Annotated in this window: 58 protein-coding genes and 1 other RNA gene (2 of these 59 only partly in view); 20 read left to right on the top strand and 39 right to left on the bottom strand. The window is 56.5% G+C overall.

Annotated features, from left to right (window positions below; translation table 11 throughout):
* The 16 genes from ACR0DL_RS04475 to ACR0DL_RS04400 form a co-directional block, all read right to left on the bottom strand.
* Positions 1-643 carry the 5' portion of an LpxI family protein gene (locus ACR0DL_RS04475; protein WP_170348646.1) on the bottom strand. It extends 152 nt beyond the left edge of the window, so 643 of the gene's 795 nt are visible here — the first part of the coding sequence; the start codon lies at positions 641-643; its stop codon lies off the left edge, out of view.
* A 4-nt stretch (positions 644-647) separates the two neighbouring features.
* Complete coding sequence (gene lpxA / locus ACR0DL_RS04470) at positions 648-1,433, bottom strand: acyl-ACP--UDP-N-acetylglucosamine O-acyltransferase (protein ID WP_480687764.1); 786 nt, start codon at positions 1,431-1,433, stop codon at positions 648-650.
* Complete coding sequence (gene fabZ, locus ACR0DL_RS04465; protein ID WP_170375237.1) at positions 1,430-1,903, bottom strand: 3-hydroxyacyl-ACP dehydratase FabZ; 474 nt, start codon at positions 1,901-1,903, stop codon at positions 1,430-1,432. Before fabZ ends, lpxA begins: the two co-directional genes overlap by 4 nt.
* A gap of 72 nt (positions 1,904-1,975) precedes the next feature.
* Complete coding sequence (locus ACR0DL_RS04460) at positions 1,976-2,440, bottom strand: OmpH family outer membrane protein (protein ID WP_368040129.1); 465 nt, start codon at positions 2,438-2,440, stop codon at positions 1,976-1,978.
* Positions 2,441-2,566: 126 nt separating this feature from the next.
* Entirely contained in the window at positions 2,567-4,927 is a 2,361-nt protein-coding gene (bamA, locus tag ACR0DL_RS04455) for an outer membrane protein assembly factor BamA (protein ID WP_480687761.1), read from the bottom strand.
* A 127-nt stretch (positions 4,928-5,054) separates the two neighbouring features.
* Positions 5,055-5,183 carry a hypothetical protein gene (locus tag ACR0DL_RS04450; protein ID WP_302478224.1) on the bottom strand — a complete coding sequence of 43 codons (129 nt, stop codon included), beginning with the start codon at positions 5,181-5,183 and terminating at the stop codon, positions 5,055-5,057.
* 90 nt (positions 5,184-5,273) lie between these two features.
* Positions 5,274-6,626: an RIP metalloprotease RseP gene (gene rseP / locus ACR0DL_RS04445; RefSeq protein WP_480636579.1), complete on the bottom strand. Its 1,353-nt coding sequence runs from the start codon at positions 6,624-6,626 to the stop codon at positions 5,274-5,276.
* Between the two features lie 4 nt (positions 6,627-6,630).
* Entirely contained in the window at positions 6,631-7,803 is a 1,173-nt protein-coding gene (gene dxr, locus ACR0DL_RS04440; protein ID WP_480687759.1) for a 1-deoxy-D-xylulose-5-phosphate reductoisomerase, read from the bottom strand.
* On the bottom strand, positions 7,803-8,585 hold the full coding sequence (locus tag ACR0DL_RS04435; RefSeq protein ID WP_480687757.1) for a phosphatidate cytidylyltransferase: 783 nt from the start codon (positions 8,583-8,585) through the stop codon (positions 7,803-7,805). Before ACR0DL_RS04435 ends, dxr begins: the two co-directional genes overlap by 1 nt.
* The gene (locus ACR0DL_RS04430; RefSeq protein WP_170577549.1) at positions 8,582-9,313 is read right to left on the bottom strand and encodes an isoprenyl transferase; all 732 of its coding nucleotides are present in this window, start codon (positions 9,311-9,313) and stop codon (positions 8,582-8,584) included. The genes ACR0DL_RS04435 and ACR0DL_RS04430 overlap by 4 nt, the downstream gene beginning before the upstream one ends.
* 8 nt (positions 9,314-9,321) lie before the next feature.
* Entirely contained in the window at positions 9,322-9,885 is a 564-nt protein-coding gene (gene frr / locus ACR0DL_RS04425; protein WP_170348638.1) for a ribosome recycling factor, read from the bottom strand.
* Positions 9,886-10,071: 186 nt separating this feature from the next.
* The gene (gene acuI, locus ACR0DL_RS04420; RefSeq protein ID WP_170348637.1) at positions 10,072-11,067 is read right to left on the bottom strand and encodes an acryloyl-CoA reductase; all 996 of its coding nucleotides are present in this window, start codon (positions 11,065-11,067) and stop codon (positions 10,072-10,074) included.
* Positions 11,068-11,166: 99 nt separating this feature from the next.
* Positions 11,167-12,270, bottom strand: coding sequence for a dimethylsulfoniopropionate demethylase (locus ACR0DL_RS04415; protein WP_170358368.1), 1,104 nt, complete (start codon positions 12,268-12,270; stop codon positions 11,167-11,169).
* Entirely contained in the window at positions 12,271-12,777 is a 507-nt protein-coding gene (locus ACR0DL_RS04410; protein ID WP_480687755.1) for a DinB family protein, read from the bottom strand.
* A complete protein-coding gene (locus tag ACR0DL_RS04405) occupies positions 12,777-13,481 on the bottom strand; it encodes a DUF1326 domain-containing protein (RefSeq protein WP_170348634.1) in 705 nt (234 codons plus the stop codon). Before ACR0DL_RS04405 ends, ACR0DL_RS04410 begins: the two co-directional genes overlap by 1 nt.
* A gap of 4 nt (positions 13,482-13,485) precedes the next feature.
* The gene (locus ACR0DL_RS04400) at positions 13,486-14,277 is read right to left on the bottom strand and encodes a DUF2182 domain-containing protein (protein ID WP_480687753.1); all 792 of its coding nucleotides are present in this window, start codon (positions 14,275-14,277) and stop codon (positions 13,486-13,488) included.
* Between the two features lie 86 nt (positions 14,278-14,363).
* On the opposite strand from ACR0DL_RS04400, the gene ACR0DL_RS04395 reads away from it, so the two are divergent.
* The 7 genes from ACR0DL_RS04395 (at position 14,364) to ACR0DL_RS04365 (ending at position 19,113) form a co-directional block, all read left to right on the top strand.
* Complete coding sequence (locus ACR0DL_RS04395) at positions 14,364-15,095, top strand: FadR/GntR family transcriptional regulator (RefSeq protein ID WP_226688483.1); 732 nt, start codon at positions 14,364-14,366, stop codon at positions 15,093-15,095.
* Between the two features lie 10 nt (positions 15,096-15,105).
* Entirely contained in the window at positions 15,106-15,468 is a 363-nt protein-coding gene (locus ACR0DL_RS04390; protein ID WP_170348631.1) for a DUF4345 family protein, read from the top strand.
* 36 nt (positions 15,469-15,504) lie between these two features.
* Positions 15,505-15,852: a transfer-messenger RNA gene (ssrA, locus tag ACR0DL_RS04385) on the top strand.
* A gap of 100 nt (positions 15,853-15,952) precedes the next feature.
* Positions 15,953-16,384, top strand: a complete 432-nt coding sequence (locus ACR0DL_RS04380) for an ester cyclase (RefSeq protein WP_480687751.1) — start codon at positions 15,953-15,955, stop codon at positions 16,382-16,384.
* 128 nt (positions 16,385-16,512) lie between these two features.
* Entirely contained in the window at positions 16,513-17,328 is an 816-nt protein-coding gene (locus ACR0DL_RS04375; protein WP_480687749.1) for a chromate resistance protein ChrB domain-containing protein, read from the top strand.
* Positions 17,325-18,578, top strand: a complete 1,254-nt coding sequence (chrA, locus tag ACR0DL_RS04370; protein ID WP_480687747.1) for a chromate efflux transporter — start codon at positions 17,325-17,327, stop codon at positions 18,576-18,578. The genes ACR0DL_RS04375 and chrA overlap by 4 nt, the downstream gene beginning before the upstream one ends.
* 76 nt (positions 18,579-18,654) lie before the next feature.
* A complete protein-coding gene (locus ACR0DL_RS04365) occupies positions 18,655-19,113 on the top strand; it encodes an SspB family protein (protein WP_170393958.1) in 459 nt (152 codons plus the stop codon).
* Between the two features lie 12 nt (positions 19,114-19,125).
* On the opposite strand, the gene ACR0DL_RS04360 is transcribed toward ACR0DL_RS04365, so the two are convergent.
* Positions 19,126-19,653, bottom strand: a complete 528-nt coding sequence (locus ACR0DL_RS04360; protein WP_437436833.1) for a PH domain-containing protein — start codon at positions 19,651-19,653, stop codon at positions 19,126-19,128.
* Positions 19,654-19,884: 231 nt separating this feature from the next.
* On the opposite strand from ACR0DL_RS04360, the gene fumC reads away from it, so the two are divergent.
* Genes fumC through ACR0DL_RS04340 form a run of 4 tightly spaced genes read left to right on the top strand, consistent with a single transcriptional unit; the run spans position 19,885 to position 22,335 of the window.
* Positions 19,885-21,279 carry a class II fumarate hydratase gene (gene fumC / locus ACR0DL_RS04355; protein ID WP_170393956.1) on the top strand — a complete coding sequence of 465 codons (1,395 nt, stop codon included), beginning with the start codon at positions 19,885-19,887 and terminating at the stop codon, positions 21,277-21,279.
* Positions 21,279-21,455, top strand: a complete 177-nt coding sequence (locus ACR0DL_RS04350) for a DUF4169 family protein (protein WP_170358349.1) — start codon at positions 21,279-21,281, stop codon at positions 21,453-21,455. The genes fumC and ACR0DL_RS04350 overlap by 1 nt, the downstream gene beginning before the upstream one ends.
* Positions 21,452-21,673 (top strand): ribbon-helix-helix domain-containing protein, encoded by a 222-nt coding sequence (locus ACR0DL_RS04345; protein WP_170548736.1) that lies wholly within the window; start codon positions 21,452-21,454, stop codon positions 21,671-21,673. The genes ACR0DL_RS04350 and ACR0DL_RS04345 overlap by 4 nt, the downstream gene beginning before the upstream one ends.
* Before the next feature lie 59 nt (positions 21,674-21,732).
* Positions 21,733-22,335, top strand: coding sequence for a DNA-3-methyladenine glycosylase I (locus ACR0DL_RS04340; RefSeq protein WP_480687745.1), 603 nt, complete (start codon positions 21,733-21,735; stop codon positions 22,333-22,335).
* A 6-nt stretch (positions 22,336-22,341) separates the two neighbouring features.
* Here the strand turns inward: ACR0DL_RS04340 and ACR0DL_RS04335 are convergent, their stop codons facing one another.
* The 4 genes from ACR0DL_RS04335 to ACR0DL_RS04320 form a co-directional block, all read right to left on the bottom strand.
* A complete protein-coding gene (locus tag ACR0DL_RS04335; protein WP_480687743.1) occupies positions 22,342-23,223 on the bottom strand; it encodes a fructose bisphosphate aldolase in 882 nt (293 codons plus the stop codon).
* 73 nt (positions 23,224-23,296) lie between these two features.
* A complete protein-coding gene (locus ACR0DL_RS04330) occupies positions 23,297-24,646 on the bottom strand; it encodes a cytochrome P450 (protein WP_480687741.1) in 1,350 nt (449 codons plus the stop codon).
* Complete coding sequence (locus tag ACR0DL_RS04325; RefSeq protein ID WP_170409741.1) at positions 24,643-25,857, bottom strand: hypothetical protein; 1,215 nt, start codon at positions 25,855-25,857, stop codon at positions 24,643-24,645. Before ACR0DL_RS04325 ends, ACR0DL_RS04330 begins: the two co-directional genes overlap by 4 nt.
* Positions 25,858-25,912: 55 nt before the next feature.
* On the bottom strand, positions 25,913-26,665 hold the full coding sequence (locus tag ACR0DL_RS04320) for a cytochrome c biogenesis CcdA family protein (RefSeq protein ID WP_170348618.1): 753 nt from the start codon (positions 26,663-26,665) through the stop codon (positions 25,913-25,915).
* Between the two features lie 105 nt (positions 26,666-26,770).
* Between ACR0DL_RS04320 and ACR0DL_RS04315 the strand changes: the two genes are divergently transcribed.
* Positions 26,771-27,004 carry a sulfurtransferase TusA family protein gene (locus ACR0DL_RS04315; RefSeq protein WP_170348617.1) on the top strand — a complete coding sequence of 78 codons (234 nt, stop codon included), beginning with the start codon at positions 26,771-26,773 and terminating at the stop codon, positions 27,002-27,004.
* 55 nt (positions 27,005-27,059) lie between these two features.
* Here ACR0DL_RS04315 and ACR0DL_RS04310 read toward each other — a convergent pair whose 3' ends face one another.
* The 7 genes from ACR0DL_RS04310 to purC form a co-directional block, all read right to left on the bottom strand.
* A complete protein-coding gene (locus ACR0DL_RS04310; RefSeq protein WP_170348616.1) occupies positions 27,060-29,912 on the bottom strand; it encodes an Rne/Rng family ribonuclease in 2,853 nt (950 codons plus the stop codon).
* Positions 29,913-30,424: 512 nt separating this feature from the next.
* Positions 30,425-31,759 carry a sigma-54-dependent transcriptional regulator gene (locus tag ACR0DL_RS04305; protein ID WP_170358340.1) on the bottom strand — a complete coding sequence of 445 codons (1,335 nt, stop codon included), beginning with the start codon at positions 31,757-31,759 and terminating at the stop codon, positions 30,425-30,427.
* A 13-nt stretch (positions 31,760-31,772) separates the two neighbouring features.
* Positions 31,773-33,551 carry a sensor histidine kinase gene (locus ACR0DL_RS04300; RefSeq protein ID WP_170348614.1) on the bottom strand — a complete coding sequence of 593 codons (1,779 nt, stop codon included), beginning with the start codon at positions 33,549-33,551 and terminating at the stop codon, positions 31,773-31,775.
* 36 nt (positions 33,552-33,587) lie between these two features.
* Positions 33,588-34,256, bottom strand: a complete 669-nt coding sequence (gene purQ / locus ACR0DL_RS04295; protein WP_170505201.1) for a phosphoribosylformylglycinamidine synthase subunit PurQ — start codon at positions 34,254-34,256, stop codon at positions 33,588-33,590.
* A 23-nt stretch (positions 34,257-34,279) separates the two neighbouring features.
* Positions 34,280-34,510, bottom strand: a complete 231-nt coding sequence (purS, locus tag ACR0DL_RS04290; RefSeq protein ID WP_170348612.1) for a phosphoribosylformylglycinamidine synthase subunit PurS — start codon at positions 34,508-34,510, stop codon at positions 34,280-34,282.
* Between the two features lie 116 nt (positions 34,511-34,626).
* Positions 34,627-35,289 (bottom strand): MarC family protein, encoded by a 663-nt coding sequence (locus tag ACR0DL_RS04285; protein ID WP_170409731.1) that lies wholly within the window; start codon positions 35,287-35,289, stop codon positions 34,627-34,629.
* A gap of 133 nt (positions 35,290-35,422) precedes the next feature.
* Positions 35,423-36,178 (bottom strand): phosphoribosylaminoimidazolesuccinocarboxamide synthase, encoded by a 756-nt coding sequence (gene purC, locus ACR0DL_RS04280; protein WP_170358332.1) that lies wholly within the window; start codon positions 36,176-36,178, stop codon positions 35,423-35,425.
* 187 nt (positions 36,179-36,365) lie between these two features.
* On the opposite strand from purC, the gene ACR0DL_RS04275 reads away from it, so the two are divergent.
* Complete coding sequence (locus ACR0DL_RS04275; protein WP_170393940.1) at positions 36,366-36,683, top strand: DUF1476 domain-containing protein; 318 nt, start codon at positions 36,366-36,368, stop codon at positions 36,681-36,683.
* Between the two features lie 122 nt (positions 36,684-36,805).
* Complete coding sequence (gene bmt / locus ACR0DL_RS04270; protein ID WP_480687738.1) at positions 36,806-37,822, top strand: betaine--homocysteine S-methyltransferase; 1,017 nt, start codon at positions 36,806-36,808, stop codon at positions 37,820-37,822.
* 5 nt (positions 37,823-37,827) lie between these two features.
* Here bmt and ACR0DL_RS04265 read toward each other — a convergent pair whose 3' ends face one another.
* From ACR0DL_RS04265 to ACR0DL_RS04220, 10 genes are all read right to left on the bottom strand, one after another.
* Positions 37,828-38,604: an enoyl-CoA hydratase-related protein gene (locus ACR0DL_RS04265; protein WP_480687736.1), complete on the bottom strand. Its 777-nt coding sequence runs from the start codon at positions 38,602-38,604 to the stop codon at positions 37,828-37,830.
* 72 nt (positions 38,605-38,676) lie between these two features.
* Positions 38,677-39,132, bottom strand: coding sequence for a cytochrome c-type biogenesis protein (locus tag ACR0DL_RS04260; protein ID WP_170348606.1), 456 nt, complete (start codon positions 39,130-39,132; stop codon positions 38,677-38,679).
* A complete protein-coding gene (locus tag ACR0DL_RS04255; RefSeq protein ID WP_480687734.1) occupies positions 39,129-41,093 on the bottom strand; it encodes a heme lyase CcmF/NrfE family subunit in 1,965 nt (654 codons plus the stop codon). The genes ACR0DL_RS04260 and ACR0DL_RS04255 overlap by 4 nt, the downstream gene beginning before the upstream one ends.
* A gap of 74 nt (positions 41,094-41,167) precedes the next feature.
* Positions 41,168-41,746 (bottom strand): holin family protein, encoded by a 579-nt coding sequence (locus ACR0DL_RS04250; RefSeq protein WP_480687732.1) that lies wholly within the window; start codon positions 41,744-41,746, stop codon positions 41,168-41,170.
* Positions 41,737-42,348 (bottom strand): holin-associated N-acetylmuramidase, encoded by a 612-nt coding sequence (locus tag ACR0DL_RS04245; protein ID WP_480687730.1) that lies wholly within the window; start codon positions 42,346-42,348, stop codon positions 41,737-41,739. Before ACR0DL_RS04245 ends, ACR0DL_RS04250 begins: the two co-directional genes overlap by 10 nt.
* Before the next feature lie 115 nt (positions 42,349-42,463).
* A complete protein-coding gene (gene ccmE, locus ACR0DL_RS04240; RefSeq protein ID WP_170348602.1) occupies positions 42,464-42,910 on the bottom strand; it encodes a cytochrome c maturation protein CcmE in 447 nt (148 codons plus the stop codon).
* 7 nt (positions 42,911-42,917) lie between these two features.
* Complete coding sequence (gene argC / locus ACR0DL_RS04235) at positions 42,918-43,946, bottom strand: N-acetyl-gamma-glutamyl-phosphate reductase (protein WP_170548689.1); 1,029 nt, start codon at positions 43,944-43,946, stop codon at positions 42,918-42,920.
* Between the two features lie 94 nt (positions 43,947-44,040).
* On the bottom strand, positions 44,041-44,850 hold the full coding sequence (locus ACR0DL_RS04230; RefSeq protein WP_170393930.1) for a glutamate racemase: 810 nt from the start codon (positions 44,848-44,850) through the stop codon (positions 44,041-44,043).
* Positions 44,851-44,858: 8 nt separating this feature from the next.
* Positions 44,859-45,737 (bottom strand): lysophospholipid acyltransferase family protein, encoded by an 879-nt coding sequence (locus ACR0DL_RS04225; RefSeq protein WP_170505183.1) that lies wholly within the window; start codon positions 45,735-45,737, stop codon positions 44,859-44,861.
* An 81-nt stretch (positions 45,738-45,818) separates the two neighbouring features.
* The gene (locus tag ACR0DL_RS04220; RefSeq protein ID WP_480687728.1) at positions 45,819-49,238 is read right to left on the bottom strand and encodes an indolepyruvate ferredoxin oxidoreductase family protein; all 3,420 of its coding nucleotides are present in this window, start codon (positions 49,236-49,238) and stop codon (positions 45,819-45,821) included.
* Positions 49,239-49,407: 169 nt separating this feature from the next.
* Here ACR0DL_RS04220 and ACR0DL_RS04215 point away from each other — a divergent pair, with 169 nt between their 5' ends.
* From ACR0DL_RS04215 to grxD, 6 genes are all read left to right on the top strand, one after another.
* Positions 49,408-50,316: a LysR family transcriptional regulator gene (locus ACR0DL_RS04215; protein WP_226688493.1), complete on the top strand. Its 909-nt coding sequence runs from the start codon at positions 49,408-49,410 to the stop codon at positions 50,314-50,316.
* Between the two features lie 280 nt (positions 50,317-50,596).
* Positions 50,597-52,879: a mechanosensitive ion channel family protein gene (locus ACR0DL_RS04210; RefSeq protein ID WP_480687726.1), complete on the top strand. Its 2,283-nt coding sequence runs from the start codon at positions 50,597-50,599 to the stop codon at positions 52,877-52,879.
* Between the two features lie 160 nt (positions 52,880-53,039).
* Positions 53,040-55,199, top strand: coding sequence for a phosphoribosylformylglycinamidine synthase subunit PurL (gene purL / locus ACR0DL_RS04205; protein ID WP_480687724.1), 2,160 nt, complete (start codon positions 53,040-53,042; stop codon positions 55,197-55,199).
* A gap of 135 nt (positions 55,200-55,334) precedes the next feature.
* Complete coding sequence (locus ACR0DL_RS04200) at positions 55,335-55,571, top strand: BolA/IbaG family iron-sulfur metabolism protein (RefSeq protein ID WP_155147029.1); 237 nt, start codon at positions 55,335-55,337, stop codon at positions 55,569-55,571.
* Positions 55,572-55,821: 250 nt separating this feature from the next.
* On the top strand, positions 55,822-56,112 hold the full coding sequence (locus ACR0DL_RS04195) for a hypothetical protein (RefSeq protein WP_480687722.1): 291 nt from the start codon (positions 55,822-55,824) through the stop codon (positions 56,110-56,112).
* Positions 56,099-56,461: a Grx4 family monothiol glutaredoxin gene (grxD, locus tag ACR0DL_RS04190; protein WP_170348592.1), complete on the top strand. Its 363-nt coding sequence runs from the start codon at positions 56,099-56,101 to the stop codon at positions 56,459-56,461. The genes ACR0DL_RS04195 and grxD overlap by 14 nt, the downstream gene beginning before the upstream one ends.
* On the opposite strand, the gene ACR0DL_RS04185 is transcribed toward grxD, so the two are convergent.
* On the bottom strand, positions 56,462-56,560 hold the end of the coding sequence (locus ACR0DL_RS04185; protein WP_480687720.1) for an MliC family protein. 255 nt of this gene lie beyond the right edge of the window; only the last 99 of its 354 coding nucleotides appear in the window; the start codon falls outside the window, past its right edge — the gene reads right to left on this strand; its stop codon occupies positions 56,462-56,464.

Raw genomic sequence — 56,560 nt, 5'->3', positions numbered from 1 at the left:
TGGTCGGCAAGTCAGCACGTCGGTCCTGATCGGGTTTCGGCGCTTTGAACAAAACGCCACCCCCCGCATCCGGTCGTTGGGTCAAAGATTGCAGCATCCAATCTGTGCCGTAGATGCTTTCGACCGCAAGCGCCTGCCCTTTGGACACCGCACAAGCCTGACCGATATCCGCAGCTCCCATGGCCCGTAGAATACCCGCTGCCCTGTCTGCATCGGACAGTTCAGCCTCGGATGGCTGCGTTTCGGTAAGGCACCCTAGTTCCGGCAGTAACGCCGGGGCAATTTCGTGAGCGGCACGAACGGTCAGTCCAGAGTTTTCGAATATGCCGATCACGGCGCGCAATGCCCCGTCATCCCCGGACATCATCGCCTGTTGCAGTACTGGAACCAGAGGCATCGTGGCCGCATCAATCCGCGATGGATCGATAGCGGGACGGCGCACCGCGCCAGCCATGCAGATCTGGGTCACGCCGCGCGCTTTCAAATCTGCAAGGAAGCTTCCCAGCTGTTCCAATGGAAAGACGATATCCGCGATCAGAGCGTCAGGCGTAAAACCTTCCATCGCGCAGATCAGCGGACGGTCGGAAAGACGGGCAACCACTTCGCCCGGCAATGCGCCTGTTCCAGCAATCAATGCCAGCATTAGTTTATTTCCTCGGTGTCAGGAACGAGCGATCGGATTGCCCGGTCACGAAATCCACGATCCGCTGCACATATTCGCTTTCGTTGTCCACACCTACCCGGTGCGCGCGTTCCATGAACGTGCCATCGCCAGTCGACAATTCGCGGAACGCAGCACGCAGGGCCGAGATATCCTCGCGCGAGACACCGCGCCGTTTCAAACCAACCAGGTTCAGTCCGTCCAACTCACCCCGAGGCGCCTGAACCAGGCCATATGGGATCACGTCATTGGGCACCATAGTCAGTGCGCCGATGATCGCGCCACGGCCCACGCGCACCCATTGATGCAGGCCGGAAATTCCGCCCACGATCACATCATCCTCGATGACACAGTGACCTGCCGCGCCGGAATGGTTCACCATGATCACACGATCTCCGATCTGAACGTCATGCGCCACGTGCACACCTGCCATCAAAAGACAATCGTCGCCGATCCGGGTCACACCGCCGCCGCCCTCGGTTCCGGTATTCACCGTCACATGTTCACGAATGCGGTTACGCTTGCCGATCTCAAGTCGCGTATCCTCACCCCCGAACTTCAGGTCCTGCGGAATTTCTCCGATCACCGAGAAATTGAAGATCACGGTCTTATCACCGATCTGGGTGTCGCCGGTCACCACGACATGGGACTTAAGTTCAACCTGATCACCCAGTTTGACCTGACTGCCGACAAAACAGAACGGCCCGATGATGCAGTCTTCACCGATCTGCGCACCGTCTTCGATGATTGCGCTTGGGTGGATGCCGCTCATGTTGTCTTTTCCATGTCCCAGTCGACATAGGCCGAAAATTCGGCTTCGGCTGCGACTTCGCCATCAACCGTCGCCCGGCCGCTGAATTTGAAGATCTTGCCACCCTTCTTACCCCGCACGGTTTCCACGTGCATTTCAAGCACATCGCCAGGGATCACTTTGCGGCGGAATTTGCACTTGTCGATGTTCATAAAATAAATCAGCAGTTCGCTGTCGATCACGTCCATACCGACGCCCAGCATCACACCTGCAGTTTGCGCCATCGCTTCAACAATGGTCACGCCGGGCATGATCGGCGTTCCGGGAAAATGGCCCTGAAAATGTGGTTCGTTCATTGTGACATTCTTGATGCCAACGGCCGATTGATAACCCGAGATATCAACCACCTTGTCGACCAGCAGAAACGGATAGCGGTGCGGCAAAATCCGTTGGATCAACTGGATGTCGGCGCTTTGGGTTTCCGTGCTCATGGTGTTGTAGTCCCATTCTGGATTTCTGTTTGCGGCGTGGTTAGCAATACCGCGCCCTAAGGGCAAGCAAACCTATTCACTGGCCCCATTTTCAACGGCACTGCCGTCGCCGATCGCCGCATTGATCCGCGCAATGGCGGCATCGGTGATATCGGTTCGATCCGAACTGAGGAAAACGCTGGATCGTTCAATAATGATCGAAGCGCCGGATTCGCGTAGCAGGTCAATCAAAACCGGCCGTGCAAGTTCCAGAAACATCTGCCGAGCCTCTTCACTGCGTCGTGCCAACACGTCCAGTTTTGCGCGCTGCCCCTCCCGATGCGACTGAACCTTTTCGTCAAAGGCATCGGCCAGGGGGCGAAATTCTTCAGCCGTCATGGTCGCACGCTGTTCCGTCAGAACCTTTTCCTCTCGGCTCAGTTCGGCCACGATCCGTTCGTTTTCTTCCCCTAATAGAACGCCTTCGGCCTCGATCTCTCGAAGGACACGTTGACCAAAGGCAGATTCAGCAAACAAACGCTCGCTGGACAACGTCACCACGCTGCTTTGCGGAACCCCCAATTGTTGGGCTGCTACTGGCTCCGAAAAGACAAGAGTCAGAAATACACACAGGGCCCATAAAGGGCCCTGCAGTTTCATGAACACACTTTTCAACATTCAGGATCAGAACCGAGCCTGAACCGTCAGGTCGAAATTCTGCTCTTTGTCAAAGTCTTCCTTTTTCAACGCTTTCGAGAAGTTGAAGCGCAGCGGACCAAACGGCGTTTCCCACAGAACCGACACACCAATTACGTGGCGGATCGAGCCGTCTTCGCCGACGATATCGGCACCGGTCGTATTGACGTCGTTAAGATTGTACAAGTTACCAAAGTCGTAGAACACGCCGCCACGCAGGCCGAATTCTTCGGGCAGACCCAGCGGGAAATCCGACTCCAAACGCGCAACCCAATAGTAATTGCCCCCGATCGCGTCATCCTGTCCGTTGGACAAGTCGCGCGGACCAAGACCCGCGGGCTCGAACCCGCGGAAGATGCTGGGTCCCAGAACAAAGCGGTCGATAGTGCGGCTGAAATCATCACCTCTCCAGTGCAGCGCACCGACTTCCATCGACGCACGCAGAACAACTTCTTCGTTCCAGACACGTGTCTGGGCGACACCACGGGCCGTCGTCTTGAAGTATTCGTTGTCGCCGCCCAGTCCTGCAGCATCGATACCGGCCTCAAACAGGACGCCTGCATTCGGGTTCAGACCTCCGATCCGGCTGTCATAAACATATGAGAGGCCAAGAGAACTGGTGGTACGCTCACCCTGATCAATTTCCGAAGAAATGACTGCACCGTTAGTTTCGTCACCTTGCTGGGTCATTTCGCTGTTTTGCCAACCATAGCGCAGACGCAGGGATGACAACTCGCCAATCGCATAGCTCAACTGAGGCCGGAAGAATAGCGTCTCGGTGTCATAACTGGCAAAGCTTGAATTGGTCGTCGACAGACCCAATCCCAGATCAAACCGAAGTTTGCGCCCCAGCAGGTAAGGTTCTGAGAAGTTCAACGTGTATTGTTCGGCATCCTGGGCAGTCGACAAATTGACGCCAATTGTTTGCCCGCGTCCCAGGAAGTTAGATTCCTGAAGGCCAATCGCAACCCCGAAACCATCAGAAACCGAGTAGCTACCACCCAGGCTCAGCGAACCCGTCGGCTGTTCCTCTACATCCACATCCACAATCACCTGGCTGGGCGAAGACCCTTCGCGCGGTTCGACATCGGCCGCAGCAAAGAAACCCAAGGCCCGGATACGTTCGGCGGCCTGACGGATCTCACGCGGGTTAAAGGGGTCACCTTCCACCGTATCGAATTGACGACGGATCACGCGGTCAAGCGTGGTTGTGTTGCCTTCAATATCGATCCGCTCGACAAAAATCCTTGGGCCTTTGGTCAGAACAAACTGCACATCCAGCGTCAAGTCACGTGCGTTGCGCGTCACGCGCGGCTCCACACGCAGGAAATCGACGCCCTGCTTGATGCCGAGACGTTCCATCCGCGCAATCGAGTTTTCGATCAGCATCGGAGTGTAAGTCACTCCCGGTCGAATTTTCAGTGCATCCTGATACGGAGCAGGATCCACACCCGGAATTTCGCTGACAGTGCTGATCTGCCCAAATGAGAATTTTTGACCTTCGGTGATGTTCATCACCAAGAAGAAAGCGTCGCGCTCGCGAGTGAATTCCACATTTGCGCTGTTCACGCGGAAATCGACATAACCACGCGACAAATAGAAATCCCGAATGACCTGTTTGTCGAATTCGATCCGGTCAGCAATGAAAGTATCGCTGCTGACAAACGTCCGCAGGATATTCGCCTGTTTCGATTCCAGAACCCTGCGCAGGCGCCGGTCAGAATAAGCTCGGTTGCCGACAAAACTCACACGCTCGACTTCGATCGTGGTCCCTTCTGCGACCTCGAATACCAGATCGACACGGTTGTCACTGCGGCGAATGATGCGGGGAATGACCGTTGCAGACACCCGTCCCTGAGACGAGTAGATCTCGGCGATCAGGTCGGCGTCAGCCTCCGCGACTTGCGGTGTAAAGACGCGGCGTGGCTCTGATGAGATCGCTTCAAGCAGCACGTCATCTTTTACGCGGCGGTTACCTTCAACGCTGATCTGATTGATTGTCGGATATTCTTCAACTTCGATCACCAGCGTGCTGCCACGCGGCGTCAATTCGACTGTCTCAAAAACACCACTGTCAAGCAAACGCTGATAGGCATCGTTCAATTCGCCCGCTGTGACCGACTGGCCCGGCTCGATTCCGGTACGTTCAATAATGGTCGAGGTTTCTATACGTCGGTTGCCTTCGACATCGAACGAATTAAAGACGAAATTTTGCGCCCACGCGGCCTGCGGAAACGGTACAAAACCTACCAATGTAAGAAGGAATATTAACGTTAGTGACCGCCACAAAATCTTGTTTTTCGGCTTCTGCCCACCGCAGGATGTGCCCGCGCCTCGCCTATCAGTCATATTTTTCACTACCCAATATTTTTGGACTTTAAAGCTGATTAGCGAGAATATTTAGCCTTGTCAAAAGACCAAAACAGAAAGCGGCCCGTAGGCCGCCTTGTGTAGTTTCAATAACAGGTCTTAAGAATCACATAGTGATCAAATAGGCCCAACCGCCGATTGCCACGGCAGTCACACCGAAGAACAGCAATGTATCCCAGTTCAACACGAACAAGCACCCAAAGCTTTTGGCGGATTTACGCAGGGCCTTTGTCATAACTACCTCTGACACGGTTCAACTACCGGCTATTAACCTAAGTTGGAATTGGGGCGGAATTGGGGCATTTTCTTGTGATCGATGCCACAATCAGCAGAACAGATCGTTCGTAACCGAAAAGACCATAAGTCCAAGGATCAACGATACGCCAACCCCCATAAGCACGCGCAGTACACCGTCGCTGGGTGGTTTGCCTGCAATAGCCTCATACGCATAGAATACCAGATGGCCCCCATCCAATGCCGGAATGGGAAACAGGTTCAGCAAACCTACGGCGGTTGACAGAACGGCAATAAAGAAAATGAAATTCTGAGCACCCTGACTGGCCATAGCGCCCGAAGTTTCCGCAATGCCGATGGGGCCGGAAATGTTGCAGGTGCTGATCGCCCCCGTCACCATATGCCAGACGCCCGACAAAGAGCCGTCAACGATACGAATGGTCTGCTGCACACCGCCGGATAGAGATGCCAGAAGGCCCGCGGGTTCCGTCGCTGGTTCCAAAGCCATTCCACCCACAATCCCGATGCGCCAATGGGTCACAAAGCCACCTTCCGGCTGCGGCTCATCCGTGCGACGCGGGGCCAAGGCAAATTCAAGCTCGGCCCCGTCGCGCCAAACGTTCAGCAACAGAACCTTGCCGTCCGATCCCTCTACATGTTCTTTGAGCTGCTCAAAGGCAAAGATAGGATCGCCGTTGACGGCCGTGATAACGTCGCCCGACTTCAGATCGATATCCATGGCTGCACTGCGTGGAACGACCTGTTGGATCAGCGCCGGGAACAACCAGGGGCCGGATACATCCAGTGTCTGCCCATCGCGGATCACCGTGTAATCCAACTCCGGTTCAACAGGCAGTGCATCCGTAAAATCAGACCAGGCCCCCTGCTGATCAAAATCAGGAACGGGAAGACCCGCAATTGCGACGATTTCATCCCCGTCCTGCAATTCCTGCACCGAACCAGGCAACGAGCGCAATTCGCCGACTGTAAAAGGATCGCGCGTAACGCCCTGAGACATAAAAATCAGGCCAAACACCACAATGGACATCACAAAGTTGAACACCGGCCCTGCGGCAACGGTAGCTGCCCGCGCCCACAAGGGCGCGCCGTGCATGGTGCGGCGCAGCTCTTCGGGGGTTTGCTCGGTGATTTCCTGCATCGCGCCTTCGTCCTTGCCGGATGCGGCGTTGGCATCCCCAAGGAATTTGACATACCCGCCGAAAGGCAAGGCTGCGATCTGCCAACGTGTTCCGCGTTTGTCGATACGGCTCCACAATACCGGGCCAAACCCGACCGAGAACACCTCGGCATGGATGCCGGACCAACGACCGACGATATAATGGCCGTATTCATGTACCGCGACGATGACGGACAGGGCGATCACAAAGGCAACGATGGTATAAAGCAAGTTGCCGAATTGAGGGATCAGAGAGATTACGTCCAAGTTTCTATCCTGCTTGCTGCATCACGGCTTCTTCTGCCCACTTACGTGCCAGATGGTCCGTTTGCAGTACGTTATCAAGGGTTAAAGAGGCATCAAGAAGGCCGTCTGACGTCTCAAATCTGTCCAATACACTTTCAACGATCTGGGCCATCTCTGGAAAACTGACCCGGCGTGCGATGAACAGGTCCAGCGCCCGCTCTTTCGCGGCGTTGAACACCGCACCTGACAGACCGCCGCGCTGCATCACGTTACGGGCGAGGCGCAGCGCTGGATAGCGGGTCTCGTCTGGGTCCTGAAAGCGCAACTGACCCAGTTTCGCCAGGTTCAGACGTTCGACCGGTAGCTTGCGCCGATCCGGCCAGTGCAGCGCATAGCCAATTGCATGGCGCATATCCGGTGCGCCCATATGAGCCATGACCGCGCCGTCATTGAACCCAACCAGCGAATGCACGATGGATTCGGGATGCACCAACACTTCGATCTGATCAGGGGAAACACCAAAGAATTCCCGCGTTTCAATCACTTCGAGCGCTTTATTGAACATCGAAGCGCTATCTATGGTGATCCGCTGACCCATATCCCAGTTCGGATGGCTCGAGGCTTGCTCGACCGTGGCATTGACCAGATCGCGCAACGGCCAATCGCGGAACGCGCCACCGCTGGCGGTGATAATGATCCGTTCAACTGCATCCATATCTTCGCCCACCAGCGCCTGGAACACGGCAGAGTGTTCGCTGTCCACCGGCAAAAGTCGGGCATTGTGTTTTCGCGCCGTTTCCAACACCAACGGTCCGGCACAAACGAGCGTTTCCTTGTTTGCCAGGGCTAGGGTCGCACCTTGTTTCAATGCCTCAAGACCCGGTGGCAATCCGGCCGCACCGACGATGGCCGACATGACCCAATCCGCTGGCCTCGCTGCCGCTTCGGTCAGCGCAACCTGTCCGGCCGCAGCCTCGACACCGCTGCCGGATAGTGCAGCACGCAGGTCCTCGAGCTGATCCTCATGCGCGGTCACGGCCAAATCAGCCTGCAGTCGGCGTGCATCGTCGGCCAGCTTTTCGATATTTGCACCGCCGGTCAATGCCACCACGTCATAGGCCGACGGATTCCGGTCAATCAGGTCGATTGTGTTCTGTCCGACCGATCCGGTCGCGCCGAAAATGGAAACTCTGCGCATTACATGCCCCCGGGGGAGTAAATCAAACCCGCGATCAGAACGAACAAGGCCGCCCCCATCATCCCGTCAAACCGGTCGAGAAATCCGCCATGTCCCGGGATCAGGTTCGAACTGTCCTTGACCCCAAATTTCCGTTTGGTCGCACTTTCGACGATATCTCCGGCTTGACTGGCCATCGAGGCCAAAACCGAAGTCACAACAAACATGAACCCAAATCCGGCATAGATCGCAAAAACAGCCCCCACGATGGCTGCTGCGGCCCAGCCTCCGGCAGTGCCCGACCATGTTTTCTTGGGGCTGACCTTGCGCCAGAACTTAGGGCCCCCAAAGGTTTTGCCAACAAAATACCCGGCGACATCCGTCGCCACGACCACCGAAATCAGCCAAACCATCCAGCCAAAACCCATCGTCTCGCGGATAGAGATGAAGCCCAGACCAGATGCCGCAATCCAGACGGCAAATAGCGCATAAATCGTTTTCGAACGACCGACCTGCCCCGCCCCAACCAAAGCCGGAGCCACCAGAACCGGAAGCTTAAAAAGCGGCGGCACGTGGTAGCTGATCAAGACGGCCACTCCGGTCAGAATGCCAAGCTGAACGCGCACGCCGACCTTGTCCGGATCGATCATCCGCACCAGCTCCCAGGTCATCAAACCGCAGGCAATTGCGATGAATGCTTCGAACCAAAGGCCGCCCAGCCAAACCTCGACCGAACCGATGGCAATTAAAACGGCTGCGGACAGAATCCGGGCGCTTAGGTCAGACCATCGGCCGTCGCTCATACCCGCACTGCCCCAAACCGGCGCTCGCGAGAGCCAAAGTTGCGACACAGCCGTTCCAGCTCGGCCGCTGTGAAATCCGGCCAGAGCGTGTCGATGAATTCATATTCGGAATAGGCCGATTGCCACAGCAGAAAGTTGGATATCCGCGCCTCACCACTGGTCCGGATAACCAGATCGGGATCAGGAAGAACATGCGTGTCCAGATACTTGGGCAGAGTTTCTTCATCAACTTCTTCGGGGCGCAACCGTCCTTCGGCTACGTCCAGCGCAAGACGTTTGGTGGCCCGCGCAACCTCATCCCGACCGCCGTAATTCAGGGCGACCGTCAGGTGTACCAGATCGTTGTTCTTGGTTTCTTCTTCCAGCGCGTCCATCAAGGCGATCAGCTTGGCGTCCAATCGAACGCGATCCCCAATGAACCGAACCCGGATACCATTTTCCTTCAGAGTCCGGGTTTCTTTGATGATGTAGCGCCGAAATAGGCTCATCAGCCCGGCAACCTCAGCCTGCGTGCGTTTCCAATTCTCAGTCGAAAAGGCAAAAACCGTCAGGTATTTGATTCCAAGTTCCGGGCAGGCCTCAACCACCTCGCGCACGCGCCGCGCCCCGGCGTGGTGTCCGAACAGTCTTGGCCGACCACGCGCCTGCGCCCAGCGACCATTTCCGTCCATGATAATAGCGACATGGCGCGGCCCAAGCGCGGGCGAAGTATGAGGGGTGTTGAGCATTCCCTGTCTCAGACCTGCATGATCTCGGCCTGCTTGGTCTCAAGCGCGGCGTCTACAGATTTGATCATCTCATCGGTCAGGTCCTGAACCTCGGATTCCCAGAATTTCTGATCATCCTCGGACATACCGTCCGCTTTGGCTTTTTTGACCTGATCCATCCCGTCGCGGCGCACATTCCGGATCGAGACACGGGCGTGTTCAGCGTATTGCCCGGCAACTTTGCCCAATTCGCGGCGGCGTTCTTCGTTCAGTTCCGGGATCGGCAGCATGATGATCGTACCGTTCAGCTGCGGATTGATCCCCAGCCCGCTTTCGCGGATCGCCTTTTCAACCTTGCCTACCAGACCCTTGTCCCAGACGTTGACGGTCACCATGCGCGGTTCGGGTACATTCACCGTCCCAACCTGATTGATCGGAGTCATCGAGCCATAGGCATCCACCATCACCGGCTCAAGCATCGAGGCCGACGCCCGCCCGGTCCGAAGCGAGGCGAATTCTGTTCTGAGGTTGGCCATGGCGCCTTCCATGCGCCGTTTCAGATCATCGGTATCCAGTTCGAAATCGTCAGACATGCTGCTCACTCCCCGTATTCAGGTGCTGTTTGCATGGCTTCTAAGCCATCGCAATTGGGATGTATAGCAATGATGATGTGGAAATGCGCCATTGACCAGAGGTGTCTTCAGCATTTTTTCGGTTGATTAAATACCAAACAGACCAGCCGACATCCTAGTCGGCCGGTCTAAAGGAAGCTTTTCCGATCAGGCGTTTACGTCAACGACGACGCGGCCTTTGACCTGACCTTTCAGAATATCGGCGCCCAGTTGCGGCAGATCGTTGAGGGTTGCTGGCTGAACCATTGCCTCAAGCTTATCCATCGGCAGATCGGTGGCGATACGTTGCCACGCCCGGACGCGATTTTCATAAGGCTGCATCACGCTGTCGATGCCCAGCAGATTTACGCCGCGCAGAAGGAATGGAATGACCGTCGCAGGCAAAGCAGCACCACCCGCCAACCCCACAGCCGCGACCGAGGCGCCGTATTTCATCTGCCCCAGGACGCGCGCCAGCATCTCTCCTCCGACTGCATCAACGCAGCCAGCCCAGCTTTCGCTTTCCAGAGGCCGCTTGGTGGTTTCGTTCAGCTCTTCCCGCGGGACGATTGTGCTGGCCCCAAGAGATTTCAAGTAATCCCCCGCCTCGGGTCGACCGGTAACAGCTGCCACTTCGTAGCCAAGATTGGACAGAATGGCCGTGGCCACAGATCCGACCCCACCTGCGGCCCCGGTTACCAAAACCGGCCCGTGATCGGGTGTCATTCCGTGATCCTCAAGCGCCATCACAGCCAGCATCGCAGTAAATCCGGCCGTGCCTACAGCCATTGCCTGGCGAGCATCCAAGCCATCGGGCAAGGGCACCAACCAATCGGCCAGTGCATTGGCTTTCTGCGAATACCCGCCCCAATGCGCCTCACCCACGCGCCAGCCGGTTAAAACTACCTTGTCACCGGGCTTATAGCGGTCATCTGATGACGCTTCGACGGTCCCGGCATAGTCAATGCCCGGTACATGTGGGTAGTTGCGCACCAGCCCGCCACCCTTTGGCGACGTACACAAACCATCCTTGTAATTCACCGTCGAATACTCGACCGCCACGGTCACGTCACCATTTGGCAAATCATCCAGAGACAACTGCTTGACCGAGGGGCTGGCCAAGCCGCTCTCTTCATCCTTTTCCATCACCAATGCGTTGAACATCCGATTTCCTTTCGTTTTCCTAGCGCCAGGCCGTTCTACGCCTGGCTGAATGAGTTCGGGTGCGCCGTGTAGCGACGAGGGCGACGCCCAAACCCTCCCTTAGATCCAGAAACGCTCCTGCACTGTGGCGCGGCGCATGCCGTCTGGTGTTTCAACCTCGACAATCGTTCCTGCTTCCCAGTGGCTTAATCGCAGCATGCCGATTGAGACATTCGTCCCGAAATCCGGGGACCACGCGGCTGAGGTCACCTGCCCCACACGCCTTCCACCTGCGAACACAGACCACGGTCGGTCGCAGGGCGGTACTGCGTTGCCCTCAATCGCAATTGGACGAATCTGCTGTACCGGGCCTTCCTTAGCCACACGTAACAATGCATCCCGACCGATACACCCAATCGCGGTGTGAGTATTACAGAACTTGCCCAAACCACATTCGTGCGGCGTGTTGTCGTCGGTCATGTCATTGCCATAAGACAGCAAACCACCTTCGATCCGCTCGATCAGGTTGGGACAACCCGCCCGCACCTGCAGGTCCTCACCCGCCGCAAAAAGGGCGTTCCACAATGGCATGCCTATTTCAGTGCCTTCGACATAGATCTCGAACCCACCCTGTTTCGAATAACCCGACCGAGCCACGGCCAGGTCACGCCCTTCGAATTCAAACATATCGAATTTGAAAAAACGGATATCCCGCACGCGATCCCCGAATACGCGCGCCATCAGGTCATCCGCCTTGGGCCCCTGAACCGCCAAGGGCGATACGTCGGGTTCATCCACCAGAACATCCAGCCGATACCCGTTGGCGACCCCTTTGACCCAAAAAAGCAGGTCACTGTCAGCAATGGAAATCCACCAACGATCATCGGACAACTTCACCGCCACAGGATCGTTCAGCATCCCACCGGTTTCATCGACGATGGGCACGTAAAAGCACTGCCCCGGCAGCATCCCCCGCAGATCACGCGGCGTCAGCATTTGCATCAATCTGCCCGCGTCCGGGCCGCGCAGCTCAACCTGCCGTTCACAGGAAACATCCCAGACCTGAACGTGGGACTTCAGATGCCTGTAATCTGCCTCGACGCTTTCGAAAACTGTGGGCAATAACATGCGGTTATAGACCGTGTATGCTTTAACTCCCGCAGCCTCGACACCGTCTGAGAAGGGCGTGCGCCGCAACCGGCGGGATAAGGAAATTTGCGGCATTCAAACCTCCTTTGGCATAAACACCAAATCGCTAACAGGTGCGGCTGATCCGGTCTCGGTCAGCATTTGGTGCAATTGCCCGCGATGATGGGTCTGATGGTTGAACATATGGATGACGCATTGCGCGTAAGGCAATGTAACGTCAGCTTCTTTTGCCGCCGAGAACCATGTGAATTCACCAGTCAGAAGGTCCTCTTCAAGCGATCCAGCCCAATTGGAGATGCGGGCGTCGACTGTTTTGCACAGCGGCAACCACTCGGCCAGATCAGCGCAAAAGGACACACTTTCCGGAATGCCGCCACCTGGACCATCGCCCTGATCAAAACGCGAAATCCAAATCCAGTTACCCCACAAAAGATGGTTAGCAGTCCCCATGATCGAGCCAAAAAAAGCGCCGCAATCTTTCGCTAACTCCTCGGGCGTCAGATCTTGAAGAAAAGCGGACAACTGGCTGTTCTGCCATTGATTATACCGCGCCATTTCCTGTGCATAGGCCCCGGTGATCATTATTTTGGTCCATGCCAGTCAATCGGGCAAATCTCGGCCGATTTACCGCCGAAATCCCAGACGCGGCCGTAATCACGCACCTTGGATTTGGTTCCACGCGCTACGATGATATCCGGTCCCATCCAGTATTTCGAGTTCGAAACCATCACCGGATGCTCGGGGTCTTTACCCGCCAACATCTCAATCTCGCCCTGAATCTTGCGACCGATTACAATGCGGCGCTTGTTGCCATCGCGTTCGATCTGGACAGGGGCCCGCTCGGCCCCGATGATCTCGCTGACCAGCATGGTGAACAGACCAGTTGTACCGCCAGCCTGCCCGCTGAAGATTTGCAGCAGACCGTTATAGGCCTTGCCGCTAGCGCGTTCATCGACATAGGCCGCGACTTTCCACTGGCCCTCGCCCATGCGACCGGGAATATCGACCAGCAGACCAACGTTTAAACCCGACAGGTCCTCGCCCTCGTAATGGCCTTCATCGATGATGACCCCCATCCACGCGTGGCAATGCCCTTCGGTCGGAGGATGCGCCCCCAGCGATACAACGCAGGGGCAAAACACATCGCACGAGCAGTTGAGGATCAACTCTCCCTTGATGACCCAATCAGTCGGGCTCATCTCACGCCGCTTGGGATTTGGCATACGACTGTCGATACGTTGGCTGATCGGCAACCTGTCGGCTTCAGGTTTTCTGTTCTTAGCCATATACTTATCCTCCGAAAATAAAGGGATAGATCAACAGGAGAATTCCCCCTGAAACAAGAGCAAACCCCATTGGTCGCGTCACTGCGTGACCGATCTGAGGCAATTTTTCCAAAACCATGAACAGCGTCGCCAACCCCATCCAAAGCAAGCTCATGACGCCTCCAACGAAACCCAGCGCCATAAAGCCCCAACAACATCCGACGCAAAAGGCACCCAGCCCCAGGCCCATGCGCAACCCGCCTGTGAAACCGGTTTTCCAATGAACTAGAAAATAAGTCATGGGCGCGTGGCAAACTCCGTGGCAGACCTCTTTCGCGCGGGTGAACTGAAAAGCGCCAACTGCGATCATCAAACCACCGGCCACAAAGCTGGATTTGGCGATGCCCAGCATGTCGACAACGCCACCGAACAGTAAAACCAGCTGAACCCCCGTGATCAGCGCCGCGAACCCGACCCAGACGATGAAATACCCCGCCAGAACGCCCAGCCAACCAGCTCGTGTGCCATTGGCGCTGCGGATCAGGTCATCATAGCTGCGCAAGGTCGGCACAAGGGTCGGCAACATCATTGCGGCCATCATGATGGCCCACATCCAGAACAGCGGGCTAAATTCGGCCATCGGCATGTACATATCCATGCGCGGATCCATGGCGGCCATCGCTTGCCCCATTGGGCCGGGGCGCCCGATCCAATCCAGATCCATTCCGCGGCTCATGGTGAACATCATCCACCAGGCCCACAGAATCAGGCTGTAAAACCCAAGCCACAAACCGCTGCGTAGAACTGCGCGACTCATGCGTCCCTCCCGACTCAGTCCTTGCAATTCAAATGTCAGACTTTTAAATGTCAGACAAATAAAATCTTACCAACGGTCCCCGGAATATGAAAATCGACCCACGAAAACCCGCCGATTTGTCTGCGCAAATCGCGCAGGCCATCCGTGATGCCATCATCTCGGGTGAATTGATCGTGGATGAGCGTTTGCCGTCCGAGGCAGAACTGTCCGATCAGTTTCAGGTCTCACGCCCCACGGTGCGCGAGGCATTGAAACGTCTAGCCGCGCAATCCTTGATCCGAACGCAGCGGGGTGCCAGCGGGGGGGCTTTTGTTAATCGGATCAGCTTTGAGGATGCGCATTCGCAGCAAATCACAACCTCAACACTGTTATTGTCGATGAATGAGGTCAGCTTTGATACTGCCTGCGAGGCCCGATTTTCGTTGGAACGCGCCTGCGCGCCTTTGTCTGCGCAACGCCGTACTTCGGATCAACTGGCCACCATGCGGGCCGAGATTTTCCGTCAGGCACAGCCTGGGCTTTCGGATGAGGCCTTTTGCGCTTCAGACGTCACATTCCATCGGGCCTTGGTAGATGGTGCCGACAACCCGGTGCTCTCTTACCAGTTGGCCGGCGCTGTCGAGGCCATGCAGCCCTTGATGAACATGATCACCTTCACCGCCCGATCGCGTGAACAAATCATCTCCTTGCACAATCAGATTGCCGATGCGCTGGAAGAAAGGGATGCGGCAAAGGTAGATGCAAAACTAGTTGAGCTAGAAGAATACACCCGTAAGCTGGCCCAGGATGTCGCCCAGCAACACCGTAAACCTGCTTGATGAGGGACAGATGACAACAGCGCTGAACGTAATTGCCGCCCTCTTGACCATAGGTTTTGGCCTCTTCGGATTTCTGGCGCCCGCGTTCACTGCGGCCTCGTTGGATTTGACACCAACCGACAGCAACATGGGTCTCAGCGAGATGCGCGCATCAGTCGGTGGGCTATTTGTCGTAACCGGCGCGGTGGTGCTGTGGCTGAACAATCCTATGGCTTATGCCATGTTGGGCGTTGTTTATGCGGGCGCGGCGCTTGGGAGGTTTGTCTCGGTCATTTTTGATAATCCGCCACTCATCAAAGCCATGACATTTGGAGGAATCGAATTGGCCCTGGCGCTGTGGTTGATCTTGGCGAACATCAACAGGGCTGCGTAAGCATCTGTTTTTAAAGCAAGCGTAGATTGGAATTCCTAGTTTGCATCCACGCGCGCGCTCACCTATATAGGATATGTCTTTCGGGACTATGGACATAAACGCGCTCGTAATAAGCGGATCGGACCCGGGGGCGGTACCCGGCGGCTCCACCAACCATCCTTCGTTTGAGGATTTTGGGGCCGAAATAGGATCGACGAACGTCTAAAGGGGTTAGCTTTGTCTCGGCTGTCTGCCACCGTTACCGGCGAAAATAGTACAATTGCAAACGACAATCGTGCTCCGGTTGCAGTTGCTGCGTAAGCAGTAACAAGACCGAAACTTAAGTCCTTGCGCCTAGCCGCGTAAGGCGGGGTTCGCAGGTACCTGGCAACAGAAACCTGCATTTTCTCCCTAATGTCTGCTGTTTAACCCTGATCTTGTTCACGTTTAGAGTTTATTCACCCTTTGGTCTCATGCTGACCCCGACAGAAAAAGGAGAGTCGGGATGTCCCATACAGATGTCGTCAAAGGATGGTATTCCGAGGTTTGGGAAAACGGGAACCTTGATGCGATAGATCAGTATTTTAGCGCTGATACGATGGCCGAAGGGTTGATCCCCGAAATGCAGGTCGGCGCGGATGATTTCCGCGATCTGGTCATGGCGTTTCGTCACGTTCTTGGGGACATCAAGGTCGAAATTCCAAAGATCGTCGAAGATGGGGACTGGGTTTCTGCCATTTTGCATGTCAGCACGACGCGGGCCGACAATGGCGCCCCGCTAAAGGCCACGGGCAGTGTGTTCGCGCGGGTCAAGGACGGTCGCATGGTCGAGGCTTATAACCAATTCGACTTCATCTCTTTGTTCGAACAACTCGGGCAGTTTCCGCAAGACACCTTGCCTGTCTGCATGACAGGTCAAAGGCTCGATTGGGTGTAACACGGTTCAGGCAATCTTGACCCCTTTGGCGCTTAGCCGTAAGCAAAGATCATGGGGTAAGATTGCGAACGCCCCGTGAGGCGCCAGCCCAAGTTTCGCATGTATCCGCCCAAAACAGGAGACATGCCATGCCTGCGCCCAATTCAATCACCCCGAAACAGCTGATGCGCCTAATCGGAACGCCACAGGCTCCTGTTTTGGTCGACATATGTCTGGATGAGGATTTCACAGCTGACCCCTATCTAATCCCCGGCTCACTGCGTCATCCCGCCAAAGATATCGACGGGATCGCCGAAAGGATTGGCGACCGTGCGGCTGTCATCATTTGCCAAAAGGGCAAAAAGCTCAGCCAAGGGGTTGTCTCTTGGCTGCGCAGCAAAGGTTGTGTGGCGGAATTCCTGGAAGGTGGTATGTTTGGCTGGCAGGAAATGCCCGACGCGCCGCGGGTTCCAGCCTCGGCCGTACCATGGCACGAGGGTGGTCGATCCGTCTGGGTCACGCGTCACCGACCCAAAATCGACCGGATCGCATGCCCCTGGCTGATCCGCCGCTTTGTCGACCCGGGCGCGCAGTTTCTATTCGTGGCACCGTCCGAGGTGCAAGCCACCGCCGAGGCCTTTGACGCAACGCCGTTCGATATAGAGGATACGTTTTGGTCCCACAGACAGGATCGCTGCACCTTTGACACCATGCTGGACGAGTTTCAGCTGCGCATGCCGGCGCTTGACCGATTAGCCACGGTCGTTCGGGCCGCCGACACCAATCGCCATGATCTCGCCCCCGAAGCCGCCGGGCTATTGGCAATCTCTGTCGGCTTGTCACGCCAGTACCGCGACGATCACCAAAACCTCGAGGCAGGGCTGCACTTGTATGACGCACTGTACCGCTGGGCGCGGGACGGGTTTGACGAGGGGCACGACTGGCCAACGGATCGCAAATCATGACGCCATCCCTTTCAGACCTTGTCCGGGTGTTTGGCCGCATCGGGTTGCTGTCGTTCGGAGGGCCGGCCGCGCAAATCTCACTGATGCACCAGGAACTGGTCGAGAGACGCCCGTGGCTGGACGAACAGGCTTATCTGCGCGCCTTGTCCCTGTGCATGCTTCTGCCCGGCCCCGAGGCCATGCAACTGGCCACTTATGCCGGTTGGCGTCTGCGTGGTGTGACCGGCGGGTTGATCGCAGGTGCCCTTTTCGTACTACCGGGTGCGTTTGTCATCGCCATTCTCGTGGGGCTTTATGCTGCGTTTGGCGACCTGCCAGTGGTGCAGGCTGGTTTTTTGGGTGTGAAAGCGACTGTGATTGTCATCGTTCTTCAGGCCCTTAGGAGCCTGTCGCGCAAAGCGCTGACCGATACGCAACACCGTGCGATCGCTGGGTTGGGTTTTCTTGCGATTTTCGCGCTGAACCTTCCCTTTCCGCTGATCATTCTGGCGGCAGCTATCTGGGGCTATGTCACGTTTAACGGCGAGGTCACCACCGCAGATGCACCCCCTGCCCCAAAGGTCAAAGGAATGCTCGGCACCGCCGCAATTTGGCTGGTTCTGTGGCTGGGGCCACTGTTGGCATTGACCTTGGCGGGACAAAAACTGTTGAGCGATCTGGGCTGGTTTTTTGCTCGCCTTGCCGTTGTCACGTTTGGCGGGGCCTATGCCGTTCTGGCCTATATGACCCAGACCGTGGTTGAAAAATATCAATGGGTCAGCACAGATCAGATGATCGACGCGCTGGGTCTGGCCGAAACGACTCCGGGGCCGTTGATTCTGGTGACACAGTTTGTCGCCATGTTGACCGGTCAAATCAACGGCGGGGCGCCGCTTGCGATTGCGGCTGGAGCGGTTGCCCTTTGGGCCACATTTGTACCGTGTTTTCTTTGGATATTTTTGGCCGCCCCCTATCTGGACCAATTGGCGACCCGTCCAAGGTTGTCCGCCGCGCTGCACGGGATTACTGCCGCTGTGGTAGGTGTGATTCTTAACCTGTCAGTGTGGTTCAGCCTGAACGTTCTGTTTCAGACTTTTCCCCAACAGTCCTGGGGTCCGGTGACCATCCCCAGGCCCGATCCAGCCGCCCTGGATCCTGCCGCTCTGATCCTGACACTATTGGCTGGGCTATTGATTTTTAAGTTTAAATTTGGGATGGCAACAACTCTGGCCATCATGGCCATGATTGGAACGGGAATTCACTTCCTTTGAACAATCCTCGCATACCCGGTCTTTCGTTTCCGTCGAAATCCCCTATGCTGAGGGTAACCACTTTTGAGGATGACACATGTCGCAAGACATCGATTATGGAAACTTGATGCACACCGCGATGCGCGGGCTCATCAAATCCGTTCTAAACAGCGTTGCCGATAATGGCCTACCTGGGACGCATCATTTCTTTATCACCTTTGATACGCGTCAGGATGGCGTTCAGCTGGCGGATTGGCTGCGCGAGCGGTACCCCGAAGAGATGACAATCGTCATGCAGCACTGGTTCGAAAATCTAGAGGTCGGCGACGAAGGCTTTGCCATCACGCTGAACTTTGGAGACGCACCGGAACCGCTATACATCCCTTATGCGGCGATCAAAACCTTCGTCGACCCATCCGTCGAATTCGGCTTGCGGTTTGAAAGCCCCGATGATGAGGAAGAAGCCGACCCCATCGTCGAGGAATCAATCGAGGTTGAGGAAGGGGCAGATCAACAAGACGCCGAGGTCGTCTCGCTGGACAGTTTCCGTAAATAATTGCTCAATAGACTATTGTTTTTTAAGAAAAGTCTCGACCGAACGGGACTTTTCCCCATTGCGGAACCGCGAAAACGACAGGTCCAGACCACCCTCAGCCAATGTACGGTCGTATTGCTGCAATTCATAGTCGCCGGTTTCGCCGATAAACAGCGAAAATACGGTTAGAGTATCACCTTGGATCCGGCCCCAGACAAAAGGTTCGCCTTGCATCGGGTCAAGCGGTACTTCGTGTCCAAACACATTGCGTTTCATCGCAGCCGAAAATACATCTGCCCGGTCGGACTGTTTGAAATCAATCGAGAATTTCTGTTCCTTGATGCGGCCATCCGCCTTGTAGGTCGTTGTGGTCCAACTGATGTTAAAACCGTTCTTCATCTCGTGAATCGACACGCTCATGTCGCGTGGCGTTTCGGTACCGTCATCATCGACAACACTTGCAGATCCAACATAGTCGCCGACAAAAGGCGAAATATCCGCCGCTTGGACAGGAACGCCAGATAATGCGATCAAAAACAGGAAGCACAGCGAAAAGACTATATATTTCAAGAAATAAGTCTGAACCAATTTGCCCACCGGAGCCTCCAATATGGTGATCCTATTATTGTAGCGGACACGTATGCACGCACAATGCGATTCACAAGAAATTTCACCGTCCCTTCCACCTATACCTCTGGCACCCTTAAGTTTATGGTGCGCGCAACTGGCCGATTGCTCTGCAACTATGTTGCGGGTAAATGGCATACGAACGTATACACTACGGAGTGATAGATGTCTCAGACCCGCACCGAATCCGACAGCTTTGGCCCGTTGGAGGTTCCTTCTGACAAGTATTGGGGTGCCCAAACGCAGCGATCAATCATGAACTTCCCGATCGGTTGGGAAAGGCAACCCGTTGCCATCGTGCGCGCGCTGGGCGTGATCAAAAAAGCCTGTGCGATGGAAAACAAAGCCATTGGTAAGCTGGATGCAAAGATCGCAGATGCCATCATTCAAGCCGCTGGCGAAGTGATCGAAGGCAAGTTTGATGACAATTTCCCTCTGGTCGTCTGGCAGACCGGTTCGGGTACGCAGTCGAACATGAACTCGAACGAGGTGATCGCCAACCGCGCGATCGAAATCCTGGGCGGCGTTATTGGTTCGAAAGAGCCTGTTCACCCCAACGACCACTGCAACATGGGTCAATCGTCGAACGACACCTTCCCCACCGCCATGCATATCGCTACCGCGATGAGCGTGCGCGATGTGCTGTTGCCGGGTCTTGAAAAATTCGCATCAGCCCTGGAAGCCAAAGCAAAAGAATTTGCAGGCATCATCAAAATCGGCCGGACCCACACTCAGGACGCGACGCCACTGACGCTGGAACAGGAATTTGGCGGTTATGCACACCAGATCCGTCAGGGTATCGCCCGTGTCCATGCGTCGATGCCCGGAATTTATGAACTGGCGCAAGGTGGTACGGCTGTTGGTACTGGCTTGAACACCCATAACGGCTGGGATGAGGCCGTGGCCAAGAACATGGCAGACATCACCGGCCTGCCCTTCATCACCGCACCGAACAAGTTCGAGGCACTGGCCGCCCATGACGCCATGGTGTTCCTTTCGGGCGCTTTGGCGACCATCGCGGGTTCTTGCTACAAAATCGCCAACGACATCCGTCTGCTGGGTTCCGGCCCACGTTCTGGTCTGGGTGAGTTGATCTTGCCGGAAAACGAACCTGGTTCGTCAATCATGCCGGGTAAGGTGAACCCAACACAGGCCGAGGCGCTGACCCAAGTGGCCGCGCATGTCATGGGCAATGACGCAGCGATGAAGTTTGCCGGTTCGCAAGGTCACTTCCAGCTGAACGTCTATAACCCGATGATGTCCTACAACCTGCTGCAATCGATTCAACTGCTGGGCGACGCAACCGACAGCTTTACCGAGCGGATGCTGCTGGGCATCAAGGCTAACGAGCCGCGCATCGACAAGCTGATGAAGGAATCGCTGATGCTGGTGACCGCTCTGGCCCCGACGATTGGCTATGACAACGCCACAAAGGTTGCCAAAACCGCACACAAAAACGGCACCACCCTCAAGGAAGAGGCCATCGCATTGGGCTTTGTGGATGAAGAGACCTTTGACGCCGTTGTCCGCCCCGAACATATGATCGGCCCGAAAGACTGATGGGTAAGCCGGTCAATCTGAACCGGTACAGAAAAGCAAAGGCTCGGGCCGAGAAAAAGGCCCGCGCCGACCAGAACGCTGTCAAATTCGGGCGCAACAAGGTCGAAAAGGTCGAGGCCAAGTTCGAGCAAGACAAACAGCGCCGCGACATGGACAATCACGAGTTGGATGAATGAGCGGTCGCCCGGTCAAACGCTCACTGACTTTGAAAGGTCATCGCACTTCGGTGTCCCTTGAGGATGAATTCTGGCAAGCCTTTCGCGACATTTCGAAAGAAAAAGAAATGGCAATAAATGCGTTGGCGGCTGAGATTGACGTCGAACGTGACCCTGAGATTGGCCTGGCGTCGGCCATTCGCGTCTATGTTCTGAATTGGTACCGCACCCGCGATTGATGCTTGTCACCCTGTTTCCTTTGCATGTACCCTGATCCGGAACAAAAGGGGTACATCATATGAGCAAGACTGTAACCGGACCCGATGGACAACCGCGCTGCGCTTGGTGCCAAGCCGCCCCTGAGTTCTTTGAGTATCACGATCAAGAATGGGGCTATCCGGTCGCGGACGATCAGCGATTGTTCGAAAAGCTGTGCCTTGAAAGCTTTCAGTCCGGACTTAGTTGGCGAACAATACTGAACAAGCGCGAGAATTTTCGCAAAGCGTTTAATCAATTCGATTTTAACGCTGTAGCTGCATTTACTAATGCAGACATCGAGCGTCTCTTACAGAACGAAGGCATCATACGTCATCGCGGCAAGATCGAGGCCGTGATCAACAATGCCCGCTGCGCGCAGGACCTTATCGTGGCCGAGGGTTCTCTGGCTGCTTATGTATGGCGATACGAGGCCGACAACCCGCCTGCGCCGCAAACTGCGTCAACCTCGGCCGAGTCCATTGCAATGTCGAAGGATTTGAAAAAACGCGGTTGGAAGTTTGTTGGGCCAACCACGGTATTTGCTTTCATGCAGGCCATGGGGTTGGTCAACGACCACGCAATCGGCTGTTCCATGCGTGAAAAAGCGGCGCAGATGCGCCGCGAATTCATCAAGCCGGAATAGCGCCTCTTAGACTGAGGCGCGGAAGATCTTGTCGATATTGCCGCCCAGAGCCGTATTGAACTCGGCGTCTGATTGCTGTTTGGACAGCCCTTCGGTCAACGCGCGCGAAAACGACGCAATCATCTTGCCGTTCTGGTTCAGCAGATCACAGGCTTGCTCGGTCGAATAACCACCAGACAAGGCCACTACGCGGACAACACGAGGGTGGTCCGCTACTTCGTCAAACAAGTTAGCTTTGGTGGGCAGCGTCAGCTTCAGCATGATGTCCTGCCCCTCGTCCAGTTGATCGAGGTTCTTCAGGATTTCGGTCTTCAGAATATCCTCGGCCTCGGCCTTGGAGGCAGAGTTGATGTTTACTTCGGGTTCGACGATTGGAACCATACCTGCGGCAACAACCTCGCGTGCGACATCGAATTGCTGTGCAACCACGGCTGCAATGCCTTCCGCGTTGGCCTCGTGGATAACCGAGCGTTCCTTGGTGCCAAACACGCCATCCGCCTTGGCCAGTGTTTCCGCCAGGCCAGGAATCGGTTTCATCATCTGTACACCGTTGGCCTGATCTTCCAGACCCTTGTCGATCTTCAGGAACGGCACGATACCTTTCTGCGACCACAGGTAATCGGCGACTTTGCGGCCATCGATTTCCTCGCCCAGCGTGCGTTCGAACAGGATCGCGCCGATCACTTTGTCCTTGGTAAAGTCGTCAGCCAGAATAATGCGTGCGCGCATTTTCTGGATTTCACCGAACATTTCCTCGTCCGAGCTATAGTCCGAGGCCTCAACCCCATAAAGAGCCAGCGCCTTGGGCGTCGACCCGCCGCTTTGATCCAGGGCCGCAATGAAACCCGCGCCGTTGGACATCTGCTCGCGCTGTTCTGCTTTGGACATAAGACTTTCCCGTTTAACAATGATTCCGCATTTTGCACTCGCATACAGCAAGGCGGCGGGCGATGGTAGCGTGTTAGCGCTCAACCACGCGCAGCCAGATGCCATCTTTGGACCGTACCGTCAGATGCGCCACTGGCACTGGTGTGCGATCTTCAACCAGTTCGAACCGGAAATTTCGCAACAACATCGACAACAGCAATGGCCCTTCGACCATGGCGAACCCGGCCCCAGTACACACGCGGGGACCGGCGGAAAACGGGATATATGCGTAGCGCTGGCAGGTTTTACCGTTTTCGGTAGACCATCGAGTAGGATCGAAATCATCGGGTCGATCCCACAAACGCTCTTGCCGATGCAGGTGCCAGGGGCTGATAACGATCTGCGCGCCCTTGGGAATGTCCCGCCCCCGGAATTGTTCAGGGCACGTCGCCTCGCGCACCATCATCGGTACCGGAGGGTACAGGCGCAGCGCCTCGCGAAATACATCGCGGCTGAGCTTCAATCTGGACACTGCGCTAAAGCTGGGATCATTCAGAATATCCGCCTCAGCGCTTAGTTTTTCCTGCCATTCGGGGTAAAGCGCCATCAAATACAGCGTCCAGGCCAGCGCTGATGCACTGGTTTCATGCCCAGCTAGGAAAAAGATGGCGACCTGATCCACCATCTCCTGCGTGTCGAAACAATGACCGGTTTTCGGATCAGGTGTGGTCATGATCTTGGTTGCCAAGTCGTCCGGCGCTTGACCCGTGGCGATCAGATCGGCACGCTCTGCTATTAGACGCGAAATCAAAGCCCGGATATCCTGCGCGTTTCTGCGTGTATTGCGCGCATGCAACCGCGGCACCCACTTCGGTACCGGAATAAAGGCCGCCAGGTTCAACAATGGCTGTTGCCGCTGATAGGCTCGGAACTTTTCGAACACCTGCGCGGCTACTTCATGTTCAATCGGAACTGAAAACAGCGTTCGGAAAATCACGTCCGCTGCGGCGTGGCTGGTAACCTCCTCGCATTCAATCACCTGCCCCGCTTGCCCTTTCAACCGCGTGACACAGGCTTGCGCGGCTCCCAGCATGGCTGGGAACGTGTCTTTCAACCGCCCGCCTTCAAAGGCCGGGTCGATGATGCGGCGCTGCCGTTTCCAGGTCTCACCATTGGTCAGAAAGACCGAGTCACCCAATAGCGGGCGCAACCCCTCGCTTATGCGACCAGATTTCGGGAAATCGTCGGGGCGCTGCTTAAGGACGGTTTCTACAAGCTCGGGCTGGTTGATCATGTAGGACCGAAAGAACGGCGTTCGGAACTCGGCCATCCAGGCCCGGTACAGGCGCTGTGGCTGGGCCGATAACAGGTCCTTGCGAAACAGTTTCAGATAGCGCCACAAAGAGACCTTATCCGGGCGGGATGTTGGTTTGGGCGGCTTCACGGAAGAACCGATCTGTATTTCGAAACCGGCTGGTCGATACGCGATTTTGACGGATCACGGCCTTGGAACCTTTGCGCCAAAGAAAGCGGCCCTGCGGTAACGCGGAAATAGTCATAATCGCCGGGGCGATCAAACGCGCAGAGATACTGAAAATGTAGCCGGAAAAACCGCCAGCGCAGCTCGTGCCAGCGTTCTGGCGACAGAGTCTGTGTAAAGGCCGCCGACAGCACCAGCGGCCAACGTTTTTGATCGGGGGCAACGCCACTGACGCCCACTGGGTCACATAGAGCAAAGGCACACCCATCCCCCGGGGCGGACACGTCAACCCAGGTGAGTTCACTTCGGGTCGACAGAAATTGCAGATCGGTGCGCAAATCCCTGGCGTCCGGCAGGAATGAGACCATAGGCACCACCTGCCCAAGGCTTAGAAAGGACAGGATCGGGCCGTCACTGGGAAGGTTTTGCGAACGGATCAGATCAGCCAGTACCATCACACCCAGATGCGCCCCCGATGAATGGCCAACGACCAGAACCTCATCCACATCCGTCTCAAGTGCGCGTTGAATATGTTTGGTAAATTCGGCCAGACGTGACCGTAACTCGGCTGGGGTGGTGCCATTCAACGCAGCCGAATAGGCATAGTCGTGCATCAGGTAATACGCAAACAAGCGATTATCGATCTTGCGAAACCAGAGCAGCAAAGCATAAGCGGTCGCTATTGCCGGCACCATGGCCACCCACCCAGCAACAGGCCATAGCAACGCCGCAAATATCCACAGCACGCCTAGCGACAGGGCCAATTGCGCAATCAGCATGCCGACAGGATACAACGCTGCAATCACTGGCCCTTTGCGCAAGCGCATAAGGCACCACATTGCCCCTGACCCAATGTAAATCCAGGCCGTGCGCACAAGCTGCAAGTAGGCCGCGGGGATCGAATTCGACATACTGTCGCGCACGATGTCCGACCAGACCAAGACCTCGATTTCTGCCTCGACGTCGACGCCATCCTGGTGCGAGCGGACATGCCAGCCGTACGGACCGTCACCTGATTTGGGCGCCAGTGAGATCTTGTAGCCTGAGATTTCTGCCTGCGCCCGACCTTCTTTTCGGTACAGCTCTCGGTATCGCCGAGGGTGAATCGGATCGTAGCCGGGTATGTAGAAAACCCGACGCCGTCTTACCTGAGACTGATTTGTGTGACTGCTCATGGCCTTACCTTCTGCGGCGCAGGTTAACGCAGCCTTGCCGCCAAGGTAAGTCAGATCATCCGAAATTGGCGAGTGCGGGGAAGGTTTCCAGCAGCCACCAGCTGAACTCGGTGAATAGGCCAGTGATCAGCATGATGCCGACGAACAGCAGCAGACCCCCCATGACCTTTTCAATCGTTCCCATGTAAGGCTTGATCCGGTTCATCACTGACATCGACCGGTTCAGGAACATCGCGGCCAGTAGGAACGGAATACCCAGACCTGCCGCATAAACACCCAGCAACAACGTACCCCGCGCCACCGAGGACTCGGACGCCGCCAGCGACAGGATCGCACCCAGTTGTGGTCCGATGCACGGAGTCCAGCCGAACGCAAAGGCCAGACCCAGGATATAGGCACCAAAGACCGAGCCGCCGGAATCTCCGGTTTCGATCCGCGCCTCACGATCAAGGAAAGGAATGCGGAAAACATTCAGGAAATGCAGACCAAAGACAATCACCACTGCACCGGAGAGTTTGGCGAAAAGCACCTGGTTCTGCAGCACGAATACCCCAAAGGCCGATGCTGTGAACCCCAATAGCAAGAACACCGTGGACAAACCCAGCACAAAGAACAGCGCCGACATCGTCGCCTTACGCCGCGCACGCGCCTCATCCTGCATCTCGTTGATGGTCACACCACTCATATACGCCAGATAAGGTGGCACTATGGGCAGAACGCAAGGCGACAAGAAGCTGATCAGCCCGCCCAGCATCGCGATGAACATGGCGGGCAGCAGGCCCGCGTCTATGATATCAATTCCGAACATAAATCAGCACATATGGTATCAACCCCGCCACGTCACGGGGCCATTCGGTCACATCCCCGTGCTTGGACGCTGGACACTGCGTCAACTTGGAAATATCTGCACATTATGTCTAGCCCCACTGAAACATTGGATGCGCTGGGTCTTTTGTGCCCTTTGCCCGTCCTGAAAGCCAGAAAACGCCTTAAATCTATGCCCTCGGGGGCAATTTTGCGCGTGTTGGCCGATGATCCTGCCGCCATCATCGATGTTCCGCATTTCTGCACCGAAAGTGGGCACCAGCTGGTGTCACAAGAGGATGCGGACGGACATCAGATCTACCTGATACAAAAATCAGGCTGAGGTGGAAACACGTCTGGTTCAAGAAAAAGGCGGGCTCAAAGCCCGCCTTTCTTATTTATTGCCCCAAGGACCACCACCCGCGCCGTTTCGGCTTGGGCGGTTCGCTGGGTTGCTCAGGCTCTTCGGCCACAACTTCCAGAACAGGCTCAGGCGTTTCTGCAACCGGCTCTTCCAGCGCTACTTCGACTTCAGCGGTCTGGACAGTCTCGGCAACCTCTTCCACAGCTTCTTCAGCTTCGACAGCTACTTCGGTAATCACTTCTGTCTCGGTTACCTCATTCGCTGTCGGCGCATCGGGTTCCGCTGAAACCGGTTCGGTCACCACCTCAGCAGCTTCGGGCTGTTCAACGGCTTGTTCCGGCGCAGGTTCTTCTGCAGTGGTTTCCTCGGCCTGCTTAGCGACTGCTTCCTCAGCTTTATCAGCGGGTGTTTCGTCGGTTGCTTCAACCGTTTCCGCGTCCTTCTTACGACGGCGCGGCGCACGGCGGCGCTTCGGTTTTTCAGCCTTTTCTTCCGCAGCAGGTTCTTCGGGTTGAGCCTCAGCAGATGCTTCATCCGTAGCTTCGGCTGCGGTCTCACCGTCCTCTGCACCAGTTTCAGGTGTATCCCCCGAGCCGTTGCTTTTCTTACGACGACGGCGGCGACGTTTGCGCTTGGGCTTAGTCTCTTCTTCGGCCTGAACCGCCGTTTCTTCTTCGACGGCTTCGTCCTCGTCCGCATCCACCAGATCCATCAGCGTTGCGTCCACGGATACAACCGGCGCTGTCGCCTCGGGCACGATACGGCTGGCGGTCTTAAACTTCTCCATCGAGAAATCGGGACTGACCAGATGCACGTCGCCTTCGATGCGAACTGACAAGCCATAACGTGCTTCGATCTGCGCAATATGTTCCCGCTTTTGGTTCATCAGGAAGTTAGAGATACTGACCGGGCAACGCACCAGAACCTCGCGCGAGCGGCGGCGAGTGCCCTCCTCTTCGATCTGACGCAGGATGGTCAGCGCCATGTTGTCATCCGACCGGATCAACCCGGTGCCATGACAGGATGGGCACGGCTGTGTTGTCGCCTCCAGCATGCCAGGGCGCAGACGCTGTCGGCTCATCTCCATCAGGCCAAAGCCGGATATCCGACCCACCTGAATACGCGCGCGGTCTGTCTTGAGCTTGTCTTTCAGACGCTTTTCAACGGCCGAGTTGTTCTTACGCTCGTCCATGTCGATAAAGTCGATGACAATCAGACCAGCAAGATCGCGCAACCGAAGTTGCCGCGCCACTTCTTCAGCGGCCTCAAGATTGGTCTTAAGCGCGGTTTCCTCGATCGAGCCTTCCTTGGTTGCCCGGCCCGAGTTCACGTCAATCGCCACCAGCGCTTCGGTCACGCCGATCACGATATAACCGCCGGATTTCAACTGTACCGTCGGATTGAACATGCCGGTCAGATAGCTTTCGACCTGATAGCGTGCGAACAGCGGCAGGGCGTCTTCATACCGTTTCACGTTCTTCGCGTGGGACGGCATGATCATTTTCATAAAGTCCTTGGCGATGCGGTAACCGCCTTCACCCTCGACCAGAACCTCATCAATCTCACGATTATAGAGATCGCGGATCGACCGTTTGATCAGGTCGCCCTCTTCATAAATCTTGGCGGGCGCGATGGACTTCAGCGTCAGCTCGCGGATCTGCTCCCACATGCGCTGCAGATACTCATAGTCGCGTTTGATTTCGGACTTGGTGCGCTTGGCCCCCGCAGTCCGAATGATCAGGCCCGCACCAGTCGGCACGTCAATTTCAGCCGCGATTTCCTTTAGTTTCTTACGATCCGGGGCATTGGTGATCTTGCGGCTGATGCCACCGCCACGCGCGGTGTTGGGCATCAGAACGCAATAGCGACCCGCCAGCGACAGGTATGTGGTCAACGCGGCACCCTTGTTGCCGCGCTCTTCCTTGACGACTTGTACCAGCAGAACCTGGCGTACCTTGATCACTTCTTGAATCTTGTACCGGCGCGGACGCGGCTTGCGCGGCGGACGGATGTCCTCGCTGTCGTCCTCATCAGCAACTGACTCAATGCTGTCATCTTTAGCCGATGCATCTGAACGAGGTTTTTCTTCGGCCTCGTCTTCGTCTTCGGCGTCGGTTTTGGTGGCTTCCGCAGCAGGCGCGTCGTCTGCGTTGTCGTCCGCAGCGCTTTCGGCTTCAGCTTCCCCTTCGGGAGAGGCATCTTTCGCCTTTACGTCTGCAGTTTCTTCTACAGGCTCCACAGATTCCTCTTCCGTGGCGGCTTCCTCAGCCTCGGCAGCAGGCTCCTCCGCGGTCGCAGGCTCTTCTGCCTCAGCGGCAGGTGCCTCAACTTCATCCGAGGCTTCTGCGTCATCGCTGGGTTCCTCAACCGGCGTCTCAGCGACATGATCCATTGGAGAGGTGCCTTCTGGAACAGACAGATCAGCCCCTTCTTCGCCCTCATCCAGATCAATCGTTTCCATGCCTGTTGGCTCAGACGAAACCTCGATGGATTCGACTGCGTCGTCAGATTTCACATCCGCCGCCTTGGTCCGCGACCGGGACCGGCGCTTTTTAGGCTTGGCTTCTTCCGCCTCGTCCCGCGCCTTCATCGCCTCGGCATAGGCGCGCTCTTCTTCCATCAGCGCTTCGCGGTCGGCGACCGGAATCTGATAGTAATCCGGGTGGATTTCCGAGAACGCGAGGAACCCATGCCGGTTCCCGCCGTAATCCACAAAGGCCGCCTGAAGGGACGGTTCTACTCGCGTAACTTTTGCTAGATAGATATTGCCAGCAAGCTGACGTTTGTTTTCGGACTCAAAATCGAACTCCTCGACCTTGTTTCCGTCGACCACCACAACGCGGGTTTCCTCCGCGTGGGTGGCATCGATAAGCATTTTCTTAGCCATTTGTCCTTGGTGCACCGCGCCAAACGCGTTGTCCTGGCCCGTCCGGGAGGACAGGCGCTTTTGGGGTGGTGTCTTGTCAGGGCGATATTGGACGGCGCGCGGCAGGGTCTGGCGCTGTGGCCCCCTGCCCGTACTCTCGATCGTTGCGCGCGCGTCATCGCGGTTCTTCTCCGACAGGCGCGGAATGCCGCGTCCTGCCCATTTTTTCCTTTCGCCCGCTCAGGCGGGCTCAGGCGTTCAACTGCCCGGTAAAGGGCATAATCGGTCTGCTTTGCCTCGTGGGGATCATCACCATCCGCGGCAGAGCAGCGAAACTCAAAGCTTGGGGTTTAAGAGCGCAAAAAGGCCCGGCCCGTTCCGCCACCATAAAGGTAGTCCTGTGGAAAAGACAATGGGCAAACTGCACGGTTCACTCTGAACACGGGCCAGGATCGCTTCATCTGGCCAAAAATACTTGGGAGTGTGAATTGGCCCAAAAGGCCAAGAGAGGGGGCTGGCCCCCTCCCTGGTGTTTACAGGTAATCCGAACGCTGCAGGCTGTATTTGGCCATTTTCTCGTTGAGCGTCCGTCGCGGCAGGCATAGCTCTTCCATCACGGACGCAATCGAGCCCTTGTGACGGCGCATAGTGTTGTCGATCAGCATCCGTTCGAACGCCTCGACATATTCCTTCAGCGGCTTGCCCTCAGTCGTCATAACCGGCTGCATTTCTTCGTGATCCGACATCAGCAACGAGGCAATCGTCCCGGAACCCCGGCGAGATTGCAGCACGGCGCGTTCGGCAATGTTGATCAGCTGACGCACATTGCCCGGCCACGGAGCCTGCAGCAACTGCGCGGCCTCCTGCGCACTGACTTGCGGCGCATCGCAGCCATACTCTTCGGCAAATTGCTCACTCAGACGGGTGAACAGCGTCAGGATATCTTCGCCGCGCTGGCGCAAGGGCGGCATGGTGATCCGCAACGCCGCCAAGCGATAAAACAGGTCTGGACGCAGGACATCTTCGCTTGTCTTACCTGCCTCTTGCAGGTTCGAAATTGCCACGATCCTGGTCTCGGCCGGTGTACCCTGATCATTCATGACGCTCAGCAGTCGAGCCTGAAGCGTGTCACTGAGGGCTTCGACATCTTCCAGCACCAACGTCCCGCCGCGCGCCTCTTCAATCGCGGGCAGTTGCGCGTCTTCGGGCATCATCGGACCGAACAGACGTTTCGACAGCGCCTCTTCTTCCAACGCTGCGCACGAAACCAGAACGAATTTCTTGCCAGCCCGGCTGCCAACAGCATGCAGAGCATGCGCAACCAGGGTTTTACCCGTGCCGGTCTCACCGTCGATCAGAACATGGCCGTCCGCCTGCCCCAAATCCAGGATATCCTCTCGCAAGCGCTCCATCACCGGGCTGGCCCCGATCAGCTTGTTCATGATCTGAGTGCCGCCGGACAGCTCGCGCCGCAAGGCCCGGTTGTCCAATGTCAGACGGCGTGCATTGCTGGCGCGTTTTGCCAGTTCTGACATGCGGTCCGGGTTGAAAGGCTTTTCAAGAAAGTCGAACGCGCCCACGCGCATCGCCTCAACCGCCATCGGAACATCGCCGTGACCGGTGATCATGATGACCGGTAAGGTGCTATCAGCCCCCATCAGCTTTTTCAGCAGTTGAATGCCATCCATTCCCGGCATCTTGATGTCCGAGATCACAATGCCCGGATATTCCGGTCCCAGTACCTTCAGCGCGTCCTCGGCGCTCGAGAACGTTTCAGTGTCATATCCCGACAGTGCCAGCCATTGGCTGATCGACTGGCGCATGTCCTGTTCGTCGTCCACAATGGCGATTTTCATGGCCTGTGCCATAGTCATTCCTTTGTTATTCAGCGGCCTCCAGGCCGTCGCTTCCTAGTATCGGCAATTGCATCTCAAACACCGCGCCGCCGTGCTGTCCATTGCGCGCAGTCAACCGTCCCCCATGGTCGTTTACGATACCTGACGAGATGGCAAGCCCCAACCCGACCCCATCGCCGGGCTGCTTGGTGGTGTAGAAGGGCTCGAACAGATTCTCGATATTCTCGATCCCGTGACCATTGTCGCGGACTGTCAGCACCGCCATGTCACCAGCTGCCAGGATGATTTCAACATCCGGCTCTGATACAGATTTGGTAGCGTCCAGCGCATTGCGCAAGAGGTTCACCATCACTTGTTCGATCCGCATCCGGTCCCCCATCACTATAACGGGTTCTTCGGGCAGGATCTGCGTTATTTTAACGTGTCGCTGCCGCAGCTGAGGTTCCATCATTGACAGGCTGGAAGCCAGCGCTTCGCCAAGATTTACTGGTGAAAACGCATCCGCGCCCTTGCGCGCATAGGATTTAAGCTGTCGGGTGATCGCCCCCATCCGTTCGATCAAGCCGTCGATGCGACCAAAGCTGGCCAGCGCCTCTTCGGGGCGGTTTCTGCGCAGCAACAGACGCGCGCCAGCCAGATAGGTCTTCATTGCAGCCAGCGGTTGATTCAGCTCGTGGCTGACAGCGGCCGACATCTCACCCAAGGCCGCAAGTTTCGAACTTTGCGCCAGCGTTTGCTCGGCAACTTCCAGTGTCTTTTCAACCCGTTCACGTTCAGCAATTTCCCGCTGTAGCCGCATGTTCAATGCGCGAAGCTCTGCCGACTCGCGCTGGAACAAGGCCATCCGCAAGGTCGCCCGGCGGCTCAGCGCGTAAAAGGCCAGCGCCAGCAGAATCGCGAATCCCATGATTTCGAGCGCCAGAACGCTGTTCACCTTTTCCCGGATCGACGCATAGGTGGTGAATGACGTCATTTGCCAACCGCGGAATGGTATACGCGTCTCCATGCGCATCACGGCCTCACCCTGCAGATAGGCATCAGGCGGCAAGGCGGTCCAATCGGTCGTTGCCCGGATTGCGCGCTGGATGGCCCCTTCGGGCGGCTGACGCAGCATCGCCTCGCCTTCTTGCACGCCGCGCCACTGTGGTTCGGTCGACAAGATGATCGTGCCGGTACTATCCGCCACCATCACCGCGTCCGAAATCCCTGCCCAGGCCAGTTCGAATTTGTGCAAATCGACCTCAACCACGATGACGCCAAGGATTTCGGCGTTGGCTTCCATACGACGCGAATAGACAAAGCTATAGCCGCCGGATTCCTTCGGGATTACCGTAAAGATCGTGGCGTTCGAGCGTACAGCATCAATGAAATAAGGCAAACTCCTGTGTGCCTCACCCAAACGGTTGCGATCGGTGGACGCGACCGAACGCCCATCCCCATCCAACAGCATCAGCGAGGCTGCTCCAATTTCTTCTACAAATGAGATCAGGCGCTGGGTCGACAGAGAATAATCGCTGGATTGAAGCGCCGAGATCAGCGTGGGATCCCGCGAAAGCAGCTGCGGCACAATCGCATTTCTGCGTAGTTCGCTCAGCAGGTTGCCGGAGTACAGGGCTAGACGCAGCTCGGCGCGGTTGCGGGTGGACTCAGTAAATCTGTCCGTCAGCAGCCGGTTTGTGATCCAGATCGTCGCAACAGCGACCACCAGAAGGGTAATGACGGCCAATCTCAGGCGCCACCCAAGGGGCGCGCCGCGAAAAGGTTTTGTCAGAATGGACCAGCCAGAGCGTACATCAGAACTCATCCCGGGAAATTACGCGGGCTTGATCGCAACCTCAAGTCACGCAGGTGCGAGGACCCCCGACAATGCGCGGAACAATGCCGTTCCGTCAGTGCCGCCGTGACCTTCATCCGCCGCCCGCTCGGGATGCGGCATCATCCCCAACACCCGACGGTTTTCTGACAGGATACCAGCAATATCGCCGATCGAGCCGTTTGGATTCTCGGTATAGGTGAATGCAATCCGATCCTGATCCCGCAACGCAGCCAGAGTGGTGTCATCCGCGAAATAATTGCCGTCATGGTGTGCAATCGGAATACCGATCACATCACCGGCGTTGTAACCTTGGGTAAAGGCGCTGTCGCTGGTTTCCACCTTTAGACCGACAGTTTTGCAGATGTATTTCAGACCCGCATTGCGCAGCAATGCACCCGGTAGAACGCCGGTTTCTGTCAGAATCTGGAAGCCATTACAGACACCCACGGCATAGCCACCACGGTTAGTATGTTCGACAACCGCTTTGCAGATCGGCGATTGCGCGGCAATCGCGCCGCAACGCAGGTAGTCACCATAGGAAAACCCGCCGGGAACGCCCACGATGTCGATGCCCTCGGGCAGCGCGGCATCCTTGTGCCAGACCATGTCGACCTGAAACCCCGCCTGTTCAAAAGCGACGGCAAGGTCCCGGTCACAGTTGGACCCAGGGAATACGATAACAGCAGCGCGCATGGCGGGGCCTCCGGGGTAAAGGGTCAGACCAGTTCGATTTCGTAGCGTTCGATGACCGTGTTGGCCAACAGCTTTTCGCACATCTCGGTGATGTCAGCCTCGGTCGCGCCTGCAGCCAGCTCAAGGTCGATCACCTTGCCTTGACGCACGCCTTCGACCTGATCGAAGCCCATAGCGCCCAATGCGTGCCGCACTGCTTCACCCTGCGGGTCAAGGACCCCATTTTTGAGCATCACATGCACCCGTGCTTTCATTCCTGCAACTCCAGCTAAGGGCCATGGTTCCGGGCCCGTTCCGTTGCGCGGGGGATAACGCGACAAACCGCGTTCGACAACCCTTGTCCGCACACAGTTTGCCGCAGGTGTGACGCTCAGCCACTGCCGGTTAATCCGGGGTAATGCGCATCAATGGCATTAAACGTACCGGTCAGCACCATTTCGACGGCCACAGCCACAAGTATAATCGCCATGACACGAGTGATGACGTTTATCATGGTCGGCCCGAAAAACCGCGAGATCGGGTCCGCGAACAGTAATCCCATCCCTACGATGGCGCAGGCAATCAGCACGGCGGAGCCTAGTGTCACGATCTCGGCCCCATCCGACAGCGTATGAGCAAACACGATGGTCGTGGCAATCGTGCCGGGTCCGATGGTCAAGGGTATTGCCAACGGTACGACGGCAATGTTGCTTTTCTTCTTTTCGCCCTCTGCAACCGCCCTTTGATCACCTTTTGGCGGGTCAGACGCGTTCAGCATCGACATGCCGACCCCCAGAATGATCAACCCGCCGGCAATGCGGAAGGACGGGATGTCGATGCCGAAGACCGCCAGAATCTCTTCGCCAACCAATACCGCGATCAAGGCCACGACAACCACTGTTCCGGTTACGACCAGTGCCACGCGCTTGCGTTCGGGACCCGAATAGCCTTCGGTCATACTCAGAAAGATCGGGATACCGTAAAGCGGATTGAAGATCGCCAGTAACGCCGCGAGGAATTTCAGAAAAACCGCCTGATCGAACAATTCGGCCATTTCGTGACTATCCTTGATTGCACCTGCCCCGACAATGCGAAGGTGCGGACCGTCTGTCAAACCACCAGAGCAAAAGAAAAAAGCGCCGTCTTAGAAACGGCGCTTTTGACAGAATTTACATCCGAAAACCGGCTTAGTTTATCAGCGTGGGCTTGGTCACGTTGCTTTTAGGCAGAACGCCCAGACGTCGTGCGACCTCTGAATAGGCATCAGTCAGATTACCCAGATCGCGGCGGAACACGTCCTTGTCCAATTTCTGTCCGGTTTCGATATCCCATAGGCGGCAGCTGTCCGGGCTGATCTCGTCCGCGATAATCAGACGCTGATAGTCGCCGTCATAAACGCGGCCAATCTCAATCTTGAAATCGACCAGACGGATGCCCACGGCCAGCATCACGCCACTCAGGAAATCATTCACGCGCAGCGCCAGGCTCAGGATATCTTCCATGTCCTGTTGGCTGGCCCAGCCAAAGGCGGCAATGTGTTCCTCGGTTACCAGAGGATCACCTAGCGCATCATCCTTATAGCAATACTCTACAATCGGGCGCGGCAACTGCGTGCCCTCGGCGATGCCCAGACGTTTCGACATCGTCCCAGCGGCATAGTTGCGCACTATCACTTCCAGCGGCACGATCTCGCAGCTGCGCACTAACTGTTCGCGCATGTTCAGGCGGCGAATAAAGTGGGTCGGCACGCCGATCTGGGTCAGGCCGTTCATGAAGAACTCGCTCAGGCGGTTGTTCAGCACGCCCTTGCCGTCGATCACGTCCTTTTTCTCGGCATTGAACGCGGTGGCATCATCCTTGAAATATTGCACGATGGTGCCCGGCTCTGGGCCTTCATACAGAATCTTAGCTTTACCTTCGTAGATTTTCTTGCGACGCGCCATAAGCGACCCTTCCAGTCTGGTAAGAGGGAATGAGTCCCCTCACGTTGGCGTCCTCATAGTGCAAGCCCCCCTTTCCCGCAAGTTCGCACACAAGAAAGACTTTGATACAACGCAAATCCCTTGCACGCGGCGTTCTGTATGGTCATATCAACATCAACGATATGTTACTCGAAGAGGTCCCCAACCTATGACGACGTTTGACGAACGCGAATACGCATTTGAAGCCAAGTTTGCGCATGATGAAGAGATGCAGTTCAAGGCACAGGCCCGCTGCAACAAACTGCTTGGCCTATGGGCCGCGGAAAAGCTGGGCAAAACCGGTGACGAAGCGGAAGAATACGCCAAAGCCGTCGTGAAATCCGATTTTGAAGAAGCCGGTCACGAAGACGTCGTGCGCAAGGTTTCCGGCGATCTGGGTACTTTGTCGTCTGACGATGAAATTCGCGCCAAGATGGCCGAGCTTCTGCCCGAAGCCAAGTCGCAGATTCTTAGCGAGACTGACTAAGGGCTTTTGCCCCACCTCATGATCTTCATGAGATTTATGAGTTTGCTTTGGCGTCCCGGTCATGAGACACGGGGCGCCTCTGTTATTATCAGGCCAATTGCGCCTTTTTCCGGATAACCCCAATGACAAATGCATTGACCGAACTTCTCAAGACCAAAGATGCCATTTTGGCAGACGGTGCAACTGGGACCAACCTGTTCAACATGGGTTTGCAATCGGGTGATGCACCCGAATTGTGGAACGTGGACGCGCCGGATAAGATCCGCGCTCTATATCAAAGCTCGGTGGACGCGGGCAGTGATCTTTTCCTGACCAATACTTTCGGGGGCACGTCGGCCCGGCTAAAACTGCATGATGCGCAAAACCGCGTGGCCGAATTGAACCGGATCGGTGCCGAGTTGGGACGTGAGGTTGCTGACAAAGCCGGACGCCCGATCGTTGTGGCCGGATCGGTCGGCCCAACCGGCGAGATTCTGGTGCCAGTTGGCAGCCTGACCCATGCCGACGCCGTCGAAATGTTCCATGAACAGGCCGACGCGCTCAAGGCTGGTGGCGCCGATGTTGTGTGGCTGGAAACCATAAGCGCCCCTGAAGAATTCCGCGCCGCTGCCGAGGCGTTCGCTTTGGCCGATATGCCCTGGTGCGGCACCATGAGCTTTGACACCGCTGGGCGTACCATGATGGGTGTTACTTCGTCCGATCTGGCTCAACTGGTCGAAACCCTACCCAACCCGCCGATTGCGTTTGGCGCCAACTGTGGCACCGGCGCGTCGGATATCCTGCGCACCGTTCTGGGCTTTGCCGCGCAAGGCACCGAGCGGCCCGTGATCTCGAAGGGCAATGCCGGTATTCCGAAATACGTGGATGGCCACATCCACTATGACGGGACGCCCGAGTTGATGGGTGAATACGCCGCCATGGCGCGTGATGCTGGGGCCACAATCATCGGCGGTTGCTGCGGCACCATGCCCGATCACCTGCGCAAGATGCGCGAAGCGTTGGACACAAAACCGCGAGGATCGCGCCCGACACTGGATCAGATCACCGATGCCCTGGGGCCGTTTACCTCGGCCTCGGATGGTACCGGTGACGATGCCAACGCGCCCGAGCGGCGCACACGCCGCCGCCGCCGCGCCTGAACGGTTCAGCGCCCCTCGAATTTCGGGGGGCGTTTTTCCATGAAGGCGACGACACCTTCGGCAAAATCACGGCTGCGCCCGCATTCCCCTTGTAAATGTGCTTCGGCGGACAATTGCTGTGGCAGCGTTTTCTCATACGTCCCGCGGATGGCCTGTTTGATCGCGCCAAAACCGGCTGTGGGACCATTCGCCAGATAGGCTGCACGTTTGCGCCAATGGGCATCGAATGTGTCGTCGGACACGGCTTCCCAGATCAGACCCCATTCATCAGCCTGCCGTGCGCTGATCTTGTCCGCGAATAAGGCGGCCCCCATCGCTTTGGCGAACCCCATCTGACGCGGCATGAACCACGTACCGCCCGCATCCGGCAACAACCCGATCCGGGCGAACGCCTGCAGGAAGTATGCGCTTTCGGTGGCGATCACCACATCAGCGCACAGCGCAAGGTTTGCCCCTGCCCCGGCTGCCGGTCCGTTCACAGCCGCAATGGTGGGCACCGGGCAATCATAGATCGTTTCCAGCATCGGTTCATATTCATCGCGCAGCGTGCGTTCTAAATCGACCTTGCCGGTGCTGGACGCATCACCCAGATCCTGTCCTGAACAAAAGGCGCTTCCCGCTCCGGTCAGAACGATCGCCCTTGCATGACGCGCCGCATGTTTCATTGCATGAGTGACTTCGGCCCGCATCTGCGCGGTCATCGCGTTCATCTTGTCGGGCCGGTTCAGGGTGACAACAGCCAAATCATCCGTGATGTCCAAAAGGATTGTTTCGTATTCCATGAACCTTCCCCCAATTCCAAACTTTTCGGAACCCTGACCGAAATGGAGGGGAAGGAAAAGATGAACGCGGGGTCAGTCTTCAAGAATCTGGCGCAAACGCTCTTTCTCAGCCTCGCTGAGCGTGTCCTTTTCACCCGTGACCTGAACCCGGGACCGTTTGCGCAGGAAACTCCAGCCCATGAGGGCTGCGATCAACAACATGATCGGGCCCGCAAGCCACAGCATCAGATTCGATCCCGAAGTGGTTGGCTTCAGCAAGACATATTCGCCGTAGCGATCGACAATGAAAGCGATTGCCTCGTCATCCGTGTCCCCGGCCACCAGTCGCTCACGCAACAACAGGCGCAAGTCACGGGCCAGTTCGGCGTTGCTTTCGTCGATGCTCTCGTTGCGGCAAACCAGACAGCGAAGGCCGGTGCTAAGGTCGCGCGCCCGCTGTTCCAGCGCTGGATCGTCCAGCACTTCGTCCGGCTGTACGGCAAACAGGGGCGACGCGATGAGGGACAGGATCAGGACCAGACGTTTCATTCCGCAGGTACTCCGCCCGATGGCGCCTTGCGCGCACCTGCCGCCACACGGAACCGGCGGTCCGACAGGCTGAGCAGCCCGCCCAGAGCCATCAGGATACACCCACCCCAGATCCAGTTGGCCAGCGGCTTGATATAGGTCCGCATGACCCAGCCACCATCCGCTTGCTGATCGCCGATTACCACGTAAAGATCCCCCAGGAACCGATAATCAATCGCAGCTTCGGTCGTGGGCATCCGTGCCACTGGGTAATCGCGCTTTTCAGGATGCAATGTTCCCATAGGCCGTCCATGCTTTTCGACCCGAACGTCAGCAGTGGTCGAGAAATAGTTTGGCCCTTCCACAAGCCGGACGTCTTCCAAAGTCAGAGTAAACTGCCCCACCTCGAACGGCTGACCTGGTTGTGCAACACGAATGTCTTCGACCTCCCACGCGGTCAACCCGGCGATGGCGAACATGGTCACGCCCATACCTGTATGAGCAACGGCCTTGCCCCAATCCGCACCGGGCAAACGAAACAGACGTTTCAGATTGCCTTTGCGGCCCGTACGGCTCCACAAATCAACCGCCGCGCCAAAGGTGATCCACGCGCCCAGGAACAGCCCAACCGGACCCAGCGCACTGCGCTCTGTTTGCATTGCCCAGACCAGCAATGCCAGCGCAACGGCCAGAACAAAGGCATAGCGCAGCGAATAGGCAGTTTTGCCAAGCTTGCCGCGCTTCCACGGCAACATCGCACCCACTGGCAATGCAATCCCTAACGCCACCATGAAGGGCGTAAATGCCGAATTGAAGAACGGCGCGCCGACCGAGAGTTTGCGGTCAAAGGCCATCTCAGCCACCATCGGCCACATTGTTCCGACGAATACGACGAAACAGCTGACGGCCAGCAGGATATTGTTCAACACCAGCGCGCTTTCTCGGCTAACCATACCAAAAACGCCCTTGGCCTCCATCGCCTGCGCCCGCGCGGCAAACAGGGTCAGCGCGCCGCCGATGAAGATCACGAGGATAATCAGGATGAACACGCCACGCTCGGGGTCATTGGCAAACGCATGGACCGAAGTCAGAAGGCCCGAACGCACAATGAAGGTACCTATCAGCGAAAAGCCAAAAGCAATGATTGCCAGCAAGATCGTCCAGCTTTTCAACGACTCGCGTTTTTCCACGACGATGGCCGAATGCAACAGCGCAGCGGCCAGCAGCCATGGCATGAACGATGCATTTTCGACCGGATCCCAGAACCAGAACCCGCCCCAGCCGAGTTCGTAATAGGCCCACCAAGACCCCAGCGCGATACCGATGGTCAGAAAAACCCAAGCCGCCAGCGTCCATGGGCGTACCCAGCGGCCCCACGCGGCGTCTACGCGCCCTTCGATCAGGGCGGCGACGGCAAAGCTGAACGCCATGCTCAGCCCCACATAGCCCAAATACAGAAACGGCGGATGAAAGGCCAAACCGGGGTCTTGCAGCAACGGGTTTAGATCGCGCCCGTCAAAGGGGGCCACGATCAGCCGGTCAAACGGGTTCGAGGTGAATAGGATAAACGCGAAAAACGCGACCCCAATTGCCCCTTGCACCGCCAATACCCGCGCCTTCAAAGTCGGCGGCAAACCGCCCCCAAAAAACGCGGCCATCGCGCCAAACAAGGACACGATAAGAACCCACAACAGCATCGAGCCTTCGTGGTTACCCCATGTTCCGCTGATCTTGTACAACATTGGTTTGGCCGAGTGACTGTTTTCAACCACGATCCTCAACGAGAAATCGGACGTCACAAAGGCCCAGACCAGCGCACCGAACGAAAAGGCAACCATCGTAAATTGAATGATTGCCGCCGGTTCAGCGAAATTCATCCAGCTAGGCCAGCGTTTCGCTGCGCCTATCAGTGGAACCACCGATTGCACGATGGCAACCAGAAAAGCGAGGATCAGGGCAAAGTGGCCAAGTTCGGTAATCATGGCCCGGGTATATTCCTGTTCCGGGGCAAGCACCAATCACTTTCGCCCCTTTGGGGCGAGCATAGTGTCGCGGTTTAGGCCACGCGATTGCGTCGCCAATCCTCAAGCGCCGGATTTGCATCAGGACGGCCTGCTTTTTCCGCCAACGCGGCGTCCGTTCCGGGATTTGCTGCGCCGACAGCGTCGCCGTGCATTACCTTCAGGGCTTGCAGGTTTTCTAAAACCTGAGGCGTACGCTGCATCGTGGCAGTGATCTCTCGCTGCAGATTCTGCACCTTGGCCTGATGACGCGCGCCGAAATAGAAGGACACAATCACCCCCAGCAACCACCACAGGGGTTCCGGTACCAGGGCAATCCCCTGCATTCGGGCCGCAAACCACAGCGGATCAACCATCGCCGCGACAAACAAACCCAAAGTACCAAGTGCCATAGCCGGTCGCGGCAGACGGTTGAGCCCATCCATGAACCGGTCAAACGCGCCCTTATTCGGGCCCTCAAATTCATCTCCGAACTGAATCATCGCCTGCTGTCGCAAAGCCAGACCACGCTCTGCCCCGTTTTCAGCATTTTCCCAAAATATTTCAGCAGTTTCCCGCACGACATTACGGCCACCGCCAAACAAAAACGTCAACACGTCCGAGATCAAACCCATCTTGAAACCCTCGCTTGAAATTCCGCGTCACTCAGGTGGTAAATCGGCGAAACAAACTCCTCGGCCCGGCGAATCCAACCGCCCTTGCGGCCCGCCCGAGTACGGGCATATTTGCGTGACGCAGGCCGATGATCTGCCAGACGGAAATAGTAGTTCCGCCGCGCCACACCGTACGCATCCCTGAGTGCATCCGGATCGGGGTCAGCCGCATCCCGGCAGGCCCGCGCGGTTTTGGGACCAATTGCCCCATCAACCACGATTTCGAACCCCATATCGCGCAACAGACGTTGCAGGATTTTGACCGCGTGACTGCCAGCGTTGACATACATGTCAAAAACCGAAGCCCGCAATTCGTGCGGCAAGAGGTCCAACCGCGGTTGTTCAAAATAATGCTGCACGAAAATATCAATGGCCTGAGATTTGCTGAGCATCCGAACATCGGTGCGGTTGATTATCCCGTCACCTGAAAGATCAAGCCCGAGACGCCGCATCGTGTGAATGGTCACCCCGTATTTCGTCGCGCCACCGGGATCGTCCGAATCGTCCACAAAGCCACCTTCTCGCGCCACGATCTCAGTTGCAATCTGTCGCACCGTCTGCATCGCACCCTCCGCCTGCCGTTGACCAAACGCTGAGGCTAACCGGTTAATTTAGCGCAATGAAAAAGGGCGCTGCATGCGCAACGCCCATCAGTTCTTGCTTGTTAGCTAAGGTAAATCAGCTTTCACCAGCCTCTTTGTAAACACCTTGTTCTTTCAGGGCGTCGACCACCTCTTTCGGCATGTACGTTTCGTCATGTTTTGCAAGAATTTCTGTGGCTTCGAATACACCGTTCACGTAAGAACCCGTCCCTACCATGCCCTGGTTTTCCGCAAACAGATCCGGCAGAACCCCGGTAAACGCCACCGGTACACTTTCACCGCCATCGGTCACGACAAAACGCACTGTCTCGCCCTGCCCGCGAATGATCGAGCCTTCCTCGACCAGACCACCGATACGAAACACTTCTGTCGGTTTCGGGGGTTCAGCAATCACCTGACTGGGAGAGCGGAAAAAGTTAATGCCATCGCGCATCGCAAACCCAATCAACCCCGTCGCCAAGACCAAAGCCACGACGGCCAGAAGAATGACTTGTACTCGACGACGTTTCTTGAGCGTTTTCATACCGTCCTCACGGGAATAGCGGGGCCATCATCAGCCCCCGGGTTTCATCTTCACCTAACATCAGGTTGGCGTTCTGCAAGGCTTGGCCGCTGCTACCTTTTGTCAGGTTATCCAATGCGCCAATCACAATGGCGCGGCGTTCTATCCGGTCGCCGACAACACCGATATGGCAGAAATTCGAACCGCGCACATGGTGGGTCGAAGGTGTTTCGCCGAACGGCAACATCTGAATAAAGGGTTCATCTTCATAGGCTTTGGCAAGTGTCTCATACACACTTGCCGAGTCCCCTTTGACGTAAGTCGTCGCAAGAATTCCCCGGTTAGCCGGGATCAGGTGCGGCGTGAACTGCACATGCACCGTACGCCCTGCCAGCGCCGAGAATTCCTGATCGAACTCACCCAGATGCCGGTGCGTACCGCCAACGGCATACGCATTGTAGCCTTCGCTGAGTTCCGCATGCAGCAGGTTTTCCTTCAGCGACCGGCCTGCGCCCGAAACGGCGCATTTCAGATCCAGCACGATGTCATCCAAATCGATAACACCTGCAGAAATCAACGGGCGCAGCACATACTGACCCGTCGCTGCATTACACCCGGTTCCCGCGACCAACCGCGCATTGCGGATGTCATCCCGGTAGAACTCGGTCAGGCCATAGACGGCCTCTTCCTGCTGTTGCAGCGCGGCGTGCGGGTTTCCGTACCATTTTTCGTATTCATCCGGGTCACGCAGACGGAAATCCGCGGACAGATCAACGATTTTGAGGTTTTTCGGCAGGTCACGAATGACCTCTTGGCTAGTTTTGTGTGGCAAGGCGCAGAAACACAGGTCGATCTGCGAAAAGTCGATCTCAGAGATCTTGCACAGGTCTGGCAAATCCATGTGACGCAGATGCGGAAAGACCTGTGCCATTGACATGCCGGCCTTCCGCTCGGCGGCCAAGGCAGTGATTTCCATATTCGGGTGCTCGGCGATCAGCCGCACCAGTTCGGCGCCGGTATAACCCGAAGCACCCAGAATTGCGATTTTATGGGTCATGTCAGACCTCTTGTTCCAGTGTGTCACAAATCACGACCGCCGATGTGACGGTCTTCGAATAAAGGAGAGTGTGCAGCAGCGTCCTTGACCTAAGTCAGGCGGCCTCGAACGAAATTTGTCGTCGGAGGAACTGCGTCGCCCGGTCGCTGACAAAATCTGGCTTTCCAGTCGTCAAGAAGCCGCCCTTGCCTTCACCCTGCATGTTGGGGTGACGTTGAAGGTAATCCCCAAGGCTTTCAGCAACCAAGGCGCCCTGACTGTAAACCTGAACATCCGGGCCCAAGGCGGCCTGAAAGGTTTCCGCCATCAACGGGTAATGCGTGCAACCCAGAATGGCTGCTTGCGGTTCTGGCATTTTCCGTTTCAGCGCGTCCACATGGCTGCGTACCAGTGCCTCGGCCAAAATCATGTCGCCGTCTTCGATGGCATCGACCACGCCGCCGCACGCTTGCGCCTCGACGTCTACGCCGATGGCTCGGAACGCCAGCTCTCGCTGGAAGGCTCGGCTAGACACCGTTGCGGGCGTGGCAAACAAGGCAACGTGCTTTACGGCAACCTCACGCGGAGGGCTGTTGTCGCCCCACTGCCGCTCAGTCAATGCCTCGATCAAAGGCACAAAGACTCCCAGGACACGCTTGCCGGCAGGCACACCCTCTTCCTGCATCCGACGCAGCGCGGCGGCGCTGGCGGTGTTGCAGGCCAGAATCACCAGATCGCAGCCACGGTCCCACAAGTTGTAAACAGCATGCCGTGTCAGATCATAGATATTCTCGGCGTCCCGCACGCCATAGGGCGCATGCGCGCTGTCCGCAAAGTACAGAAAATCCACGTCCGGCAGACGTTTCTGCGCGGCGTCAAGAACGGTTAAACCGCCCAAACCAGAATCAAAAATGCCTACTGCCATTAGCCTCTTTAGGCGCGATGCCGTTCCTCGAATTCATAGCCGTAATCATAAGATTTCAACGGCGTCGGGGACAGCTCATACGTGGCTTTGCGCAAGAAATCCATCATCTTGCGCGTATCCGTGGCCAATGGGTCCAGAACGTCGCGGCCGATGGGCTCTCCGATCACCACTTTGACAGGTGTATCCACGCGTTTTTTGAACTCTTTGATCAGCAGTCCCATGCGTAAAGTATTGTGCAAATGACTGGCGATCTGAAACAAGCGCGACGTGTGGCCGTCAAAGAAGACCGGCACTACAGTGGCGTTCGATTTGGCCACCATTCTTGCCGTGAACCCACGCCAGCCCGGATCCATCGGGTGTGAAAAGGGTTTGAGCCCAGTGCTGACCGTACCACCCGGAAATATCCCGATTGCTCCGCCCTCGCCCAAATATTTCAAGGCCGCTTTGCGCGTCTCAAGGTTCTGTCTCATCGCCTCTTTGGTTTCGTCAAACGCAATCGGCAGGACGATCTTGTTCAGATCCTCGGCTTTGCGAAACACGTGATTGGCCAAAATTCGGAAATCGCCACGTGTCTGAGACAGGATGTGGCCCATCATCAACCCGTCCAGAATACCGTACGGATGATTGGCAATCAGAATCAGAGGCCCGGTCGTCGGAATATTCGTCAACGAACCGTCGACAATATCCAGCGACAGACCATAGCGACCCACCATGACCGACCAAAAGTCGCGCCCTTTGGCGACCTCTTTCTCATAACCGTCTGCGCGCTTGATTAGGCGCAAACGCCCAGTGGTGTTCTCTATCAGCTTGATCACCATCCGCCCCCCTTTGGTTGCGGCGGAATAGGCATAGGATATGTCACGAGCGATATGGCGGCGCGAGGGCATACGACTCTCCGAGAGTTTGCGGCCTGCAAGATAAGTATAAGCGGCAATTTTGCCTAGGTTTCGTGACAATCCCGTTACGGTTTATTCGGCGGCAGCGCGCAGCTCTGGTCCTCCGTTCCGTATGGTGGCCAGTAATTCCTCGCGCCGTTTGGCCGCCTTGGCCTCGTTGGCCTGCAACACCGGCCCGAACCCGCGAATGTCCAGCGGCAATTGCGCCAGCGCAATCACTGCGTCGCGGGTCTGAGGTGTAACAAGAGGCTTTATCTCATTGAGATCATTTTCATATTGTTTGATCAACGCGCGTTCCATCCGCCGTTCTGCACTGTAACCAAAAATATCCAGAGGTGTTCCCCGCAGTGACTTCAACCGCGTGAGCAGTTTCATCGGCTTCAAAATCCACTCACCGAAGGAACGTTTGCGCGGACGTCCGTCAGCACCAGTTCCGCCAAGGATGGGCGGGGCCAGATGAAAGGTCATTTTGAAATCCCCGTCAAACTCGGCCACGGCTTTTTCGCGGCTGTCCAACATCAACCGTGCAACCTCGTATTCATCTTTGTAAGACAACAGCTTATGATAGCCTTTTGCCACGGCTTCGCGGATGGCTTCATCATCAAACATGTCCACCAGTTTGCGATATAGTTTGGCCAACCGACCGCTTTGATACGCTGTCAGGTGCTGCGCACGATAGTCGATCTTTTGCTCTAAAGATTTTGGCATATCTGACACGTTAGGCTCTAGAATGCCTGCGACCTCCTGCGAGTGCAGAACCGCCCAACGCCCAATGTCAAAAGCACGCTTGTTGCGCTCGACCGCAGTTCCATTCAGTTCGATGGCCTGAATTAAGGCATCATGGCTGATGGGCAACAAGCCCTTCTGCCAGGCCGCACCAAAAACCATCATGTTGGAATAGATCGAGTCGCCCATCACCGCGCGCGCCAGATCGGTTGCGTCAAACAGTGAGACGTCATCCTTCAGCCGCGCCTGCAAGGCCAGTTCAAGCCGGTCACCCGGAATACGGAAATCGGTATCGCGGGTGAAATCTCCGGTCACCGTCTCATGATTGTTGATCACGGCCCCGGTTTGACCCGCGCGCGTCAGACCCAGCGTCTTGGCCCCGGCAGAGACAACCAGATCGCCCCCGATCAGTGCATGTGCCTCACCTGTTGCAACACGAATGGCGCTGATATCCTCGGGCCGGGTTGCCAAGCGACAATGGATATGAACGGCACCACCTTTTTGAGCAAGGCCTGCCATCTCCATCATTCCGGCGCCTTTACCGTCGATCTGTGCCGCCTGTGCCAGGATCGCACCCAGTGTCACCACACCTGTGCCGCCAACACCAGTGATCACCACGTTATGTGTCCCTTTGATTTCAGGCAGCACTGGTTCAGGTAGATCCGGTAGATCGATATCGGTGGTTGCTTCCTTGCGGATTTTTGCACCTTCCAAGGTTACGAACGACGGGCAAAACCCGTTGAGGCAAGAGAAATCCTTGTTGCAGCTTGATTGATCAATAGCCCGTTTGCGACCGAACTCCGTCTCTTTCGGCACAATCGAGACGCAGTTCGATTGCACTCCGCAATCGCCGCATCCCTCGCAAATGTCAGTATTGATGAATACGCGCTTATCGGGGTCAGGAAACTCACCTCGTTTGCGCCGACGCCGTTTTTCGGCCGCGCAGGTTTGGATGTAGACGATGACCGAAACACCCTCGGTCTCGCGGAACTGTTCTTGTACCCGCATCAAATCCGCGCGCTCAAAGGTTTCCACACCAGCAGGCATCGCCTTGAAATTCACATCTTCCTTTTCGTCATAGACTACGGCCACGTTCTGCACGCCCATAGCCTTGACCTCGGCTACGATCCGTTCCGCCGACAGTCCGCCCTCGTTTTCCTGACCGCCGGTCATGGCGACAGCGTCGTTGAACAGGATTTTGAAAGTGATGTTGGTGCCCGCAGCCAACGCCGCCCGGATCGCCTGCACACCGGAATGGTTATACGTCCCGTCACCAAGGTTCTGGAACACGTGCTTGGTGGTCGAAAATGGCGCTTCGCCAATCCAGTTTGCGCCCTCACCCCCCATCTGCGTGAACCCGGTGGTCTCGCGGTCCATCCATTGCACCATATAATGACAGCCAATACCCGCATAGGCGCGACTACCGTCGGGCAACCGGGTAGAACTGTTATGCGGACAGCCCGAACAGAAATACGGCAGACGAGTCGCGATTTCTTCGGCGTTGTCGGCTCGGCGGGCCTCGGACAGTTTGGCCAAACCGGCGCGGACGCCTTCTGTGTCGTGGCCCTCTTCAATCAGAATCTCGCCCAGCTTCTCGGCGATCATATTCGGATCAAGCGCACCACGAGTTGGAAACAGTTCCTCGCGATGCAAGGTGCCAGCCCCGCCCTTATACCAGCCGTAAACACGGCGGCCGCGACGGTCGTCAAAGATGGCTTCTTTGACCTGAACCTCGATCAATTTTCGCTTTTCTTCAACGATAACAATCAGGTCCAGTCCTTCAGCCCAGTCGTGAAATCCAGTCATGTTCAGCGGGAAGGTCTGACCAATCTTGTAGGTCGTGATCCCCAACCGTTCAGCCTCATCCGCGTCGATGTTCAGCAACGACATGGCATGGGACAGATCCAGCCAGTTCTTGCCGGCCGCAACAAACCCGATCTTGGCACCGGGTTTGCCCCACACACGCTTGTCCATCTTGTTGGCGTGCGAGAACATCTCGGCCGCGAAACGTTTGTGGTCGATGATCCGCCCTTCTTGCAGGTGCGGCGTGTCGCCCAAACGTATGTTCAACCCGCCCTCGGGCATATCGAACTCGGGCACGACAAGGTTCATCCGGTCAGCACTACCATCAACGACCGACGTGACCTCAATCGTGTCCTTCATCGTCTTCAGGCCAACCCAAAGCCCCGAAAACCGGCTGAGCGCGAAACCGTAAACGCCATAGTCTAAAATCTCTTGCACACCCGCAGGGCTGACAATTGGCATGTACATATCAACCAAAGACCATTCCGACTGATGCAGAACGGTCGAGCTTTCGCCAGTATGGTCATCACCCATCGCCACCAGCACGCCGCCATGTTTGGCCGTACCCGCCATATTGGCGTGGCGCATCACGTCACCGGACCGGTCTACACCCGGCCCCTTGCCGTACCAGAGACCGAAAACACCATCGAACCGCCCATCCCCGCGCAGCCCAGCCTGCTGACTGCCCCAAAGCGCTGTGGCGGCTAGGTCCTCGTTCAAACCGTACTGGAATGTGATGTCGCTTTCGGTCAGCTGTTTCTGTGCCCGCGTCATCTGTAGGTCCACCGCGCCCAGCGGTGAGCCGCGGTACCCGGTCACCAATCCCGCTGTATTCAGTCCTGCCTGCGTATCCCGGGACTTTTGCATCAGCATCAGGCGAACCAGCGCCTGCGTGCCGTTCAAAAGAATTGGATTCTTATCCAGATCGTAACGATCATTTAGTGATATTTGCGGCTGACTCATCAAACGCCTCCCCACGTCAGATCAGTGTGCTATATATTTCTACATTTTAGGTCATAATTTCTGACCTGCATAGGGTTTATCCCCTGAAACCTAAGGATTTCACCGTTTGAATGTAGAAGTTGCTACCTATTTCATATAGGCAGTTCGAAAGATAACGAAAGTTGCGGCGATGGATTGGGACAAGCTTAGAATATTTCACGCAGTTGCGGATGCAGGCAGCCTGACTCATGCAGGTGACAAGCTGAACTTGTCGCAATCGGCCGTCAGCCGACAGATCAGAGCGTTGGAAGAGTCGCTTGATTCGACGCTGTTCCACCGCCACGCGCGCGGGTTGATCCTGACAGAACAGGGCGAGTTGTTGTTTGACGCAACCTCGGCCATGACAAAACGTCTGGACGCTGCTGCTGCGCGCATTCGCGACAGCGAAGAAGAAGTGTTTGGCGTTCTGCGCGTCACAACTACGTACGGCTTTGGCACGCTTTGGCTGGCACCGCGCCTGCCGAAACTGTACGAGCAGTTCCCCGATCTCAATATCGACCTGATGCTGGAAGAGCGCGTGCTAGACCTGCCCATGCGCGAGGCTGATGTCGCCATCCGCATGAAAGAGCCCAGCCAGGCCGATCTGGTCCGCAAACGCCTGATGACCGTGCAGATGCAGCTGTACGCGACGCAGGAATACATCGATACCCATGGCGGTATGCTGAAATCTTTGGACGAAATTAAAAATCACCGGCTGATCTGTCAAACACCTTCAGCACCGCAAGTTGGTGCGGGTGCTGCGATGGTGCGCCATCTGATGACGTACAATCCAGGATCCCTGCTGACCGTGAACAATTATTTTGGTGTGCTTCAGGGTGTGCTGCATAACTTGGGTATTGGCGTCCTGCCGGACTACGTTACCCAAGGACTTCCCAATGTCGCGCCGATCCTTTCGGATATCGAAAGTGCGGATGTTCCCGTATACCTCGCCTATCCCGAGGAATTGCGCCATTCCAAGCGCGTCGCGGCCTTCCGTGACTTTGTTCAGGATGAGATCATAACGCAGCGCAAACAATTGAAGCAGATGGGAAAACTCTAGCTATGCACCACTGGCATAGCGGGGTTGATCAGCAATCATTCTGAAATCTCTTGATCGTTCACAAAGTGATCCCTAAATGAACTCTCGAAGGCGGTGATGCTGAAACGCTCATCATCTTCATACCTCCCTGTTGGACTACGGCCGAGCTTAGTGCTCGGCCTTTTTTTTGGCCATTCGGCAACGTGCGCTGTGTTCGGCTGGCAAAACATCTGGGAAACTCGGGCACTTAGACCTATGATCACGAAAAATTCACGAAGACTTGTGTTCGAGGACAGATTCGATGTTTCAGCCCCTTCGCCTTTTGTTGGCGATACTTTCCGTCATTTGCCTTTCAGGGCCGGTTCTTGCGCAGGATAGCGGATCGACCGGTTCGTCAACCACTATCAGCATTCCCGATGATCTGACGCCTGAACAGGTGGACGATCTGGTCGCGCGTATGTCTGACGATCAGGTCCGCGCCATTTTGCTTGAGCGTTTGGACGCGGTCGCTGAACAAAAGGCTGCCGAAGCAGAGGATCGCGAAGATCCCATCAAGGAAATCGGCGCGATTTGGGCGGCAATGGTGACGTCCTGGACGCAGGTCGTAGTCACGGTGCCAAATATATTCAGCGCTCAGGCCCATGCGGCCAAGAACTTTATAGGCACATTCGGATCAAGCGGCGCTCTTACGCTGATGGGTTTGATTCTGAGCGTTTTGATTGCAGGCTACATTGCGGAAAAGCTTTTCTACCTGCTCACCAACAGATGGCACAGTCAAGCAAGTGCGACCGAGGAAAGTGACCTTTGGGGTGCGGTAAGCTTTCTGTTTCGCCGCTTTTGCCGCGAGATCGCTGGGCTAGTTGTTTTTTATGTCGTGATCCGCGCCTTGGGACGCGGATTGTTGACGCCTGAACAACTGACCTACGCCGCACCTTTCGTCCTTTACCTGATCTGGGTTCCACGCCTGGGCGCGGCTGCCTCGCGGTTCATACTGGCCCCGAACCAACCCCAATATCGGCTGGTCAACATTGACGACCACTGGGCAAAATATCTGCACCGCAATCTGATCGGGCTGTTGATCCTGATCGGGTTGACGTTGTTCATTATCCATTTCAACGAATTGAACGGCATCACCGGGCGTGAAACCCGGATCGGGTTCTGGCTGAACGGTGCGATCCACATCTATATCGGAGTGATTGCCTGGAAAGCCCGTGAAGGCCTGTCCCAAATGATGCTGGGGACAGACCCGGACCACACCAAGTTCGACGAGGAAGTCGCTCACTATTACCCATATTTCGCCATCGGCGTATCTGCGGTGATCTGGCTACTTGTCGAGTTCCTGGCTGCTCAGCGCGACCCGATGTTGCGCGCCTTGTTGCTGCAGGGTGCACATTTCACCACCATGTTCTGGCTGCTGATTGCACCCGCGCTTGATACGTTGATACGTGGCTTGGTGCGCCATCTGCAGCCGCCCATGCAGGGCGAAGGCCCGGTGGCCGAAAAGGCGTATAAATCGACCAAGCGCAGCTATATCCGCATCGGACGGGTATTGGCTGGCATTCTGGTCATCTTGATGATCGCCAACGCGTGGGACCTTGATCTTCGGGAAATCGCGGGCGGAGGTGATGAATCCGGCAGCAAGGTGATCCAGTTCTTTATCATTATCGCCGTTGGGTACATCCTTAACGAGCTTGTTTCGCTATGGGTCAACCGCCGTCTGGCCAAAGAGCAAGCCGCTGATCAAAGCCCGGATGAAGAGGCCGGTGAAGGCGGCGGCTCAGGCGGGTCACGCTTGGCCACAGTCCTGCCTCTGCTGCGTGTGACCGCTCAGGTCGCTATCGCGGTTATCTTCGTGCTGCTGGCGCTTGGGGCGCTGGGGATCAATATCACGCCCCTGCTGGCTGGTGCTGGTGTGCTGGGTCTGGCCATCGGTTTTGGTGCCCAAAAGTTGGTGGCCGATATTGTTGGCGGGATTTTCTTCCTGGTCGATGATGCATTCCGCGTTGGCGAATATGTGGATGTAGGCGGCACCACCGGGACGGTCGAAAAAATCTCGATCCGTTCGATGCAGTTGCGCCACCACCGCGGCCCGGTCCACACCATTCCGTATGGTGAGATTCAAAAGCTGACCAACTACAGCCGCGACTGGGTCATAATGAAGCTGAAATTCACCGTGCCTTTCGACACTGATCCGAACAAGGTGAAGAAGATCTTCAAGAAGATCGGCGCTGAAATGCTGGAGGATGAAACCCACAAGGACGGTTTCCTACAGCCCTTCAAGTCGCAAGGTGTGTTCGACTTTGATGATGTCGGCATGATCATCCGTGGCAAGTTCATGGCCAAGCCCGGTAAGCAGTTCACTCTGCGCAAAGAAATCTTCAACCGTGTGAAGGCCGCATTTAAAGAGAACGGTATCGACTTTGCCCGCCGCGAGGTGCGCGTTGCGATCCCCGGTCTGGATGACGCGGACAATCTGAGTGAAGAACAAAAGGCCGCCATAGGCGCAGCCGCAGGTGAGGCCGCCAACCAGCAAGCGGAACAGCAGGCTCAGAAACCGAGTTCAGAACACGGCGCGCCAAAATAGCAACCTGACACTATAAACAATGCAAAGGCCGCCCTCAGGGCGGCCTTTTTTCATCGGATTGGCACAGGAAACCCTCTGACCCCGGTCTTAACCCTTTCCACCGACGCGCCCTTGCCCTAAAAGGCGCGCAATCTCGGCCACCTTGAGAACAGGACAGACGATGCAAGAGCCAGCCATCACACCGGATCTGATTGCCGCCCACGGATTGAAGCCCGACGAATACGACATGATCCTTGAGATCATCGGCCGCGAGCCGACATTCACCGAGCTGGGCATCTTTTCCGCCATGTGGAATGAGCATTGCTCGTACAAATCCTCGAAGAAGTGGCTGCGCACCCTGCCCACTTCGGGTCCGCAGGTGATCTGCGGTCCGGGTGAGAACGCCGGTGTCGTTGATATTGGCGATGGGCAAGCGGTTGTTTTCAAGATGGAAAGCCACAACCACCCATCTTACATCGAACCCTATCAGGGCGCGGCGACCGGGGTTGGTGGTATCTTGCGCGATGTCTTTACAATGGGTGCGCGTCCCATTGCGTCAATGAACGCACTGTCCTTTGGCGAGCCCGGCCACCACAAGACCCGCCAGTTGGTCAATGGCGTTGTCGAAGGCATCGGCGGCTATGGCAACTGCTTCGGAGTACCCTGCGTCGGCGGCGAAGTTCGATTCCATCCCGCCTATAACGGCAACTGCCTTGTGAACGCCTTTGCCGCAGGTCTGGCCGACAGTGACAAGATTTTCTACTCGGCGGCTTCAGGCGTTGGCATGCCCGTTGTCTACCTCGGTGCCAAAACCGGCCGCGACGGCGTCGGCGGCGCCACCATGGCCTCGGCCGAGTTTGACGACACGATCGAAGAAAAGCGCCCTACCGTTCAGGTCGGTGACCCCTTCACCGAAAAGCGCCTGATGGAGGCGACGCTGGAATTGATGCGAACCGGTGCCGTGATTTCGATTCAGGACATGGGTGCGGCGGGTCTGACCTGTTCCGCCGTTGAAATGGGCGACAAAGGTGGTCTGGGCGTGCGCCTCGATCTGGAGAACGTCCCTCAGCGCGAAGAGGATATGACAGCGTACGAGATGATGCTGTCTGAGTCTCAGGAACGCATGCTGATGGTCCTGAAGCCTGAGCTTGAGACCGAAGCCCGCGCCGTGTTCGAGAAATGGGATCTGGATTTTGCCATTGTCGGCGAGACCATCGCCGAAGATCGCTTCCTGATTGTCCATAACGGCGAGGTTAAAGCCGATCTTGTGCTGTCGAAGCTGTCTTCCACCGCACCGGAATACGACCGCCCGTGGGAGCCTACGCCCGAAGCTGAAGAACTGGCCGAGGTCCCGCAGATCGACCCGATCGACGGCCTGCGCGCCCTCCTCGCTTCGCCGAACTATGCGGGCAAACAATGGGTGTACGAACAATACGACACCATGGTCATGGCCGACACCGCGCGAACGCCGGGTCTGGGTGCGGGCCTGGTTCGCGTGCATGGCACAGACAAGGCATTGGCCTTCACCAGCGATGTCACCCCCCGCTATGTGCGCGCCAACCCGCTTGAGGGTGGCAAGCAGGCCGTCGCCGAAGCGTACCGCAACCTGACTGCCGTTGGGGCAAAACCACTGGCCACCACGGACAACCTGAATTTCGGCAACCCCGAAAAGCCCGAGATCATGGGCCAGTTTGTTGGCGCAATTCAGGGTATCGGCGCTGCGGTCGCCGCACTGGACATGCCCATCGTGTCGGGCAACGTGTCGCTGTATAATGAGACCGACGGTCAAGCGATCCTGCCTACCCCGACCATTGGCGCGGTTGGCCTGTTGGACCACACCGACGAAATCATCGGCAACGAGGTCCGCGAAGGTCACGTCGCGCTGGTCATCGGCGAAACAAATGGGCATCTGGGTCAGTCGGCCCTTCTGGCCGAAGTGTTCAACCGCGAAGACGGCGACGCGCCGCATGTCGATCTCGACGCCGAAAAGCGCAATGGTGAGTTTATCCGCGCCAATCGCGAGATGATCAAAGCCTGCACCGATCTGGGTGATGGTGGTCTGGCCCTGGCGGCTTTCGAACTGGCCGAAGCCGCAGACGTTGGCGTTCACCTCGACGAAGCCTCGACCGAGTTTTTGTTTGGCGAAGATCAGGCCCGATATCTGGTTGCCTGCAACTTTGACCAGGCCGAGGCGCTGATGATCGCAGCAGGTCAGGCCGGTGTTCCACTGGTCTCGGTCGGTCGCTTTACTGGTGACGCCGTCAAGGTCGGCAATTCCGAGGCTCCTCTAGCCGAGTTGACGGACACGTTCCGTGACAGCTTTGCCGCTGCCGTGGCTTGATCATATCTTGAAACTTATTCGCAAAACCTGTGCCCACACCGGCGCAGGTTTTGTCGTTTCAAGCCAACCATCACACCCTTGCGCGCCCCGCCCCGGCGCTCTACATCTTGGGAAAGATCTTCAGGAGTTACCTACATGCCGATGAGCGCCCACGAAATCGAACACTTGCTGCGCGAAGCCTTTCCGGATGCGGAAATACAGGTTGGCGGGCATGACGGCGTGCATATGTCCGCCATGGTCGTGGACGAGAGCTTTCGAGGGAAAAACAGGGTTCAGCAGCAGCGCGCGGTCTATGCTGCGTTGAAAGGCAAAATGGACGGCCCGGATGGAGAGTTACACGCGCTGGCGTTGACGACGAAAGTGCCTGAATGAGCACAGGTTTTTGGGCATACTCGATTTGGGGCATTGTGCTGTTAGCCATCATCGGTGTGTACGTGGTGGCAATTTTCAGACGTAGCAGATCAGAACGAAAACGAGTTACCCGGACCCCCAAAGGTGCGACCCCTAGTCAGGACTCAAGTTTAGTTGCATCAACCACCGACACTGGTAAAGGCGGTGGGGTAAGCGCCATGGCGATCCCTCGCGATCCGCAACAATATGCCAAAGCCATGGCTCCGAAAAAATGAACAGCTGGCTCTTTTGGATAGGTGTACTCGCAACATTGATAGTTGCCGCCGCGCTGATCGAAGCCTATGTGAAACGCAACCGGAAACGTAGCCTCGCCGATATGCGTCCCGACCCGGACAAAATCAGTAAGGTCGGCGGCATTGAAAGATACGGGCTGGATCCGCTGGCCCTGGCGCAAGCCGAACACCGACGGTTGGAGGAAGAAGGATGGACCTCTGACCCGTCACAGAATGAAACGACCGCCCCGGATGCGGGTGAAAAGGACAAGCAAGATGAGCGACGTTAAGACCCAAATCGACGAAACCGTCAAAGCCAATGATGTTGTGCTGTACATGAAAGGCACCAAGGACATGCCGCAGTGCGGGTTTTCGTCCCGTGTGGCCGGTGTACTGAACTACATGGGTGTGGATTTCACTGACGTGAACGTTCTGGCCGATGAAGACGTGCGTCAGGGCATCAAGGATTATTCCGACTGGCCGACCGTTCCGCAACTGTATGTCAAAGGCGAGTTCGTTGGCGGCTGCGACATTATCACCGAGATGACCCTGTCTGGCGAGTTGGACACGCTGTTTGACGACAACGGTGTCGGCTATAACAAAGAAGCAGCCGACAAGATCCGCGAAGCAAACGCTTGATCAGCGGCTGACGCAATTATCCAGAATGACCTGCTCACTGGCGGCATCCAATCCTGTCGCCAGAAAGCTCACCGTTGCGTCCCATCCTTTTGAGCGCAG

Source organism: Ruegeria sp. BB5 (genome assembly GCF_056539405.1).
Note: the sequence above shows the minus strand (reverse complement) of the source record. Positions and strands in the feature narration are given on the sequence as shown.

Excerpts from the sequence above, each read along its gene's own strand:
- lpxA (WP_480687764.1), bottom strand. The coding sequence starts at position 1,433 with ATGAGCGGCATCCACCCAAGCGCAATCATCGAAGACGGTGCGCAGATC.
- fabZ (WP_170375237.1), bottom strand. The coding sequence starts at position 1,903 with ATGAGCACGGAAACCCAAAGCGCCGACATCCAGTTGATCCAACGGATT.
- bamA (WP_480687761.1), bottom strand. The coding sequence starts at position 4,927 with ATGACTGATAGGCGAGGCGCGGGCACATCCTGCGGTGGGCAGAAGCCG.
- ACR0DL_RS04450 (WP_302478224.1), bottom strand. The coding sequence starts at position 5,183 with ATGACAAAGGCCCTGCGTAAATCCGCCAAAAGCTTTGGGTGCTTGTTC.
- dxr (WP_480687759.1), bottom strand. The coding sequence starts at position 7,803 with ATGCGCAGAGTTTCCATTTTCGGCGCGACCGGATCGGTCGGACAGAAC.
- ACR0DL_RS04435 (WP_480687757.1), bottom strand. The coding sequence starts at position 8,585 with ATGAGCGACGGCCGATGGTCTGACCTAAGCGCCCGGATTCTGTCCGCA.
- ACR0DL_RS04430 (WP_170577549.1), bottom strand. The coding sequence starts at position 9,313 with ATGCTCAACACCCCTCATACTTCGCCCGCGCTTGGGCCGCGCCATGTC.
- frr (WP_170348638.1), bottom strand. The coding sequence starts at position 9,885 with ATGTCTGACGATTTCGAACTGGATACCGATGATCTGAAACGGCGCATG.
- acuI (WP_170348637.1), bottom strand. The coding sequence starts at position 11,067 with ATGTTCAACGCATTGGTGATGGAAAAGGATGAAGAGAGCGGCTTGGCC.
- ACR0DL_RS04415 (WP_170358368.1), bottom strand. The coding sequence starts at position 12,270 with ATGCCGCAAATTTCCTTATCCCGCCGGTTGCGGCGCACGCCCTTCTCA.
- ACR0DL_RS04410 (WP_480687755.1), bottom strand. The coding sequence starts at position 12,777 with ATGATCACCGGGGCCTATGCACAGGAAATGGCGCGGTATAATCAATGG.
- ACR0DL_RS04405 (WP_170348634.1), bottom strand. The coding sequence starts at position 13,481 with ATGGCTAAGAACAGAAAACCTGAAGCCGACAGGTTGCCGATCAGCCAA.
- ACR0DL_RS04400 (WP_480687753.1), bottom strand. The coding sequence starts at position 14,277 with ATGAGTCGCGCAGTTCTACGCAGCGGTTTGTGGCTTGGGTTTTACAGC.
- ACR0DL_RS04395 (WP_226688483.1), top strand. The coding sequence starts at position 14,364 with ATGAAAATCGACCCACGAAAACCCGCCGATTTGTCTGCGCAAATCGCG.
- ACR0DL_RS04390 (WP_170348631.1), top strand. The coding sequence starts at position 15,106 with ATGACAACAGCGCTGAACGTAATTGCCGCCCTCTTGACCATAGGTTTT.
- ACR0DL_RS04380 (WP_480687751.1), top strand. The coding sequence starts at position 15,953 with ATGTCCCATACAGATGTCGTCAAAGGATGGTATTCCGAGGTTTGGGAA.
- ACR0DL_RS04375 (WP_480687749.1), top strand. The coding sequence starts at position 16,513 with ATGCCTGCGCCCAATTCAATCACCCCGAAACAGCTGATGCGCCTAATC.
- chrA (WP_480687747.1), top strand. The coding sequence starts at position 17,325 with ATGACGCCATCCCTTTCAGACCTTGTCCGGGTGTTTGGCCGCATCGGG.
- ACR0DL_RS04365 (WP_170393958.1), top strand. The coding sequence starts at position 18,655 with ATGTCGCAAGACATCGATTATGGAAACTTGATGCACACCGCGATGCGC.
- fumC (WP_170393956.1), top strand. The coding sequence starts at position 19,885 with ATGTCTCAGACCCGCACCGAATCCGACAGCTTTGGCCCGTTGGAGGTT.
- ACR0DL_RS04350 (WP_170358349.1), top strand. The coding sequence starts at position 21,279 with ATGGGTAAGCCGGTCAATCTGAACCGGTACAGAAAAGCAAAGGCTCGG.
- ACR0DL_RS04345 (WP_170548736.1), top strand. The coding sequence starts at position 21,452 with ATGAGCGGTCGCCCGGTCAAACGCTCACTGACTTTGAAAGGTCATCGC.
- ACR0DL_RS04340 (WP_480687745.1), top strand. The coding sequence starts at position 21,733 with ATGAGCAAGACTGTAACCGGACCCGATGGACAACCGCGCTGCGCTTGG.
- ACR0DL_RS04335 (WP_480687743.1), bottom strand. The coding sequence starts at position 23,223 with ATGTCCAAAGCAGAACAGCGCGAGCAGATGTCCAACGGCGCGGGTTTC.
- ACR0DL_RS04325 (WP_170409741.1), bottom strand. The coding sequence starts at position 25,857 with ATGAGCAGTCACACAAATCAGTCTCAGGTAAGACGGCGTCGGGTTTTC.
- ACR0DL_RS04320 (WP_170348618.1), bottom strand. The coding sequence starts at position 26,665 with ATGTTCGGAATTGATATCATAGACGCGGGCCTGCTGCCCGCCATGTTC.
- ACR0DL_RS04315 (WP_170348617.1), top strand. The coding sequence starts at position 26,771 with ATGTCTAGCCCCACTGAAACATTGGATGCGCTGGGTCTTTTGTGCCCT.
- ACR0DL_RS04310 (WP_170348616.1), bottom strand. The coding sequence starts at position 29,912 with ATGGCTAAGAAAATGCTTATCGATGCCACCCACGCGGAGGAAACCCGC.
- ACR0DL_RS04305 (WP_170358340.1), bottom strand. The coding sequence starts at position 31,759 with ATGGCACAGGCCATGAAAATCGCCATTGTGGACGACGAACAGGACATG.
- ACR0DL_RS04300 (WP_170348614.1), bottom strand. The coding sequence starts at position 33,551 with ATGAGTTCTGATGTACGCTCTGGCTGGTCCATTCTGACAAAACCTTTT.
- purQ (WP_170505201.1), bottom strand. The coding sequence starts at position 34,256 with ATGCGCGCTGCTGTTATCGTATTCCCTGGGTCCAACTGTGACCGGGAC.
- purS (WP_170348612.1), bottom strand. The coding sequence starts at position 34,510 with ATGAAAGCACGGGTGCATGTGATGCTCAAAAATGGGGTCCTTGACCCG.
- ACR0DL_RS04285 (WP_170409731.1), bottom strand. The coding sequence starts at position 35,289 with ATGGCCGAATTGTTCGATCAGGCGGTTTTTCTGAAATTCCTCGCGGCG.
- purC (WP_170358332.1), bottom strand. The coding sequence starts at position 36,178 with ATGGCGCGTCGCAAGAAAATCTACGAAGGTAAAGCTAAGATTCTGTAT.
- ACR0DL_RS04275 (WP_170393940.1), top strand. The coding sequence starts at position 36,366 with ATGACGACGTTTGACGAACGCGAATACGCATTTGAAGCCAAGTTTGCG.
- bmt (WP_480687738.1), top strand. The coding sequence starts at position 36,806 with ATGACAAATGCATTGACCGAACTTCTCAAGACCAAAGATGCCATTTTG.
- ACR0DL_RS04265 (WP_480687736.1), bottom strand. The coding sequence starts at position 38,604 with ATGGAATACGAAACAATCCTTTTGGACATCACGGATGATTTGGCTGTT.
- ACR0DL_RS04260 (WP_170348606.1), bottom strand. The coding sequence starts at position 39,132 with ATGAAACGTCTGGTCCTGATCCTGTCCCTCATCGCGTCGCCCCTGTTT.
- ACR0DL_RS04255 (WP_480687734.1), bottom strand. The coding sequence starts at position 41,093 with ATGATTACCGAACTTGGCCACTTTGCCCTGATCCTCGCTTTTCTGGTT.
- ACR0DL_RS04250 (WP_480687732.1), bottom strand. The coding sequence starts at position 41,746 with ATGGGTTTGATCTCGGACGTGTTGACGTTTTTGTTTGGCGGTGGCCGT.
- ACR0DL_RS04245 (WP_480687730.1), bottom strand. The coding sequence starts at position 42,348 with ATGCAGACGGTGCGACAGATTGCAACTGAGATCGTGGCGCGAGAAGGT.
- ccmE (WP_170348602.1), bottom strand. The coding sequence starts at position 42,910 with ATGAAAACGCTCAAGAAACGTCGTCGAGTACAAGTCATTCTTCTGGCC.
- argC (WP_170548689.1), bottom strand. The coding sequence starts at position 43,946 with ATGACCCATAAAATCGCAATTCTGGGTGCTTCGGGTTATACCGGCGCC.
- ACR0DL_RS04230 (WP_170393930.1), bottom strand. The coding sequence starts at position 44,850 with ATGGCAGTAGGCATTTTTGATTCTGGTTTGGGCGGTTTAACCGTTCTT.
- ACR0DL_RS04225 (WP_170505183.1), bottom strand. The coding sequence starts at position 45,737 with ATGCCCTCGCGCCGCCATATCGCTCGTGACATATCCTATGCCTATTCC.
- ACR0DL_RS04220 (WP_480687728.1), bottom strand. The coding sequence starts at position 49,238 with ATGAGTCAGCCGCAAATATCACTAAATGATCGTTACGATCTGGATAAG.
- ACR0DL_RS04215 (WP_226688493.1), top strand. The coding sequence starts at position 49,408 with ATGGATTGGGACAAGCTTAGAATATTTCACGCAGTTGCGGATGCAGGC.
- ACR0DL_RS04210 (WP_480687726.1), top strand. The coding sequence starts at position 50,597 with ATGTTTCAGCCCCTTCGCCTTTTGTTGGCGATACTTTCCGTCATTTGC.
- purL (WP_480687724.1), top strand. The coding sequence starts at position 53,040 with ATGCAAGAGCCAGCCATCACACCGGATCTGATTGCCGCCCACGGATTG.
- ACR0DL_RS04200 (WP_155147029.1), top strand. The coding sequence starts at position 55,335 with ATGCCGATGAGCGCCCACGAAATCGAACACTTGCTGCGCGAAGCCTTT.
- ACR0DL_RS04195 (WP_480687722.1), top strand. The coding sequence starts at position 55,822 with ATGAACAGCTGGCTCTTTTGGATAGGTGTACTCGCAACATTGATAGTT.
- grxD (WP_170348592.1), top strand. The coding sequence starts at position 56,099 with ATGAGCGACGTTAAGACCCAAATCGACGAAACCGTCAAAGCCAATGAT.